Source organism: Curtobacterium sp. MMLR14_006 (genome assembly GCF_001864985.1).
In the GTDB taxonomy this organism is placed as follows: Bacteria; Actinomycetota; Actinomycetes; order Actinomycetales; family Microbacteriaceae; genus Curtobacterium.
Genome location: NZ_MJGU01000023.1, coordinates 455,389 through 512,205 on the forward strand (window position 1 = coordinate 455,389; position 56,817 = coordinate 512,205).

Annotated in this window: 54 protein-coding genes and 1 pseudogene (2 of these 55 cut by a window edge); 33 read left to right on the plus strand and 22 right to left on the minus strand. The window is 72.0% G+C overall.

All coding sequences use genetic code 11. The annotated features are described in order from the left end of the window. Positions 1 to 626 carry the final stretch of an NAD-dependent succinate-semialdehyde dehydrogenase gene (locus BIU94_RS13985; RefSeq protein WP_071262144.1) on the plus strand. It extends 802 nt beyond the left edge of the window, so the window shows 626 of its 1,428 coding nt (coding positions 803-1,428); its start codon lies beyond the left edge, outside the window; the stop codon is at positions 624 to 626. An 81-nt stretch (positions 627 to 707) separates the two neighbouring features. On the opposite strand, the gene BIU94_RS13990 is transcribed toward BIU94_RS13985, so the two are convergent. The 7 genes and pseudogenes from BIU94_RS13990 to BIU94_RS14020 form a co-directional block, all read right to left on the minus strand. After that, complete coding sequence (locus BIU94_RS13990) at positions 708 to 2,552, minus strand: ABC transporter ATP-binding protein (RefSeq protein WP_071261362.1); 1,845 nt, start codon at positions 2,550 to 2,552, stop codon at positions 708 to 710. A gap of 113 nt (positions 2,553 to 2,665) precedes the next feature. Continuing rightward, entirely contained in the window at positions 2,666 to 4,036 is a 1,371-nt protein-coding gene (locus tag BIU94_RS13995) for an MFS transporter (protein ID WP_071261366.1), read from the minus strand. 183 nt (positions 4,037 to 4,219) lie between these two features. Then, positions 4,220 to 4,843, minus strand: a pseudogene (gene ribA / locus BIU94_RS14000) (GTP cyclohydrolase II); the annotation flags it as partial. Positions 4,844 to 4,872: 29 nt separating this feature from the next. Then, positions 4,873 to 5,907, minus strand: coding sequence for a bifunctional diaminohydroxyphosphoribosylaminopyrimidine deaminase/5-amino-6-(5-phosphoribosylamino)uracil reductase RibD (ribD, locus tag BIU94_RS14005; protein ID WP_071262148.1), 1,035 nt, complete (start codon positions 5,905 to 5,907; stop codon positions 4,873 to 4,875). Positions 5,908 to 5,982: 75 nt separating this feature from the next. Further along, a complete protein-coding gene (locus tag BIU94_RS14010; protein ID WP_071261376.1) occupies positions 5,983 to 6,540 on the minus strand; it encodes a GNAT family N-acetyltransferase in 558 nt (185 codons plus the stop codon). 2 nt (positions 6,541 to 6,542) lie between these two features. Beyond that, positions 6,543 to 7,553, minus strand: a complete 1,011-nt coding sequence (gene trpS, locus BIU94_RS14015) for a tryptophan--tRNA ligase (protein WP_071261379.1) — start codon at positions 7,551 to 7,553, stop codon at positions 6,543 to 6,545. Between the two features lie 40 nt (positions 7,554 to 7,593). Beyond that, positions 7,594 to 8,436 (minus strand): exodeoxyribonuclease III, encoded by an 843-nt coding sequence (locus BIU94_RS14020; RefSeq protein WP_071261381.1) that lies wholly within the window; start codon positions 8,434 to 8,436, stop codon positions 7,594 to 7,596. A 52-nt stretch (positions 8,437 to 8,488) separates the two neighbouring features. On the opposite strand from BIU94_RS14020, the gene BIU94_RS14025 reads away from it, so the two are divergent. Then, a complete protein-coding gene (locus tag BIU94_RS14025) occupies positions 8,489 to 8,821 on the plus strand; it encodes a hypothetical protein (RefSeq protein ID WP_071261386.1) in 333 nt (110 codons plus the stop codon). Positions 8,822 to 8,913: 92 nt separating this feature from the next. On the opposite strand, the gene BIU94_RS14030 is transcribed toward BIU94_RS14025, so the two are convergent. Further along, the gene (locus BIU94_RS14030; RefSeq protein WP_071261388.1) at positions 8,914 to 9,186 is read right to left on the minus strand and encodes an HPr family phosphocarrier protein; all 273 of its coding nucleotides are present in this window, start codon (positions 9,184 to 9,186) and stop codon (positions 8,914 to 8,916) included. A 77-nt stretch (positions 9,187 to 9,263) separates the two neighbouring features. Continuing rightward, entirely contained in the window at positions 9,264 to 10,034 is a 771-nt protein-coding gene (locus BIU94_RS14035; protein ID WP_071261418.1) for a DeoR/GlpR family DNA-binding transcription regulator, read from the minus strand. A gap of 255 nt (positions 10,035 to 10,289) precedes the next feature. Here BIU94_RS14035 and ptsP point away from each other — a divergent pair, with 255 nt between their 5' ends. The 8 genes from ptsP to BIU94_RS14075 all read left to right on the plus strand — a co-directional run bounded on the left by ptsP (position 10,290) and on the right by BIU94_RS14075 (position 18,480). After that, positions 10,290 to 11,945: a phosphoenolpyruvate--protein phosphotransferase gene (gene ptsP / locus BIU94_RS14040; protein WP_071261420.1), complete on the plus strand. Its 1,656-nt coding sequence runs from the start codon at positions 10,290 to 10,292 to the stop codon at positions 11,943 to 11,945. A gap of 62 nt (positions 11,946 to 12,007) precedes the next feature. Then, the gene (locus tag BIU94_RS14045) at positions 12,008 to 13,552 is read left to right on the plus strand and encodes a PTS mannitol transporter subunit IICB (protein ID WP_071261423.1); all 1,545 of its coding nucleotides are present in this window, start codon (positions 12,008 to 12,010) and stop codon (positions 13,550 to 13,552) included. Between the two features lie 91 nt (positions 13,553 to 13,643). Further along, positions 13,644 to 14,081, plus strand: coding sequence for a PTS sugar transporter subunit IIA (locus tag BIU94_RS14050; RefSeq protein WP_071261425.1), 438 nt, complete (start codon positions 13,644 to 13,646; stop codon positions 14,079 to 14,081). Next, entirely contained in the window at positions 14,078 to 15,235 is a 1,158-nt protein-coding gene (locus tag BIU94_RS14055; protein WP_071261428.1) for a mannitol-1-phosphate 5-dehydrogenase, read from the plus strand. The genes BIU94_RS14050 and BIU94_RS14055 overlap by 4 nt, the downstream gene beginning before the upstream one ends. A gap of 148 nt (positions 15,236 to 15,383) precedes the next feature. Continuing rightward, on the plus strand, positions 15,384 to 16,328 hold the full coding sequence (locus BIU94_RS14060; protein WP_071261431.1) for an NADP-dependent oxidoreductase: 945 nt from the start codon (positions 15,384 to 15,386) through the stop codon (positions 16,326 to 16,328). Between the two features lie 67 nt (positions 16,329 to 16,395). Then, on the plus strand, positions 16,396 to 17,127 hold the full coding sequence (locus BIU94_RS18135) for a DUF805 domain-containing protein (RefSeq protein WP_254783000.1): 732 nt from the start codon (positions 16,396 to 16,398) through the stop codon (positions 17,125 to 17,127). 76 nt (positions 17,128 to 17,203) lie between these two features. Further along, positions 17,204 to 17,767, plus strand: coding sequence for a DUF805 domain-containing protein (locus BIU94_RS14070; protein ID WP_083404847.1), 564 nt, complete (start codon positions 17,204 to 17,206; stop codon positions 17,765 to 17,767). Then, on the plus strand, positions 17,764 to 18,480 hold the full coding sequence (locus tag BIU94_RS14075; RefSeq protein ID WP_083404848.1) for a DUF805 domain-containing protein: 717 nt from the start codon (positions 17,764 to 17,766) through the stop codon (positions 18,478 to 18,480). Before BIU94_RS14070 ends, BIU94_RS14075 begins: the two co-directional genes overlap by 4 nt. Positions 18,481 to 18,554: 74 nt before the next feature. On the opposite strand, the gene BIU94_RS14080 is transcribed toward BIU94_RS14075, so the two are convergent. The 6 genes from BIU94_RS14080 to BIU94_RS14105 all read right to left on the minus strand — a co-directional run bounded on the left by BIU94_RS14080 (position 18,555) and on the right by BIU94_RS14105 (position 24,090). Then, entirely contained in the window at positions 18,555 to 19,199 is a 645-nt protein-coding gene (locus BIU94_RS14080; protein ID WP_071261435.1) for a TNT domain-containing protein, read from the minus strand. 52 nt (positions 19,200 to 19,251) lie between these two features. Then, positions 19,252 to 20,022, minus strand: coding sequence for a succinate dehydrogenase iron-sulfur subunit (locus tag BIU94_RS14085; RefSeq protein WP_071261437.1), 771 nt, complete (start codon positions 20,020 to 20,022; stop codon positions 19,252 to 19,254). 1 nt (position 20,023) lies between these two features. Then, complete coding sequence (sdhA, locus tag BIU94_RS14090) at positions 20,024 to 21,820, minus strand: succinate dehydrogenase flavoprotein subunit (RefSeq protein ID WP_071261440.1); 1,797 nt, start codon at positions 21,818 to 21,820, stop codon at positions 20,024 to 20,026. 49 nt (positions 21,821 to 21,869) lie between these two features. Continuing rightward, positions 21,870 to 22,316, minus strand: coding sequence for a succinate dehydrogenase, hydrophobic membrane anchor protein (gene sdhD, locus BIU94_RS14095; RefSeq protein WP_071261442.1), 447 nt, complete (start codon positions 22,314 to 22,316; stop codon positions 21,870 to 21,872). A gap of 10 nt (positions 22,317 to 22,326) precedes the next feature. Continuing rightward, on the minus strand, positions 22,327 to 22,776 hold the full coding sequence (gene sdhC / locus BIU94_RS14100) for a succinate dehydrogenase, cytochrome b556 subunit (protein WP_083404849.1): 450 nt from the start codon (positions 22,774 to 22,776) through the stop codon (positions 22,327 to 22,329). A gap of 78 nt (positions 22,777 to 22,854) precedes the next feature. Further along, a complete protein-coding gene (locus tag BIU94_RS14105) occupies positions 22,855 to 24,090 on the minus strand; it encodes a glycosyltransferase family 1 protein (protein WP_254782998.1) in 1,236 nt (411 codons plus the stop codon). 155 nt (positions 24,091 to 24,245) lie between these two features. Between BIU94_RS14105 and BIU94_RS14110 the strand changes: the two genes are divergently transcribed. The 13 genes from BIU94_RS14110 to BIU94_RS14170 all read left to right on the plus strand — a co-directional run bounded on the left by BIU94_RS14110 (position 24,246) and on the right by BIU94_RS14170 (position 38,354). Beyond that, positions 24,246 to 25,361, plus strand: a complete 1,116-nt coding sequence (locus BIU94_RS14110; protein WP_071261452.1) for a mannose-1-phosphate guanylyltransferase — start codon at positions 24,246 to 24,248, stop codon at positions 25,359 to 25,361. A 220-nt stretch (positions 25,362 to 25,581) separates the two neighbouring features. After that, positions 25,582 to 26,646: a BMP family protein gene (locus BIU94_RS14115; protein ID WP_071261465.1), complete on the plus strand. Its 1,065-nt coding sequence runs from the start codon at positions 25,582 to 25,584 to the stop codon at positions 26,644 to 26,646. Between the two features lie 126 nt (positions 26,647 to 26,772). Beyond that, positions 26,773 to 28,293 (plus strand): ABC transporter ATP-binding protein, encoded by a 1,521-nt coding sequence (locus tag BIU94_RS14120; RefSeq protein WP_071261468.1) that lies wholly within the window; start codon positions 26,773 to 26,775, stop codon positions 28,291 to 28,293. Positions 28,294 to 28,370: 77 nt separating this feature from the next. Next, positions 28,371 to 29,627, plus strand: a complete 1,257-nt coding sequence (locus BIU94_RS14125; RefSeq protein WP_217639515.1) for an ABC transporter permease — start codon at positions 28,371 to 28,373, stop codon at positions 29,625 to 29,627. Further along, a complete protein-coding gene (locus BIU94_RS14130; protein ID WP_175472229.1) occupies positions 29,624 to 30,913 on the plus strand; it encodes an ABC transporter permease in 1,290 nt (429 codons plus the stop codon). The genes BIU94_RS14125 and BIU94_RS14130 overlap by 4 nt, the downstream gene beginning before the upstream one ends. Before the next feature lie 166 nt (positions 30,914 to 31,079). Further along, positions 31,080 to 31,478, plus strand: a complete 399-nt coding sequence (locus BIU94_RS14135) for a cytidine deaminase (protein WP_083404877.1) — start codon at positions 31,080 to 31,082, stop codon at positions 31,476 to 31,478. Position 31,479: 1 nt separating this feature from the next. Further along, positions 31,480 to 32,769 (plus strand): thymidine phosphorylase, encoded by a 1,290-nt coding sequence (locus BIU94_RS14140; protein WP_071261471.1) that lies wholly within the window; start codon positions 31,480 to 31,482, stop codon positions 32,767 to 32,769. Positions 32,770 to 32,826: 57 nt separating this feature from the next. Continuing rightward, positions 32,827 to 33,939 (plus strand): adenosine deaminase, encoded by a 1,113-nt coding sequence (locus BIU94_RS14145; RefSeq protein ID WP_071261473.1) that lies wholly within the window; start codon positions 32,827 to 32,829, stop codon positions 33,937 to 33,939. 4 nt (positions 33,940 to 33,943) lie between these two features. After that, positions 33,944 to 34,390 (plus strand): PTS sugar transporter subunit IIA, encoded by a 447-nt coding sequence (locus tag BIU94_RS14150; protein WP_071261476.1) that lies wholly within the window; start codon positions 33,944 to 33,946, stop codon positions 34,388 to 34,390. Continuing rightward, on the plus strand, positions 34,387 to 34,665 hold the full coding sequence (locus tag BIU94_RS14155; protein WP_071261480.1) for a PTS sugar transporter subunit IIB: 279 nt from the start codon (positions 34,387 to 34,389) through the stop codon (positions 34,663 to 34,665). Before BIU94_RS14150 ends, BIU94_RS14155 begins: the two co-directional genes overlap by 4 nt. Positions 34,666 to 34,730: 65 nt before the next feature. After that, positions 34,731 to 35,558, plus strand: a complete 828-nt coding sequence (locus BIU94_RS14160) for a purine-nucleoside phosphorylase (RefSeq protein WP_071261483.1) — start codon at positions 34,731 to 34,733, stop codon at positions 35,556 to 35,558. Then, positions 35,555 to 37,198 (plus strand): phospho-sugar mutase, encoded by a 1,644-nt coding sequence (locus tag BIU94_RS14165; protein WP_071261485.1) that lies wholly within the window; start codon positions 35,555 to 35,557, stop codon positions 37,196 to 37,198. Before BIU94_RS14160 ends, BIU94_RS14165 begins: the two co-directional genes overlap by 4 nt. Before the next feature lie 394 nt (positions 37,199 to 37,592). After that, positions 37,593 to 38,354 carry a hypothetical protein gene (locus BIU94_RS14170; RefSeq protein WP_071261488.1) on the plus strand — a complete coding sequence of 254 codons (762 nt, stop codon included), beginning with the start codon at positions 37,593 to 37,595 and terminating at the stop codon, positions 38,352 to 38,354. A gap of 100 nt (positions 38,355 to 38,454) precedes the next feature. On the opposite strand, the gene BIU94_RS14175 is transcribed toward BIU94_RS14170, so the two are convergent. Further along, positions 38,455 to 40,230, minus strand: coding sequence for a biotin carboxylase N-terminal domain-containing protein (locus BIU94_RS14175; RefSeq protein WP_071261491.1), 1,776 nt, complete (start codon positions 40,228 to 40,230; stop codon positions 38,455 to 38,457). Positions 40,231 to 40,309: 79 nt separating this feature from the next. Further along, positions 40,310 to 41,089, minus strand: coding sequence for a nucleoside triphosphate pyrophosphatase (locus BIU94_RS14180; RefSeq protein WP_071261496.1), 780 nt, complete (start codon positions 41,087 to 41,089; stop codon positions 40,310 to 40,312). A gap of 14 nt (positions 41,090 to 41,103) precedes the next feature. Here BIU94_RS14180 and BIU94_RS14185 point away from each other — a divergent pair, with 14 nt between their 5' ends. The 4 genes from BIU94_RS14185 (at position 41,104) to BIU94_RS14200 (ending at position 45,695) form a co-directional block, all read left to right on the plus strand. After that, positions 41,104 to 42,363, plus strand: a complete 1,260-nt coding sequence (locus BIU94_RS14185) for a class I SAM-dependent RNA methyltransferase (protein WP_071261498.1) — start codon at positions 41,104 to 41,106, stop codon at positions 42,361 to 42,363. 166 nt (positions 42,364 to 42,529) lie between these two features. After that, positions 42,530 to 43,246, plus strand: coding sequence for a response regulator transcription factor (locus tag BIU94_RS14190; protein WP_071261508.1), 717 nt, complete (start codon positions 42,530 to 42,532; stop codon positions 43,244 to 43,246). Positions 43,247 to 43,251: 5 nt separating this feature from the next. Then, entirely contained in the window at positions 43,252 to 44,646 is a 1,395-nt protein-coding gene (locus BIU94_RS14195) for a sensor histidine kinase (RefSeq protein WP_071261511.1), read from the plus strand. Beyond that, a complete protein-coding gene (locus BIU94_RS14200; protein ID WP_071261518.1) occupies positions 44,643 to 45,695 on the plus strand; it encodes a hypothetical protein in 1,053 nt (350 codons plus the stop codon). The genes BIU94_RS14195 and BIU94_RS14200 overlap by 4 nt, the downstream gene beginning before the upstream one ends. 673 nt (positions 45,696 to 46,368) lie before the next feature. Here the strand turns inward: BIU94_RS14200 and BIU94_RS14205 are convergent. Together BIU94_RS14205 and BIU94_RS14210 are read right to left on the minus strand one after the other, a co-directional pair. Continuing rightward, on the minus strand, positions 46,369 to 46,623 hold the full coding sequence (locus BIU94_RS14205) for an acyl-CoA carboxylase subunit epsilon (RefSeq protein ID WP_071261521.1): 255 nt from the start codon (positions 46,621 to 46,623) through the stop codon (positions 46,369 to 46,371). A 13-nt stretch (positions 46,624 to 46,636) separates the two neighbouring features. Continuing rightward, on the minus strand, positions 46,637 to 48,232 hold the full coding sequence (locus tag BIU94_RS14210) for an acyl-CoA carboxylase subunit beta (RefSeq protein ID WP_071261524.1): 1,596 nt from the start codon (positions 48,230 to 48,232) through the stop codon (positions 46,637 to 46,639). Positions 48,233 to 48,306: 74 nt separating this feature from the next. On the opposite strand from BIU94_RS14210, the gene BIU94_RS14215 reads away from it, so the two are divergent. The 4 genes from BIU94_RS14215 (at position 48,307) to BIU94_RS17870 (ending at position 52,582) form a co-directional block, all read left to right on the plus strand. Next, the gene (locus BIU94_RS14215; RefSeq protein WP_071261541.1) at positions 48,307 to 49,107 is read left to right on the plus strand and encodes a biotin--[acetyl-CoA-carboxylase] ligase; all 801 of its coding nucleotides are present in this window, start codon (positions 48,307 to 48,309) and stop codon (positions 49,105 to 49,107) included. Positions 49,108 to 49,111: 4 nt separating this feature from the next. Beyond that, positions 49,112 to 49,663 (plus strand): PH domain-containing protein, encoded by a 552-nt coding sequence (locus tag BIU94_RS14220; protein ID WP_071261544.1) that lies wholly within the window; start codon positions 49,112 to 49,114, stop codon positions 49,661 to 49,663. A gap of 67 nt (positions 49,664 to 49,730) precedes the next feature. After that, a complete protein-coding gene (locus tag BIU94_RS14225; protein WP_071261548.1) occupies positions 49,731 to 51,038 on the plus strand; it encodes a UDP-glucose/GDP-mannose dehydrogenase family protein in 1,308 nt (435 codons plus the stop codon). An 8-nt stretch (positions 51,039 to 51,046) separates the two neighbouring features. Next, entirely contained in the window at positions 51,047 to 52,582 is a 1,536-nt protein-coding gene (locus BIU94_RS17870; protein WP_071261554.1) for a hypothetical protein, read from the plus strand. Here the strand turns inward: BIU94_RS17870 and BIU94_RS14235 are convergent. After that, complete coding sequence (locus tag BIU94_RS14235) at positions 52,549 to 53,736, minus strand: glycosyltransferase (protein ID WP_071261564.1); 1,188 nt, start codon at positions 53,734 to 53,736, stop codon at positions 52,549 to 52,551. The two genes, BIU94_RS17870 and BIU94_RS14235, sit on opposite strands and share 34 nt — an antisense overlap. A 48-nt stretch (positions 53,737 to 53,784) precedes the next feature. Between BIU94_RS14235 and BIU94_RS14240 the strand changes: the two genes are divergently transcribed. Both BIU94_RS14240 and BIU94_RS14245 read left to right on the plus strand, forming a co-directional pair. Beyond that, on the plus strand, positions 53,785 to 55,008 hold the full coding sequence (locus tag BIU94_RS14240) for a polysaccharide pyruvyl transferase family protein (protein ID WP_071261567.1): 1,224 nt from the start codon (positions 53,785 to 53,787) through the stop codon (positions 55,006 to 55,008). A 106-nt stretch (positions 55,009 to 55,114) separates the two neighbouring features. After that, on the plus strand, positions 55,115 to 55,342 hold the full coding sequence (locus BIU94_RS14245) for a hypothetical protein (protein WP_071261581.1): 228 nt from the start codon (positions 55,115 to 55,117) through the stop codon (positions 55,340 to 55,342). An 18-nt stretch (positions 55,343 to 55,360) separates the two neighbouring features. Here the strand turns inward: BIU94_RS14245 and BIU94_RS14250 are convergent, their stop codons facing one another. Continuing rightward, entirely contained in the window at positions 55,361 to 56,347 is a 987-nt protein-coding gene (locus BIU94_RS14250) for a GH25 family lysozyme (protein ID WP_083404850.1), read from the minus strand. A 228-nt stretch (positions 56,348 to 56,575) separates the two neighbouring features. Continuing rightward, positions 56,576 to 56,817: the end of an acyltransferase gene (locus BIU94_RS14255; protein ID WP_071261583.1), read on the minus strand. It continues 1,048 nt past the right edge of the window; 242 of the gene's 1,290 nt are visible here — the last part of the coding sequence; its start codon lies beyond the right edge, outside the window; its stop codon occupies positions 56,576 to 56,578.

A 56,817-nucleotide genomic window follows, 5' to 3' on the forward strand; every position in this document is an offset into this window, starting at 1 on the left:
TCGCGAAGTTCCGCAACGTCGGCGAGGCCTGCACGGCAGCGAACCGCTTCTTCGTGCAGAAGGGGATCGCCGACGCGTTCGTGGCCGCCCTGACCGAGAAGGTGCGCGCGCTGCGCATCGGGCGTGGCACCGAGGACGGCACGACGATGGGGCCGCTCATCGACGACCGCGCCGTCGACAAGACCGCCGGACTCGTCGACGACGCGGTCGAGCGCGGCGCGGAGCTCGTCGTCGGCGGGAGCCGCGTCGACCGTCCCGGCACGTTCTACGAGCCCACCGTGCTCGACCAGGTCCGCCCGGGATCGGACATCCTCACCACGGAGATCTTCGGACCGGTGGTCTCGATCACGCGCTTCGCGACCGAGGACGAGGGCATCCGCCTGGCCAACGACACCGAGTTCGGGCTCGTCGCCTACGCCTTCACCGCGGACCTGCGTCGCGGTCAGCGCCTGGCCGAGCGGCTCGAGACGGGCATGATCGGCCTGAACACCGGCGTCGTCTCGAACGCCGCGTTCCCGTTCGGCGGCGTGAAGTCCTCCGGGCTCGGACGCGAGGGCTCGCACGAGGGCATCGAGGAGTACCTCGAGTCGGTGTACGTGCTGACGCCCGACCCATTCGCCGCCTAGCGCCGCGCGAGACCGCGCCGACCAGGAGCCGGTACCCGGCCTGTCCGCTCCGAGCGGCGGGTCGGGTGCCGGCTCCGTCCGTCAGACCAGGAGCTGGTGCTTCGCCAGGTCGCGGTACAGCGGTGTCGACTCGACGAGCTCGGAGTGCGTGCCCGACCCGACGACCCGGCCGTGCTCGAGCACGACGATGACGTCCGAGTCGACGACGGTCGACAGGCGGTGGGCGATCACGAGGAGTGTGCGGTCCTCGGCCACGGCGTCGATCGCGAGCCGCATCTTCTGCTCGTTCACGCCGTCGAGCGACGACGTCGACTCGTCGAGCAGCAGGATCGGGGGAGCGGCGAGCAGCGCCCGGGCGATCGCGAGCCGCTGGCGCTCGCCACCGGACAGCATGACGCCGTCCTCGCCCACCTGGGCGTCGAGGCCGGCGGGGTCGCGGTGCAGGACCTCGCCGAGGTTGACGGCCTCGAGCACGCGCACGCAGTCGGCCTCGGAGGCGTTCGGCGAGCCGAGGAGCAGGTTCGCGCGCAGGGTGCCGGCGAGCACCGGGGCGTCCTGCTCGACGTAGCCGATCTGGGCGCGGAGCTCGTCGCGGTCCATGCCGCGGACGTCGATGCCGCCGAGGCGGATGACCCCCTCGGTCGGGTCGTAGAAGCGCTCGATGAGCGACAGGGTCGTCGACTTCCCCGCACCGGACGGGCCAACGAGCGCGACCCGTGATCCGCGCGGGACGCGGAAGGAGACGTCCTGCAGCACCACGTCGTCTGCCGGGCGCTCGTCGGCGGGGTGGTCAGTGCCTCCGGTCCGGTCGTCGCCGGCCGCGCCGTCCGGTCCGGACGCGTCGGCCGCGGCCGCGTAGCGGAAGGTGACGTGCTCGAAGGTGATCGCGTCGTCGGTGGCGACGGCGGCAGCCGGCCGGACGGTGGCGTCGCCGTCGGACTCGTTCGGCAGCGCCAGGATCTCCTCGATCCGGCCGAGCGCACCGAGCGCCTGCGCGACCGCGACGACGGCGCCCATCGCCTGGCCGAGGGGCATGATCATCATGAACAGCAGCAGGATGAACGTGATGAGGGTGGCGATCGTGATGGTGCCGGCCGCGACCTGCGCGCCGCCGACGCCGAGGACGACGATGAACGCGACCTGCATGACGATGCTCGCGACGGGGACGACCAGGGCCGACATCTTCGCGATCGCGAGGCCGCGGACGTAGGCCTCGGTCGCGTGGCCGTCGACCTCGCTGACCTCGCGCTCGGTGGCACCGGCGGCGCGGATCGTGCGCACCGCGCCGATGCCGCGCTCGACGGCGGCCGTGAGGTCGCCGACCTTCTCCTGGGCGCGGCGCGAGGCGACGCGGATGCGCCGGCTGAGGCCGCCGACGACGACGATCGCGACGATGACGATGACGATCACGATGACGAGCAGGAGCGGGTCGATGATCGCCATCGCGATGATCGCGCCGATGAAGGTGAGCGCGCCGCCGATGGACTCGATGAGGCCCTGGGTCAGCACCGCGCGGAGCAGGGTGGTGTCGCTGCCGACGCGCGAGACGAGGTCACCGGTGCGGCGGGTGTCGAACTCCGAGATCGGCAGGTTGAGGATCCGGCCGATGAGCTTGCGACGGGTGGAGAGCACGACGCCCTCGCCCGCGCGCTGCAGCAGGAAGTGCTGCACGCCGTTGAGCAGCCCGGACACGATGACGAGCCCGATGAGCAGCCAGACGAGCGTGCTGAGCGTGTTGCCCTGCTGCACGGCGGTCACGACCTGGTTGACCAGGAGCGGCTGCGCGAGCGACGCTCCGGCGCCGAGCACGCTCAGCACGATGATGACGACCATCGCGGGCTTGTTCTCGAACAGGTAGGACAAGAGTCGGCCGAAGGTGGCGCGCGGGCCGTCCTTCGGCTTCGGACGGGCGAAGGGGAAGCTCATCGTGTCCTGGTTCCTGCCGTGGTGCTGGTGATCTGGGCGTCACCGTACCGTGACGCACCCACATCCTCTCACCCGGCGCCGACGGCGCCCCTCCGCCCTGCCCGCCTCGCCGCTCAGGCGTCGAGGTCGGTGCTCTTGGTCTCGCGGACGAACAGCAGCGCGACGAGGGTCACGACGGCCGCGAGGGTCAGGTAGAGCCCGACCAGGAAGATGTTGCCGTCCGGCCGCCACAGCGCCAGCGCGATGGTCGGCGCGAGCGAGGCCCCGAGGATCGACGCGACGTTGTACGCGATCGCCGAGCCGGTGTAGCGGACGTTCGTCGGGAAGAGCTCCGGCAGCAGGGCACCCATCGGTCCGAACGTCAGCCCCATGAGCGACAGCCCGACGACCAGGAACGTCACCACCGTGATCGGGCCGGTGGACGCGGCGAACCACAGCTGGAACATCAGGCCGAACAGGGCGATGCCGACGGTCGTCGGGATGAGCGTGCGGCGTCGGCCGAACCGGTCTGCGAGCCAGCCGGCGACCGGGGTGAAGACGCCGAAGAACACGACGCCGATCATGAGCAGGGTCAGGAACTCCCCACGGGAGTAGCCGAGTCCGACCTTCGGTACGAGCGGGCTGTTCTCGGTGCCGGTGGTGCCGTACTGCAAGGTGAACGTCGTCAGGAAGTAGAAGAGCACGTACGTCGCGACCATGCCGAAGGTGCCGACGATGACGGCCTTCCACGAGGTGCGGAACACCCGGCCGAGCGGGACCTTCGCCACCGTGCCGGACTCCTGGACACCGCGGAAGGCGGGGGACTCGACGAGCCGGAACCGCACGTACAGGCCGATGACGACCATCACCGCGGAGAGCAGGAAGGGGATGCGCCAGCCCCACGCCTGGAAGTCGGCGTTCGGGGTGCCGTCGGCAGCGGCGGGCATCGCGGCGTTGATGGCGATGAACAGGCCGTTGGCGAGCAGGAACCCGATCGGCGCGCCGAGCTGCGGCATCGATCCGAAGACCCCGCGGCGGCCCTCCGGGGCGTTCTCGGTCGCGAGCAGCGCGGCACCGGACCACTCGCCGCCGAGGCCGACACCCTGGGCGAAGCGCATCACGCCGAGCAGTGCGGGGGCCCAGACGCCGATCGTGTCGAACGTCGGCAGGCAGCCGATGAGGAAGGTGGCCGTGCCCATCACGAGCAGGGACGCGACGAGGGTGGTCTTGCGGCCGATCCGGTCGCCGAAGTGGCCGAACAGGACCGAGCCGACCGGCCGTGCGAAGAACGCGAGCGCGAAGGTGACGAAGGACGACAGCTGCGACGCCGTGGGGTCCTCGTTCGGGAAGAACAGGGTCGGGAAGACGAGGACCGCGGCGGTCGCGTAGACGTAGAAGTCGTAGAACTCGATGGTGGTGCCGACGAGGCTGGCGACGACGACGCGGGAGCGCGGGTTGCCCGTGGGCTTCGAGGGGGCGGTGGTGGGTGCCGGTGCGGCGGACATGGGGTGAGGGGACTCCGAGGGTGACGCTCACGGGGAGCGCGGCGGTGCCCCGGACGGCGGACGCCGACCGGCTCGCGCGGGGTGGCGCGGACACCGGTCGGGTGCGTTCGGGGAAGGGGGACCGCTCGTGACGGAGGCGTCGATCATACGACAGACGTCGGCAACCTGCGAATCAGCCCGGAGTCAGCTGGCGGCACCGGCCTCGAGGTGGGCGGGCAGCTGGTGGCCCATCCGGTCCCGCTTGGTGTCGAGGTACCCGGCGTTCTGCGCCGAGATCCCCACCACGAGCGGGACGAGCGACTCGACGGTCACGCCGTGCTCCTCGAGCTGGCGGCGCTTCTCCGGGTTGTTCGACAGGAGCCGGACGTTCGTGATGCCGAGGTCGGCGAGGATGCCGGCGGCGCCGCCGTAGTCGCGGGAGTCGGCGGGCAGGCCGAGCGCGAGGTTGGCGTCGAGGGTGTCGAGACCGTCCTCCTGCAGGCGGTACGCCTTGAGCTTGTTGACGAGCCCGATGCCGCGTCCCTCGTGGCCGCGCAGGTAGACGACGACCCCGCCCTCGGCGGCGATCGTGTCGAGCGCGGCGTCGAGCTGCGGCCCGCACTCGCACTTGAGCGACCCGAACGCCTCGCCGGTCAGGCACTCGGAGTGCACGCGGACCAGGGCGCCGTCGGTCGGCGCGGCGCCGTCGGGGGTCCTGCCGATGACGGCGACGTGCTCGGCCCCGGTGACGAGGTCCCGGTAGGCGCGCATCTCGAAGGTGCCGTGGGTCGTCGGCACGTTCGTCGCGACCTCGAACTGGACCGGGCTCCCGGGGGTGGGGGAGGTGAGTGCGTCGGTCATGTGGTGCTCCGGTCGTTCGTGGGCCCGTCGTGCCCGGGTGCAGCGTGGTGCGGTCGGGCTCGGACCAGCAGATCGGGGCCCAGGCTGGTGGTCGATAGTACGTGCAACCGTCGACGGTCCGGCATGCTTCCCACCCCGAGGTCGTCGAGTGCGGTGCGCGGGCCGCCGAGCAGCACGGGGGCGAGGTAGACCAGGTACTCGTCGACGAGGCCCGCGGCGACGAGCGCCGACGCCACGGTCGGTCCGCCCTCGACGAAGACCGAGTGCACGCCGTGCCCGCGCAGGGCACGGAGCGCGGCGACGAGGTCGTGGCCAGGGAGGGTCACCAGGCCGCGCGGGTGCCGACGGACGGCGGCGTCGTCCGGCACCGGTCGGTCGCCGAGCACGACGGCGAGCGGTTGGTCGGCGAGCAGTTCGCCGGCGTCCCCGCGTGCCGTCAGGCTCGGGTCGTCGGCGAGCACCGTGCCCGTGCCGACCAGGATCGCGTCGTGCGCCGCACGCTGCTCGTGGACGTGCTGCCGTGCGGCGGCACCGGTGATCCAGCGGCTCGTGCCGTCGGCCGCGGCTGCCCGGCCGTCGAGGCTCGACGCCCACTTGACCGTCACCCAGGGACGGTCGAGCCGGACCGAGGTGAGCCAGCGTTCCAGGAACGCCTCGGCCTCGTCGGCGAGGACGCCGGGGACGACCTCGACCCCGCCGGCCCGCAGCCGGTCGGCGCCGCCGTGCGCCTGGTCGCCCGGGTCGTCGACGGCGTACACGACCCGTCCGATGCCGGCGTCGAGCAGTGCCACCGCGCAGGGGCCGGTGCGACCGACGTGGTTGCAGGGCTCGAGGGTGACGACGGCGGCGGCTCCGCGGAGCAGTGCCGGGTCGACCTTCGCCATGGCGTCGACCTCGGCGTGCGGGGTGCCGGCGCCCTTGTGCCAGCCCTCGGCGAGGACCTCGCCGTCGGGGGAGAGGATCACCGCGCCGACGCGGGCGTGGTCGCCGACGGCCGGCCCGAGGGCGGCGAGTTCGAGGCCGCGGCGCATCGCGCGGACCTCGTCGGGGCGTACCGAGTCGTTCACGCGCCGAGCCTACCGGCGGTCGGTCGGTGACGTGTCACCTCAGGCGGGTGTCGGCCACGGCAGGGCCGACGCGGCAGCGCCGTCTGCGCGACGCAGGCCCGTCCACGCGGGCGTCGGCCCGCCGTCGCGGCCGGGCACGCGGGCCTCGCCGGTGCCCGTGTACGAGAAGCCCGCGCGGCGCGCGACCGACGCCGACGCGGTGTTGCCCGCGTAGCACTCCCAGTAGACGTCGGGGGCGCCCCGGTCGAAGGCCCAGCCGACGACGAGTTCGACCGCGTGGTGCATGAGCCCGGCGCCCCGGGCGGACGGCGCGAGCCAGAACCCGAGGTCGCGGCCGGCGGTGCGGTACGAGATGATCCCGTCGAGCCAGGTCGACCCCGGCCGGCGGATCGCCCAGGTGTACTCGCGGTCCGACGCCCAGCCCGGGCCGACGAGCGCGTCGACGAACGTGCGGGCGTCCTGGTCGCGGTACGGCGTCGGGATCGTCGTCCACCGGATGACGTCCGGGTCCTGGCACGCCGCGGTGATCGCCGCCGTGTCCGCGCGGGTCGGGACGTCGAGCCGGACCCGCGCGGACTCGAGCGTGACGGGTTGCACGGTCAGCCGCGGGTGCGGGGGACGAACCCGATGCGGTCGTACACCCGTGCCAGGGTGTCCTGCGCGATGGCCTCGGCGCGGTCGGCGCCGACGGCGAGCAGGCGGTCGAGCTCCGCCGGGTCGTCGAGCAGCTCGAGGGTGCGGGCACGGACCGGCTCGAGCTCGGCCACGACGGCGTCGGCGACCTCGCCCTTCAGGTCGCCGTAGCCCTTGCCGGCGAACGACGCCTCGAGCGAGGCGATCGAGGACCCCGTGAACGCCGACAGGATCGACAGCAGGTTCGTGATCCCCGGCTTCGCCTGACGGTCGGCGCGGATCTCGCGCTCGGTGTCGGTCACCGCGGAGCGGATCTTCTTCGCGGTGCGCTTCGGGTCGTCGAGCAGCCGGATGAGGCCGTTGTCCGACGCCGCGGACTTGCTCATCTTGCTCGTCGGGTCCTGCAGGTCGTAGATCCGGGCGGTCTCCGTGAGGATCCGGGCCTCGGGCACCACGAACGTGTCGCCGAACCGCGAGTTGAAGCGCCCGGCGAGGTCGCGGGTGAGCTCGACGTGCTGCCGCTGGTCGTCGCCGACCGGCACGACCTTCGTGTCGTACAGCAGGATGTCGGCGGCCATCAGGATCGGGTAGGTGAAGAGCCCGACCGAGGCGGCCTCGGCGCCCTGCCGCGCGGACTTGTCCTTGAACTGGGTCATCCGGCTCGCCTCGCCGAAGCCGGTCAGGGTGTTGAGCACCCAGGCGAGTTCGGCGTGCGCGGGCACGTGCGACTGCACGAACAGGGTCGCCTTCGTCGGGTCGATGCCCGAGGCGATGTACTGCGCGGCCGTCGCACGGGTGTTCGCCCGGAGCTCGGCCGGGTCCTGCGGGGAGGTGATGGCGTGCATGTCGACGACGCAGTAGATGGCGTCGTGGTCGTCGAGCAGCGTCCGCCACTGCATGAGCGCCCCGACGTAGTTGCCGAGGTGCAGCGAGCCGGCGGACGGCTGGATGCCCGAGAAGATGCGGGTGGTGGTCATGGTGGTGGTCCTGTGCGTGAGGTGGGGCGAGGAGCGGGGGTCAGAGTTCGTAGTCGACGACCACGGGGGCGTGGTCGGACCATCGCTGGTCGTACGCCGCGGCGCGGTCGACCGTGTACTCCGTCACCTTCGCGGCGAGGTCGGGCGTGGCCACCTGGTAGTCGATGCGCCAGCCGGTGTCGTTGTCGAAGGCCTGGCCGCGCCAGGACCACCACGTGTACGGCCCGTCGACGTCGCCGGCCTGGGCGCGGCCGACGTCGACCCACCCGAGACCGGGGCCGGTGGAACCGTCGGCCCCCTCGACCTCGGCGCCCTGCTCGCCGAAGAACCGCGAGAAGTAGGCACGCTCACGGGGCAGGAAGCCCGCGCGCTTGACGTTGCCCTTCCAGTTCTTGATGTCCCGCTGGTCGTGCCCGACGTTCAGGTCGCCGACGACGACGGCGAGCGGGTTGTGCTCGCGGAGCGCGGGGAGCCGCTCCGTCATCGCGTCGAGGAACTTCCACTTCTCGTCCTGCTTGGGGGTGTCGGCCTCGCCGGAGTGCACGTACGTGGACACGACGGTCACCGTGGTGCCGCCGATCTCGTAGTCGGCCTCGAGCCAGCGGCCCGCCGAGTCGAAGTCGTCCGGGCCGAGCGCCACGCGGTGCACGTGCGCACCGTGCCGCGATGCGATCGCCACACCGGCACGGCCCTTCGCGGTCGCGGGGTCGTGCACGATGTCCCACTCGTCGCCGAGCAGCGCGGCGAGGTCGTCGCTCGAGGCGCGGACCTCCTGCAGGGCCAGCACGTCGACGTCACGTGTCGCGAGCCAGTCGCCCATGCCCTTGCGGAAGGCGGCGCGGACGCCGTTCACGTTGACGGATGCGAGGCGCAGGCGGGTCATGCACAACACCCTATCGGCGGCTGCGGACACCCCTCGGTCGTACGATCGGACCGTGACCGTCGTGATGACCGTCGGCGAGCTGCTCGCCGCGTTCCGGCCCGTGGCCGAGCAGATGCTCCGTCCGGACGAGTTCCGCTCCGCCCGCTTCTGGGTGGGTCCGCACGGCGACTGGGAACTCGACCAGGAGCAGGACGACGTCGTCGACGGCTCAATGTCCGTCGTCTGGACGATCGTGGGCGAGACCCAGGGGTCGAGGAGCCTCCCGGACGACGTCGACGACCTGGCCGGGCTCCTCCACGACCTGGCCGACGACCTGCAGGACTTCATCGCCGAGAGCTCGTTCGGCTGGGGTGAGCTGCGTCCGATCCCGTCCCTGGGGCAGTAGGAGCGACCAGGAGGCGGACGGGAGGCCCGTGGCTGCGCAGCCACGGGCCTCCCGTACGTCAGGTGGTCGCGTCCGGGACGCGACCTGTGCGGTCAGGCCGCGTCGTGGTCCGTCCCGAGGAACTCGACCAGGCTGTCCGCCGTCGTCTCGGCGTCGTCGCCGGTCACCGTGAGGGTGACCTCGTCGCCGTGCTCGATGCCGAGCCCGAGCAGGGCGAGGATGCTGCCGGCGTTGCCGGACTTGTCGCCCTTGGCGATCGTGACCTGGTGGCCCGACGCCGTCACGGTCTGGACGAAGAGGGAGGCGGGTCGGGCGTGCAGGCCGGACGCGCTGGCGACGGTGACGGTGCGGGTGGCTTCGGACATCGATGTACTCCTGTCGACGGGTGGAGCGCTCATGCTAGCGAGCGCGGGGTGGACGGTTCCGGGACGTGGCCGGCGGGTCAGTCGCGGCCGGGCCAGAAGACCTCGGTGCCGGCGGCCTCGACCTCGCGGACGAGGTCGGCGTTGACGGCGGGGTCCGTGATGATCGTGTCGATCGCGGCGAGGGGGGCGACGCGGCCGAACTCCTCGCGGCCGAACTTGGTGTGGTCCGCGAGCAGGATGCTCCGTCGGGCGGACTTGATCATCGCGGACTTCACCGCGGCCTCGGCCATGTTGTGCGTCGTCAGGCCGCGCTCCGGCGTGATGCCGTTGATGCTGACGAAGGCCACGTCGACGCTGACCATGCCGATGAGCTGGTGCGTCCACGTGCCGACGCCGGCGAGCGAGTCGCTGCGGATGTTGCCGCCGAGCAGGTGCAGGTCGATGCCGGGGCGGCCGGCGACCGCCATCGCGACGGGCAGCGAGTGCGTCACGACCGTCAGCCCGCGGTCGGTGGGGAGCATCTCCGCGAGGCAGATGGTCGAGGTGCCGGCGTCGATCATGACCGAGCCGTTCTCCGGCAGCTCCTCGAGCGCGGCCTCGGCGATGACCATCTTCTCGGCCTGGTTGATGCCGCCGCGGTCGCCGACGCCGGGGTGCAGGGTGATGCGCTCGACCGGGATCGCGCCGCCGTGCGCGCGCCGGACCAGGCCGCGCCGCTCGAGCGAGGTGAGGTCGCGGCGGATCGTCTCGGGGGTGACCTCGAGGGACTCGGCGAGGTCCTTCACGTCGACCCGGCCGTGCGTGCGCGCCTGGTCGACGATGCGCTGGTGGCGCTCTGGTGCGTACATCGGGCCTCGTCGTCTCCGGGTCGGAACAGAACGGACATGTCCGGGCACATCCACGCCGGACTCGGCGCAGAGCGCGTGGCCGGCAGACGCAAACGGGCATCTGTTTCTGCATTTTTATCCCCGGATGTGTTTGTTTGTCAACGCGGATCGGGGTAGGGTGCTGCACGAGCCGCACGGGCGTGGTCCGCCTGCCGTGCCGCTGTGCACCGAACGAACCACCCCACCGCAAGCGCGCGTGAGATGAAGGAGTCTCGAATGTCCGAACTGCTCGGCACCGGCGTCGGCCGTGGCGTCGCCCACGGCCCCGTGCTCCGCATGGCGGACCCCCTCGGCGAACCGTCGAAGGACGCGCTGACCGGTTCGGCGGACGACGCGAAGCAGGCCGTGCACGACGCGCTGGCCGCCGTGGCCGAGGACCTCAACAAGCGCGGACAGCTCGCCGGCGGCGACGCCCAGGCCGTGCTCGAGGCGCAGGCGCTCATGGCGCAGGACCCGACGCTCCTCGACGACGTGCACACCCGCATCGACGGCGGCACGAACGCCGAGCGCGCCGTGTACGAGGCGTTCGCGCAGTTCCGCGACCTGCTCGTCGGCATGGGCGGCTACATGGGGGAGCGCGCCGCCGACCTCGACGATGTCGCGCAGCGCATCATCGCCAAGCTCCGCGGCGTGCACGCGCCGGGCGTCCCCGAGTCGGACACCCCCTTCGTGCTCGTGGCCCGTGACCTCGCCCCGGCGGACACGGCCCTGCTCGACCTCGACAAGGTGCTCGCGCTCGTCACCCGTGACGGCGGCCCGACCTCGCACACGGCGATCCTCGCCCGTGCCAAGGGCATCACGGCCATCGTCGGCGTGACCGGCGCCGACGACCTGGCCGACGGCGTCCACGTCGTCGTCGACGCGGTCGACGGCACCGTCGTCACCGACCCCTCCGAGGCCCTCGTCGCCGAGGTCGACCAGCGCATCGCGGACCGGCTCGCCGCCGCGGCCGCACCGCTCACCGCCGGTGCCCTCGCCGACGGCCACGTCGTCCCGCTGCTCGCGAACCTCGGCAGCCCCGCCGACGCCGCCGGCGCCGTTGCTCTCGGTGCGGAGGGCGTGGGGCTCTTCCGCACCGAGTTCCTCTTCCTCGACTCGCCCAAGGCGCCCACCGTCGAGGAGCAGAAGGAGTCCTACAAGCAGCTCCTCGCCGCGTTCCCCGGCAAGAAGGTCGTCGTCCGGGCGCTCGACGCCGGCGCCGACAAGCCGCTGCCCTTCCTCACCGACAAGGACGAGGAGAACCCGGCGCTCGGTCGTCGTGGCCTCCGCGCCCTGCGGAACCACCCCGAGGTGCTGCGCGACCAGCTCACCGCCCTCGCCCAGGCCGACGCCGAGACCGAGGCCGACCTCTGGGTCATGGCGCCGATGGTCGCCGACGCCGAGGAGACCGAGTACTTCGTCGACCTCGCCCGCGAACTCGGCATCCGCACCGCCGGTGTGATGGCCGAGGTCCCCTCGCTCGCGCTGATGGCCGACCAGGTGTTCCAGAACGCCGACTTCGTGTCGATCGGCACGAACGACCTGACCCAGTACACGATGGCCGCCGACCGCATGCTCGGCACCGTCGCGTCCTACCAGGACCCGTGGCACCCCGCTGTCCTGCGCCTCGTCGCGCAGCTCGGCGCCGCCGGGGCCGCCGCGGGCAAGGCCGTCGGGATCTGCGGCGAGGCCGCAGCCGACCCGCTGCTCGCCGTGGTGCTCGTCGGCCTCGGTGCCACCACCCTCTCCATGACCCCCGCGGCCCTGGCCGACGTGCGCGCCGAACTCGGCACCCACACGCTCGAACAGGCCCGCGAGATGGCGACGGCAGCACTCGCCGCGAGCACGGCGGCGGCCGCGAAGTCCGCCGCGGCCGCGGCGCACGCCGCCTGAGCCGCCCCAGCACCACCCCACCTCCCACTGCAGCAGCACCACCACACAGAAAGTCACCGCACATGACAACGTCGTCCGTTGCAGCGCCCGACGCCCCCGCGAAGTCGCGGGGCGGCGCACGCGTCGCCGTTCAGAAGTTCGGCACGTTCCTCTCCGGCATGGTCATGCCCAACATCGCGATCTTCATCGCGTGGGGCATCATCACCGCCTTCTTCATCCCGGACGGCTGGACGCCGGTCGCCGCCCTCGGTGGCTCCCGTGACGGCAGCGTCGTGGGTGTCGTCGGCCCGATCCTGACGTACCTCATCCCGCTCGCCATCGCGATCCAGGGTGGCCGCATGGTGTACGACACCCGCGGTGCGGTGGTCGGCTCGATCTTCGCGATGGGCGTCATCCTCGGCTCCGGCACGACGATGATCCTCGGCGCGATGATCTGTGGCCCGCTCGGCGCGTACCTCGTGAAGCAGATGGACCGCCTCTGGGACGGCAAGATCAAGCCGGGCTTCGAGATGCTCGTGAACAACTACTCCGCGGGCATCCTCGGGTTCGGGTTGTTCCTGGCCGGGTTCTTCTGGCTCTCGAAGGTCTTCACCGCCATCGCCGACGCGCTCGGTGTCGCCGTGGAGTTCCTCATCACGCACTCGCTGCTGCCGCTCGCCAGCGTCTTCATCGAGCCGGCGAAGGTCTTCTTCCTCAACAACGCCATCAACCACGGCGTGCTCGACCAGCTCGGTGTCGACCAGGTCAAGGAGTCGGGCAAGTCGATCCTGTTCCTGCTCGAGGCCAACCCCGGCCCGGGTCTCGGCATCCTGCTCGCCTTCACGTTCTTCGGCATGGGCATCGCGCGGTCGACCGCTCCCGGCGCGATCATCATCCAGTTCTTCGGTGGCATCCACGAGATCTACTTCCCGTACGTGCTGCAGAAGCCGGTCCTGTTCGTCGCCGTCATCCTCGGTGGTGGCACCGGCGTGCTGACCAACGTCATCTTCAACTCCGGCCTGACGGCCCCGGCCTCCCCGGGTTCGATCATCGCCGTGCTCGGCAACACCCCGCGTGACAGCTTCCTCGGCGTGATCCTGTCGGTCGTGCTCTCGGCCGCCGTGTCGTTCGCGGTCGCGTCGTTCTTCCTCATCGCCACCCGCAAGCGCGACCTCGCCTCCGGCAACGACGGTGACATGAGCGCCGCGATGGCGAAGCTCCAGGCGAACAAGGGCCGCGACGTCAACTCGGCGACCGCGGGCCTGCTCGGCAACAACTCCCCGGCCAACGAGGAAGAGGCCGAGGCCAGCCTCGGTGGCGTCGGCTCGGCGACCACCACGGCGACCCGCGTGCAGAACCTCGTGTTCGCCTGCGACGCCGGCATGGGCTCGAGCGCCATGGGCGCCAGCGTCCTGCGCAACAAGATCAAGAAGGCGGGCATCGAAGGGGTCACGGTCTCCAACAAGGCGATCGCGAACCTGTCCGGTGACGAGGACCTGATCATCACGCAGGAGGAGCTGACCGAGCGCGCCAAGCAGAAGAACCCGAACGCACAGCACGTGTCGGTCGGCAACTTCATGAACGCGCCGCAGTACGACCAGGTCGTCGAGCAGCTCAAGAACCAGTAACGCCACCACCAGTAACGAAGTGCAGTATCGGAGGGGACGGGGGCGACCCCGTCCCCTCCACCACGTCGTCGAACACCAAGGAGAACCACCGATGCCCGTCCTGCAGGAGAGCCAGATCCGGATCCACACCGAGGACACCGCGCCGACCAAGTCGGAGGCGATGAAGGAGGCGGCCGAGATCCTCGAGGCCGCGGGCGCGGTGACCGCTGACTACTACCCCGCCATGCTCGAGCGCGAGAAGAGCGTGTCCACCTACATGGGCAACTTCCTCGCGATCCCGCACGGCACGAACGACGCGAAGGACGCCATCAAGTCGTCGGCGCTGTCGTTCATCCGCTACGCCACCCCGATCGACTGGGACGGCAACCCCGTGCGCTTCGTCGTCGGCATCGCCGGCGTGAACAACGAGCACCTCGACATCCTGTCGAAGATCGCGATCGTGTTCTCCGACGAGGACGAGGTGCAGAAGCTCACCGAGGCCGGCGACACCGCCGCGATCCTGTCGATCCTCGGCGAGGTCAACGAGTGAGCACCGGGACCGCCGTCCACTTCGGCGCGGGCAACATCGGCCGCGGCTTCGTCGGCCTGCTCCTGCACGAGGCCGGCTACGAGGTCGTCTTCGCCGACGTCGCCGCACCGCTCATCGACGCCCTCGCCGCCGCCGACTCGTACACCGTGCACGAGGTGGGGGCCGGGGCGCAGGACCACGAGGTCACGAACTTCCGCGCGCTGAACAGCGCGCAGGACGAGGACGGCGTGGTCGCCGAGATCGCGGCCGCCCAGGTCGTGACCTGTGCGGTCGGCCCGAACGTCCTGAAGTTCATCGCGCCGGTCATCGCCCGGGCACTCGTCGCCCGCGACGCCGACGCGGCCCCGATCGCCGTCATGGCCTGCGAGAACGCGCTGAACGCGACCGACCGGCTGCGCGAGTTCATCGTCGCCGCCCTGCCCGAGGACGGCCGCGACGCGGCGCTCGCCAAGGCCGTCTTCGCGAACACCGCCGTCGACCGCATCGTCCCCGCGCAGCCCGAGGGCGCCGGCCTCGACGTCACCGTCGAGACGTACCACGAGTGGGCGATCGACCGCACGCCGTTCGGCGGGAACGAGCCGGAGATCCCCGGCGCGCACTACGTCGACGGCCTCGACGCCTCGATCGAGCGGAAGCTCTTCACCGTGAACACCGGGCACGCCACCGTCGCGTACCACGGGTTCGTGGCCGGGGCCGACAAGATCTCTGACGCGATCGCGATCCCGGCCGTGCGTTCCGCGCTCGAGGCCGTGCTCGCCGAGACGAGCGACCTGCTCGTCCGTCGTCACGAGCTCGACCCCGAGGTGCACCGCGCGTACGTCGAGGCGATCATCGCCCGGTTCGAGAACGTGCACCTGCCCGACACCGTCACGCGCGTCGGTCGCCAGCCGCTGCGCAAGCTGTCCCGCGACGAACGCTTCGTCTCGCCGGCCGCCGCCCTCGCCGAGGACGGCACCGAGCCGACGGCGCTGCTCGACGCGATGGGCGCCGCGCTCCGCTTCGACGTGCCGGACGACGAGCAGAGCGTCGAGCTGCGGGCCCTGCTCGCGTCGGACACGTCCGACGCGGCGGTCGTGACGCAGGTCACCGGACTCGACGAGCAGCACCCCCTGCACGCCGCGTTCGCCGAGCGGGTCCGTTCCGCGCGCGCCTGACGTCCGCAGGTCGCCGACCGGGAGGCCCGTCACCAGCTGGTGACGGGCCTCCCGTCGTGTGCGGGCTCGCGTGCAGCACCGCGCCCCGCGGGGCCGCCGGAGGTGCAGCCGTCGGCGTCCACCGGTACCCGCGAGTAGCGTCCGGCGCATGACGAAGCACTGGGTGGCCCCACGGTTCGGCGGCAGCGAGGTCCTGGAGTTCGTGGAGACCGACGTCCCCGCTCCCGGCCGTGGCGAGGTCACGATCACCGTCCGCGCGGCGGGCATGAACCCCGCGGACACGAAGCACACGCGGCAGGGCGACCCGGACGACCTGCCGATCCCCGTCGGGTACGAGGTCGCCGGCGTCATCGAAGCGCTCGGCCCGGACACGACGATCGCGTCCGGCGGGGGAGCGGTCGGCGACGAGGTCCTGGCGTTCCGGGTGAACGGCGGGTGGGCCGAGCGGATGACCGTGCCGGCTGCCGACGTGTTCGCCAAGCCGGCGACGCTCGGGTTCGCCGAGGCGGCGAACCTGCTGCTGGCGGCGACCACCGCCGCCGACATGATCCGGGTCAGCCGAGCGTCCGGCGGCGACACGGTCCTCGTGCACGGAGCCGCCGGGGCGGTCGGGGTCAGCCTGCTGCAGCAGCTCCGGCTGCTCGGCGCACGGGTCATCGGGACGGCGTCGGAGCGCAACGCCGACACCGTCGCGGACTTCGGCGGCGAGTGGATCGCCTACGGCGACGGGCTCGAGCACCGGGTGCGGGCGCTGGCGGGCGACGGCGACGGCGACCGGATCGACGTGGCGCTCGACTGCGTCGGGACGGACGAGGCCGTCGACGTGTCGCTGGCCCTGGTCGCCGACCGGTCGCGAATCGTCACCATCGCGGCCTTCGCCCGCGCAGCCGAGGCCGGGTTCCCCGCCGTCGGGGGAGCCCAGGCCGCCAGCAAGGCGTTCCGTGACTCGGTGCGACAGCGGCTGATCGACCTCGCCGGCGCGGGTGACCTCGTCGTGCCGGTGGCCCGGACCTTCCCGCTCGCCGAGGCGCGTGCAGCCGCCGAGCTGCTCGAGTCCGGGCACCCGGGCGGCAAGCTCGCACTGCTGCCGTGAACGACACGAGCGGTCCGGCGGGATGCCAGACTCTCAGGGACAGCACTCCGCCGGAAGGAACGAACCAGTGAGCGACCAGTACCCGCCCCGCGACCCGTACGGCCAGCAGCCGAACGACCACGACGCGTCCGGTCCGCAGGACCCGTACGGGCAGCAGCCGCAGCACGGCCAGCAGGACCCGTACGGCCAGCAGAGCCCGTACGGCCAGCAGAGCCCGTACGGCCAGCAGCCGCAGCACGGGCAGCAGAGCCCGTACGGCCAGCAGAGTCAGTACGGCCAGCAGAACCCGTACGGGCAGCAGGGGCAGTACGGACAGCAGGGGCAGTACGGACAGCCGTCCTCGCCGAACCCGTACGCGCAGCAGCCGGGCACGTCCGGGGAGCCGCCCCTGTGGGCGCCCTGGTACAACGCGCCCTTCGTACAGGGCTTCACGCGCTTCTGGAAGAAGTACGTGCGGTTCGACGGCCGTGCGAGCCAGAGCGAGTACTGGTACTGGGTGCTCTGGTTCGCCATCGCGTCGGTGGTGCTCGGGATCGTCGGTGGGATCATCGACGTCGTGCTGCCCGGCGACGCCGACGTGTCGAACCTGTTCGGGCGGCTGTGGGGCCTGGCCTGCGCGCTCGGATACATCGCGCTCACCGTCCGTCGCCTGCACGACGTCAACCTGAGCGGCTGGTTCGCCTTGTTCTTCGTCATCCCGCCGCTCGGCATCCTGTTCTCGCTCGTCATCGGCTGCCTCGGCACGAACCCGCAGGGGCAGCGCTTCGACCGCCCGACCGTGGCGGGGTACGGCAGCTAGGAGCTTCCGGCGCGGGTCCCCTCGGGTTCTGGTTGACTCCGACGTGAGCATCGACCAACAACCCGAGGGGGACCGCGTGAGCGACCAGTACCAACCGCAGCACCACGGCGACGGCCAGCCGAACGCACAGTTCGGCGGCACGCAGCAGTACGGCCAGCCGCCCGCCACCGGTGCGCACGGCGAACCGCCCCTGTGGGCGCCGTGGTACGGCATCTCGTTCCCGAAGGCGTTCGCGCGCTTCTTCAAGAAGTACGCGACCTTCAGCGGGCGGGCTAGCCGCAGCGAGTACTGGTGGTGGTACCTCTGGGCCGCCATCATCGGCTTCGTGCTGTCGATCGTCACGGGCATCCTCATCGGCGCCACCGGCACCACGACGACCACGTCGACGCCGGGGTACACGGGCGTCTCGACGATGAGCACGAACCCCGTCGTCGGCGTGCCGTTCTGGATCGTCGGGCTCGTCCTGCTCGTCCCCACGCTGGCGCTGATCGTCCGCCGCCTGCACGACGGCGGCTTCAGCGGCCTGTTCGCGCTGCTGCTGATCATCCCGGTCCTCGGCCCGCTCGCGGTCTTCGTGATGATGTTCCTGCCGTCGAACCCCGAGGGTGCTCGCTACGACCGACCCACTGGCAGCAAGTGAGCAACGACGGCACGCCCGGCTGGGGTCAGCCGCCCGGCGGCGGTCAGTCGGGCTCCGGGCAGCAGCCGGGTTACGGCCAGCAGCCCGGGTACGGGCAGCAGCCGGGGTACGGGCAGCAGCCGGGGTACGGGCAGCAGCCGGGGTACGGGCAGCAGCCCGGGTACGGGCAGCAGCCCGGGTACGGGCAGCAGCCCGGCTACCAGCAGCAGCCGTTCCCGCAGTACTCCCAGCAGCCGATCCCGACGGGTCCGGACGGCACTCCGCCGCTCTGGGCCCCCTGGTACGGCATCGGGTTCCTCGACGCGTTCACGCGCTTCTTCAAGAAGTACGCGCGCTTCGACGGGCGCGCCAGCCGGAGCGAGTTCTGGTACTGGATCCTCGCCAACGCCATCGTCACCTCGGTGCTCTTCGGCGGCTTCTACGTGGCGTTGTTCGCCACGATCGCGTCGCACACCGCGTTCGACGCGTACGGCCAGCCGGTCGGCTCCACGGCCCCCGACCCGTGGGTCTTCCTGCTGCTCGCGCTCTACGTCGTCTGGGTGCTCGTCACCCTCGTGCCGAGCATCGCCCTCGGCTGGCGGCGGGTGCACGACGCGGCCCTGGCCGGCCCGTTCTGGCTCATCGCGATGTTCAGCGGCGTCGCCGCCATCGTGTTCGGGGTCCTCGAGCCCAGTCCGGCCGGCGCACAGTACGACCGGCCCGACCAGGGGTAGCACGGAACGAACCGGCCCGCACCACGTCGCGCGTGGTGCGGGCCGGTTCGTCGTGATCCGGAGCGGATCCGGGTTCAGACCACCCGGAGCCGCGAGACGGCACCGTCGACGACGAGGTCGCGCACCGTCACCGACGGGTCGGCGATCTGGAAGCGCAGCGCGCCGCCGGGCTGGTCGAACCAGGGCTGCACGAAGCGGACGTTCACCAGGAACGGGCGCTCGACGAGGTACCGGTGGGTCTCCGGGTCGGCGACGACGTGCGGCGGCAGCGACCGGCTCGGCAGCGGGGTGTCGAGCGGGTGCAGCAGGTAGCCGTCGGGGCCGCCGATGCGGTCGACCGGCACCCCAGCCGGGATCTGGATCGTCAGCCCGGCGTCGCCCGCCTGGGCGACCTGCTGCGCGAGCTGCGGGTAGGTCGTCGCAGCACGGTCGCGGAGTCCGTCGAGCTCGTACCGCGGGATGTCCCGCGGCGCGGGGAACGGCCGGTTGAGGAACCGGCGGAGCATCTCCACCGCGTCCTGCTCACCGCGCGTGCGCGCGAGCCGGCGGGCGGTGCCGTAGTCGACGACCTCGAGGGCGAACTCGTCGGGCTGCGCACCGGGGACGATGCGGAGCGCCCCCTCGACCGGCGGCTCGTGCAGGGTCTCGCCGGGGAGCTGCACGTACCGGGTCGTGTACCCGAGTCGGTCGAGGATGGGGCGGGTGTCCGCGAAGGTCATGGACCGGAGCCTATCGGTGGGGTGTCGGGCGAGCCTTGGACGACGCCGAGCGTCAGGCCTTCCCGCGCATGAGCGCCTGCTTGACCTCGGAGATCGCCTTCGTGACCTGGATGCCACGGGGGCAGGCGTCCGTGCAGTTGAAGGTCGTGCGGCAGCGCCACACGCCTTCCTTGTCGTTGAGGATGTCGAGTCGCACGTCGGCCGCGTCGTCGCGCGAGTCGAAGATGAAGCGGTGCGCGTTCACGATCGCGGCCGGACCGAAGTACTGCCCGTCGGTCCAGAACACCGGGCAGGACGACGTGCACGCCGCGCAGAGGATGCACTTCGTGGTGTCGTCGAAGCGGGCACGGTCGGCGACGGACTGCACGCGCTCCTTGCCCGGGGTGGGCGGCGTCGAGGCCTGCAGGAACGGCTGCACCTCGCGGTAGGACTTGAAGAAGGGCTCCATGTCGACGACGAGGTCCTTCTCGAGCGGCAGGCCCTTGATGGCCTCGACGTAGATCGGCTTCGAGACGTCGAGGTCCTTGATGAGGGTCTTGCATGCGAGGCGGTTGCGGCCGTTGATGCGCATCGCGTCGGAACCGCAGACGCCGTGCGCGCAGGACCGGCGGAACGTGAGGGACCCGTCCTGCTCCCACTTGATCTTGTGCAGCGCGTCGAGGATGCGGTCGGTCGGCAGCATCATGACGTCGAAGTCCTGCCAGCGCGGCTCGTCGTCGACGTCCGGGTCGAACCGTCGCACGATGAGCGTGACGGAGAAGGATCCCGGGGGCGCGTCGACCGCGTCGGTACGGGGGGCGTCGGAGACCAGGGTGTCGGTCATCTCAGTACTTCCTCTCCATCGGCTGGTACCGCGTCATGACGACGGGCTTCCAGTCGAGCGTGATGTGGTCGTCGGCGAGGGACGAGTGCGGGTCACCCGTCAGGTACGCCATCGTGTGCTGCATGTAGTTCTCGTCGTCGCGCTTCGGGTAGTCGTCGCGCATGTGCCCGCCGCGGCTCTCCTTGCGGTTGCGCGCCGAGTAGACGACGACCTCGGCCAGGTCGAGCAGGAAGCCGAGCTCGACGGCCTCGAGCAGGTCGGTGTTGAACCGCTTGCCCTTGTCCTGCACGCTCACCTGCGTGAAGCGGTTTCGGAGCGTGTGGATGGTCTCGGTGACCCGCGCGAGGGACTCGTCGGTCCGGAACACCTGCGCGTTCTTGTCCATCTCCTCCTGCAGCTCCTTGCGGAGCGCTGAGACGCGCTCGGTGCCGGTCGACGCGCGGAGCTGCTCGAGCATCGCGCGGACGCCGGCGGCCGGGTCCTCGGGCAGGGGGAGGAACTCGGCGGTCTTGACCCACTCGGCGGCGTTGTTGCCCGAGCGCTTGCCGAAGACGTTGATGTCGAGCAGGGAGTTCGTGCCGAGACGGTTCGAGCCGTGCACCGACACGCAGGCGCACTCGCCCGCGGCGTACAGCCCGGGGACGACGGTCGTGTTGTCGTACAGGACCTCGGCGTCGGTGTTCGTCGGGATGCCGCCCATCGCGTAGTGCGCGGTGGGCATGACCGGTACCGGCTCGACGACCGGGTCGACGCCGAGGTAGGTGCGGGCGAACTCGGTGATGTCCGGCAGCTTCGTCTCGAGGACCTCTGCCCCGAGGTGCGTGCAGTCGAGCAGGACGTAGTCCTTGTTCGGTCCGGCACCCCGGCCCTCGGCGACCTCCTGCACCATGCAACGGGCGACGATGTCGCGCGGGGCGAGGTCCTTGATGGTCGGGGCGTAGCGCTCCATGAAGCGCTCGCCCGACGCGTTCCGGAGGATCGCACCCTCGCCGCGCGCACCCTCGGTGAGCAGGATGCCGAGGCCCGCCAGGCCGGTCGGGTGGAACTGGAAGAACTCCATGTCCTCGAGCGGCAGGCCCGTGCGCCAGACGATCCCGACGCCGTCGCCCGTGAGCGTGTGCGCGTTCGAGGTGGTCTTGTACATCTTGCCGAAGCCGCCGGTCGCGAAGATCATCGCCTTGGCGTGGAACACGTGCAGCTCGCCGGTCGCGAGCTCGAACGCCACGACGCCAGCCGGCTGCTTCCGGGTGACGCCGTCGTCGCCGACGACGTCGACCATGATGAGGTCGAGTGCGTAGAACTCGTTGTAGAACTCGACACCGAGCTTCACGCAGTTCTGGAACAGCGTCTGCAGGATCATGTGCCCGGTGCGGTCGGCTGCGTAGCAGGCACGGCGCACGGGCGACTTGCCGTGGTCGCGCGTGTGCCCGCCGAACCGGCGCTGGTCGATCTTGCCCTCGGGCGTGCGGTTGAACGGCAGACCCATGTTCTCGAGGTCGATGACGGCGTTGATCGCCTCCTTCGCGAGGATCTCGGCGGCGTCCTGGTCGACGAGGTAGTCGCCGCCCTTGATCGTGTCGAAGGTGTGCCACTCCCACGAGTCCTCTTCGACGTTCGCCAGGGCGGCGGCCATGCCGCCCTGCGCCGCACCGGTGTGCGACCGGGTCGGGTACAGCTTCGAGATGACGGCCGTCTTCGCCTTCGGGCCGGCCTCGATCGCGGCACGCATGCCCGCGCCTCCGGCGCCGATGATGACGATGTCGAACTGGTGGTGGTGGACGGTGGTCTCGGTGGTCACAGGGGTCTTTCCGTAGACGGTGGGAAGGCGGGCGGCAGCGGCGGTGGGGCTACTGCGCCGGGCAGAAGGACGGCAGGTCGGCGGCGGCGGCGCCCGCGGGGCACGGGTCGAAGGTCCAGCACACGAGCAGGCCGAGGACGATGAGCGCGACGCACGCGACGAGGACGGCACCGAGGAGCGTCCTGCGCACGCCGGGCTTCGCCACGTAGTCGTTGATGATCGTCCGCATGCCGTTCGAGCCGTGGATGAGCGCGAGGACCAGCATGAGCGAGTCCCAGACCTTCCAGAACGGGTCGGCCCACTTGCCGGCGACGAAGGCGAAGTCGATCTGCTTGACGCCCTCGCCCGCCACCATGTTGACGAAGAGGTGGCCGAAGATCAGCACGACGAGCAGCACGCCCGAGGCGCGCATGTAGATCCAGCCCCACTTCTCCCAGTTGGTGGTGCGGCGGGCGGCGGCGGCCGAGCGCGGGGGCTCGATGGTCTGCGTGGTCATCTCAGTGCCCCTAGTTGAAGTCGGCGACGAGGTTCATGAGCTGGCGGGGCAGGAAGCCCGCGATCGTGATCGCCCAGAGGACGAGGACGATCCAGAACATGGCCCGCTGGTACTTCGGTCCCTTGGACCAGAAGTCGACGAGGATGATCCGCAGCCCGTTGTAGGCGTGGAACACGATCGCCATCACCAGGGCGGTCTCGCCGAGGTTCATGATCGGGGTCTTGTACGTGCCGATGACGGCGTTGTAGGCCTCTGGTGACAGCCGCACCAGCGCGGTGTCGAGGATGTGCACGAGCAGGAAGAAGTAGATCGCGACACCGGTGACCCGGTGCAGGACCCAGGACCACATGCCCGTCGATCCGCGGTACAGCGTGCCCTCGAGCTTCCGAGAGGCGCGTGGCGCCTCGATCGTGACCTCGGGCACGACGGTCGCGGTACCGCCGCCGGTTGGCTCAGCCATGAGCTCGTCCTTCCGTAGGACGGGCTCGCCCGATCGGCGAGCCCTTGCCGTTCGTGTTCGTGTGGAACACGCCCCATCCTATGCGCGGGCACCGACCTTCTCGTCCCGACCGGCCCGGAGGCCCCGTCCGACGGGCGGCGCGCCGATGGCGCGGGCGGTGTCGTGGTGGGCGAGGAGCTGGTCGCCGACGGCCTCCCAGGTCGTCCCCTCGACCCGCAGGCGGCCGGCCGATCCCATGCGTTCCGCCAGTGCGCGGTCGTGGTGGAGCCGCAGGACGGCCTGGCGCAGGGCCTGCGGGGCGTCCGGGTCGAAGAGCTCGCCGTCGAGACCCGGCGCCACCAGGTCGATCGGCCCGCCCGACGCGGGGGCGACCACGGGCAACCCCGACGCGTGCGCTTCCTGGAGGGTCTGGCCGAAGGTCTCCGCCGGCCCGGTGTGCACGAAGACGTCGAGCGCCGCGTAGGCGTCGGCCAGCGCGTCGCCGCGCAGGGGGCCGGTGAAGGTCACGTCGAGGTGCCGGAGCCGCCGCTCGAGGAAGGCCCGGGACGGACCGCCGCCGGCGACGACGACGCGGATGCCCGGGACGCCCCCGAGCTCGGCGAGCCGCTCGACCTCCTTCTCGGGGGCGAGCCGGCCGACGTAGCCGACGATCGTCTCGCCGGCCGGGGCGAGTCGGCGGCGGAGCGCCCGCACGTGCCCGGACGTCCGGCGCGCGGGGTGGAACAGCTCGGTGTCGACCCCGCGTCCCCAGCGCACGACCCGGGGCACGCCGTCCTCGGCGAGCATCGCGGCCGTCGCGCTCGACGGGGCGAGCGTCAGCGACGCCCCGGCGTGGATGCGACCGAGGATCCTGCGCACCAACGGGACGGTCGCGGTCAGGCCGTTGCGGCGGGCGAACCCGGCCACGTCGGTCTGGAAGACGGCGACGGAGGGGATGCCGAGCCTCCCGGCCGCCGTGATCGCGCGCCCACCCAACAGGAACGGACTCGCGGCGTGCAGGACGTCGGCGCCGGAGGCGGCGAGGATCGTGTCGAGCACCGGGTGGGGGAGCGCGACCGGGAACTGGCGGTACGCCACCGCCGGGACGCGGTGGACGTCGAAGGAGCGGTGGCGTTCGACGGCGGTCCGTGACCGGAACTGCGCGAGCCCAGGGGTGTCCGGTGCGATCACGACCGCGCGGTGACCGCGGCGTTCCAGGTGGTCGAGGACCGCCAGGACGCTGGTGGTCACGCCGTTCAGGGTGGGCAGGAAGCTCTCGGTCACGACGGCCACGGTCCGAGGGGACGTGCCGCGCTCCACGCTGCGTGCGCTCATGGTGCTGCCCATGCTCCGCGGGCGACGTGTCGGTGCGGGGCCGGGCACGTGAACGCGGGCCGCGCGCCGGGTGAACACGACGTGCCCCGGGCGGCACTCGGCCGACGTCCGGACCGCTCCCAGCATCGCCGTCGTCCGAGCGGTACGGTGAGCACGTGCCTGACGCTCTCGACGACTTCTACGCGATCATCCCCGCAGGGGGCATCGGGTCGCGCCTGTGGCCGCTGTCCCGGGCCGACGCACCCAAGTTCCTGCACGACCTGACCGGGTCCGGCACCTCGCTGCTCCGGCAGACCTGGGACCGACTCGCGCCGCTCGCCGGCGACCAGCGGATCATGGTCGTCACCGGCCGTGCCCACCGTGTCGCCGTCGAGTCGCAGCTCCCCGGCGTCGAGGACCACAACGTCGTGCTCGAGAGCGAGCCGAAGGACTCCACGGCGGCCATCGGCCTCGCCGCCGCGATCCTCGTCCGCCGCGAGCCGGACGTCGTCATCGGCTCCTTCGCCGCCGACCACGTCATCGGCGACGCCCGCGGCTTCCGCCGGTCCGTCCGCGAGGCCGTCGCGGCCGCCCGCGCCGGCTACGTCACGACCATCGGCATCACGCCGACCGAGCCCGCGATCGGCTTTGGGTACATCCACGCGCACGGCGACACCCTCGGCATCGAGGGCGCCCCCACCGCGCACGCCGTGCGGTCGTTCGTCGAGAAGCCCGACCTGGACACCGCGCGCTCGTACGTCGAGCAGGGCACGTACCTCTGGAACGCGGGCATGTTCATCGCCCGCGCCGACGTCCTGCTCGCCGAGATCGGTCGGACGAAGCCGAAGCTGCTCGCCGGCATCGAGGAGCTCGCCGCCGCGTGGGACACCTCGGCCCGCGGAGCCGTCGTCGACGCCGTCTGGCCCGCGCTCGAGAAGATCGCGATCGACTACACGGTCGCCGAGCCCGCCGCCGCGGCCGGGCGGATGGCCGTCATCCCCGGCGACTTCGACTGGGACGACGTCGGCGACTTCGCCTCGCTCGCGAAGCTGCAGTCTGGCGGCCGGGCGAACAACCTCGCCGTGCTCGGCGACGGCGCCCGCATCCTCGCCGACTCGTCGAGCGGCATCGTGGTGGCCCACAGCCAGCGGCTCATCTCGCTCATCGGCGTCGAGGACATCGTCGTCGTCGACACCCCGGACGCGCTCCTCGTCACGACGAGCGCGAACGCGCAGCGGGTCAAGGGTGTGGTGGACGCACTGAAGATCAGCGGCCGCGGCGACGTGCTGTAGCGCTCCACCGACAACGTCCGGTCCGGATCGGGGAACCGCCCCCGAAGTGGGGGTCCGGGCGTGACGCCACGTTACGGCCGCGTTTCCGGGCGGTCGCGATCCCGTAACCGATCCACCGGGGCCTCTCCGGGCGTCCTGTACCGCCCGGTCGGTCGTGTACTGTCGCCACGATCGCCCGGAACGCACGTGGTCCGGGCACGCCCCCCGGAGGAACCCACCCGTGACATCTCGTACCCGTCAGGTCCTGCTGAGCTCCCTCGCGCTCGCGGGCACCGTCGCCGTCCTCACCGGCTGTGCAGCGGCCCCGTCCGACAACGCGTCGGCGAAGAAGACCGACTTCCGTCCCTGCATGGTCTCCGACGCCGGCGGCTTCGACGACAAGTCCTTCAACCAGCTCGGCTTCGAGGGCATGGTCGACGCCGCGGACGACCTCGGCGCCACGTACAAGAAGGCCGAGTCGAAGGACGCCACCGTCTACGACTCGAACATCGAGCAGCTCGTCAGCCAGAACTGCAACCTCATCGTGACGGTCGGCTTCAACCTCGCCGACGCCACGAAGAAGCAGGCCGCTGCGAACCCCGACACCGACTTCGCGATCATCGACGACAACTCGATCGACGCGGACAACGTCAAGCCGATCACGTTCGACACGTCGCAGGCGGCGTTCCTCGCCGGCTACGCGGCGGCGTCCTACTCGAAGACCGGCGTCGTCGGCACCTTCGGCGGCATGCAGATCCCGACCGTCACCATCTTCATGGACGGCTTCGCGGACGGTGTGGAGTACTACAACGAGCAGAAGGACAAGGACGTCAAGGTCGTCGGCTGGAACGTCGACACCGGCAAGGGCTCCTTCACCGGCGGCTTCGAGGCCGGCACGCAGGCCAAGTCGGTCGCGCAGACGCTCCTCGACCAGGACGCCGACGTGATCCTGCCGGTCGGCGGTCCGATCTACCAGTCGGCCGCCGAGGCCATCAAGGACGCCGACAACGGCTCCGTCCTCATCGGTGCGGACAGCGACCTCTACGAGGCCGACCCCCGCTACAAGGACATCGCCTTCACCTCGATCGAGAAGGGCATGCGCCCCGCGACGAAGGACGTCGTCGAGCAGGCGGCGGACGGCAAGTTCTCGAACGAGCCGTACGTCGGCACGCTGAAGAACGAGGGCGTCGGCATCGCGCCGTTCCACGACTACGAGTCGAAGGTCGACAGCAGCCTGCAGGGCGAGCTCGACAAGATCAAGGCCGGCATCATCGACGGCTCGATCACGGTCAAGACCCAGTCCTGACCCAGTGGACGCGGGCGGGGGGATCCTCCCTCGCCCGCGTTGTCGTGCGCCCGCTCGGCGCACGCAGGACCGTGCACCCGGATCGTGCGCCCGCGTGGCGCACCGAGACAGAAATAGACTCCCGACATGAAGCTCGAACTCCGCGGCATCACCAAGCGGTTCGGCGCCCTGGTCGCCAACGACCACATCTCGCTCACCGTCGAGCCGGGTGAGGTCCACTGCCTGCTGGGTGAGAACGGCGCCGGCAAGTCCACCCTGATGAACGTCCTGTACGGCCTGTACGAGGCCGACGAGGGCGAGATCCTGCTCGACGACGTCGCGCAGGACTTCGACGGTCCCGGCGACGCCATGCGCGCCGGCATCGGCATGGTGCACCAGCACTTCATGCTCGTGCCCGTGTTCACGGTCGCCGAGAACGTCATGCTCGGGCAGGAGCAGACCACCTTCGGCGGTCGGCTCGACCTGGCCGGCGCCCGCCGGCGCGTGCAGGAGATCTCCGACCGCTTCGGGTTCGACGTCGACCCCGACGCGAAGGTCGAGGACCTGCCGGTCGGCGTGCAGCAGCGCGTCGAGATCATCAAGGCGCTGTCCCGCGACGCCTCCGTGCTGGTGTTTGACGAGCCGACGGCCGTCCTCACGCCGCAGGAGACCGACGAGCTGATGGGCATCATGCGGCAGCTGCGCGAGGCCGGCACCGCGATCGTCTTCATCACGCACAAGCTGCGCGAGGTGCGCGAGGTCGCCGACCGCATCACCGTCATCCGGCTCGGCAAGGTGGTCGGCGAGGCCTCGCCGACCGCGACGAACAACGAGCTCGCGGCGCTCATGGTGGGCCGTGCGGTCTCGCTCGTCGTCGACAAGGAACCCGCCACCGGTGGCGAGGACGCCCTGGTGGTGCAGGACCTCACCGTCACCGACCCGTCCGGGATCGTGCTCGTCGACGACGTGTCGTTCACCGTGCGCCGCGGCGAGGTCCTGGCCATCGCCGGCGTGCAGGGCAACGGGCAGACCGAGCTCACCGAGGCGATCATCGGCCTCCAGCCGGTGCACGCCGGACGCGTCACGCTCGACGGCAAGGAGCTCACCGGCCGCACCGTCAAGCAGGTGCTCGACGCGGGCGTCGGCTTCGTGCCGGAGGACCGCAAGGAGGACGGGCTCGTCGGCGAGTTCACCATCGCGGAGAACCTCATGCTCGACCGGGCGGACCACGCCGAGTTCGTCCGCGCCGGCACCATCCGGGCGGCCGAGCGCGACGCGTTCGCCGACGAGAAGATCGCCGAGTTCGACATCCGCACGCCGGGCCGCACCACCGCGGCCGGTCGGCTGTCCGGCGGCAACCAGCAGAAGATCGTCCTCGCCCGCGAGCTGAGCCGCGAGCTCCGGCTGTTCGTCGCCGCGCAGCCCACCCGCGGGATCGACGTCGGGTCGATCGAGTTCGTGCACAAGCGCATCGTCGCCACCCGCGACACCGGCGTCCCCGTCATCGTCGTCTCGACCGAGCTCGACGAGGTCGTCGCACTCGCCGACCGCATCGCGGTCATGTACCGCGGCGGCATCGTCGGCATCGTGCCGGCGGACACCCCCCGAGACGTCCTCGGCCTCATGATGGCCGGCGAACTCCCAGAAGGAACGGAGCTGGCAGCGTGACCACCCCCACGCCCGACGGCACGCAGCAGCCGCCCACCGACGACCGCCTGCAGGAGGTCGAGTCCACCCCGCACCTGATGACGGACTCGGCCGAGGACACCGAGCGCCGCAACGGCGCCCCCGGCACCGACCGGTGGCACGCCGCCCTGCAGAGCATCCTCAACGGCTCCGTCCTGGTGACGCTGCTCGCCGTGGTGCTCGCGCTCGTCGCGTGCGGCATCCTCATCGCGCTCACCGACGAGAACGTCCGCGCCACGGCCGGCTACTTCTTCGCCCGTCCGACGGACATGCTCCAGGCGGTCGGCACCGCGGTCGGCGGCGCGTACGCGTCGCTGTTCCAGGGTTCCGTCGTCAACTTCGGCGCGACGTCGTTCCAGCAGGCGATCGCCCCGCTCACGCGGTCGGTCGACTACGCGGTGCCGCTCGTCGCCGCCGGGCTCGGGATCGCGCTGTCGTTCCGCGCCGGCCTGTTCAACATCGGCGGCCAGGGTCAGATCCTGATGGGTGCCGCGGCCGCCGGCTGGGTCGGGTTCTCGTTCGACCTGCCCGCCGCGGTCCACATCCCGCTCACCATCCTCGCCGGCATCGTCGGCGGCGCGGTCTGGGGTGGCATCGTCGGCGTGCTCAAGGCACGCACCGGCGCGAACGAGGTGGTCGTCACGATCATGCTCAACTACGTCGCGCTCTACCTGGTGAGCTACCTGCTGCGCACGCCCGGTCTGCTGCAGGCCCCGGGGAGCGCCAACCCGATCTCGCCCACCACGAAGGACAGCGCCCTGCTGCCCGCCCTGTTCGGACCGCGCTACGGCGTCGACCTCGGCTTCGTGGTGGCGATCCTGGCGGTCGTCGTCGTCTGGTGGCTCGTCAACAAGTCGTCGCTCGGCTTCCGGTTCCGCACCATCGGCGAGAACCCCCGTGCCGCGCGCGTCGCCGGCATGAGCGTGCCGAGCCTGACCATCTGGGTCCTCGTCATCTCCGGTGCCCTCGTCGGCATCGCCGGGGCGTACCAGGTGCAGGGCGCCGTCACCACGGGCTTCACGTCGGGCATCGACGCCGGTATCGGCTTCGACGCGATCACGGTCGCGCTGCTCGGCCGCTCGAAGCCGTGGGGCGTGTTCTGGGCCGCGATCCTGTTCGGCATCCTGAAGAACGGCGGCTACGCCATGCAGGCCGCCAACGGCATCCCGATCGACATCGTGGGCGTCATCCAGGCCCTCATCGTCCTGTTCATCGCGGCGCCGCCGCTCGTCCGCGCGATCTTCCGGATCCCGCAGCCGGGTGCCCGCAAGCGCACGAGGACCAGCAAGAACAGCAAGAAGGCGGTCGCCGCGTGAGCACCCTCAGCCCCACCGCGACCCCCGCGTCGCCGCTGTCCGACCGTCCGGTCGAGACCACCCGCAGCTGGAAGACCCCGATCGGGTACGGCGTGTTCACGCTGCTCGCCGTCGTGTTCTTCGGGCTGCTGCACCGTCCCGGCACGACGACCTTCCGGCTCGCGAACGCCGGCGACTTCTTCGCCCTGCCGAACGTCCCGCTGCCCGCGGTCGCCACCGGGATCGTCGTCATCGTCCTGCTGGCGATCGCCACCGTCTACGCCGTCGTCGAGGTCCGCGCGTACCGGCACGTCCCGCTCTGGGTCACGTCGGTCTTCGCGATCGTCTTCGTCGTCGGGTTCCTGACGTGGGCGGCGGCCGGTGCCACGATCCCGCTGCCCGGTCTGCTCGTCGGTGCGCTCGGCCTGAGCGTCCCGCTCGTCTTCGGTGCCCTCGGCGGTGTCATCTCCGAGCGCGTCGGCGTCGTGAACATCGCGATCGAGGGCCAGTTCCTCGCCGGTGCGTTCACGTCGGCGCTCATCGCCTCGCTGACCGGTTCCGCGTGGGTCGGCCTCGTCGGCGCGCTCGTCGCCGGCGTCCTGGTGTCGTTCATCCTCGCCGCGTTCAGCATCAAGTACCTCGTCGACCAGGTCATCGTCGGTGTCGTCATCAACGCGTTCATCTCCGGCCTGACCGGCTTCCTGTACTCGCAGGTGCTCTCGCCGAACGAGGAGACCCTCAACGTCGGCGTCCGGTTCCCGCGGTTCGAGATCCCGGTCCTGCACCAGATCCCGGTCATCGGACCGGTGCTCTTCGAGCAGACCGTGGTCGTCTACCTGGCCTACGTCGCCGTCGCAGCGGTCACCTTCGCACTGTTCAAGACGCGCTGGGGCCTGCGCCTCCGCGCGGTGGGCGAGCACCCGCAGGCCGCCGACACGGTGGGCATCAACGTGACGAGCACCCGCTTCTGGAACGTCTCGCTCGCCGGTGCGATCGCGGGCCTCGGTGGTGCCTACTTCACCCTCGACGCGGTCGGACCGTTCACGAAGGACATGACGGCCGGCGCCGGGTACATCGCCCTGGCGGCCGTGATCTTCGGCCGGTGGGACCCGATCAAGGCGACGCTCGCGGCGCTGCTGTTCGGCTTCGCGTCGAACCTGCAGAACACCCTCGGCGCCATCGACTCGCCCGTCCCGAGCGAGTTCCTGCTCATGCTGCCCTACGTCGTCACGATCTTCGCGGTGGCCGGCCTGGTCGGTCAGTCCCGTGGTCCGGCGGCGTCCGGCAAGCCCTACATCAAGAGCTGACGGCCAGGAGGCACGGCACATGACCGACACGCACGCTGCGGACGACGACACGGTCGCGTCCACCGACGCGACCGCCTGGACGGACCCGGCCACGGCCCTGGGCGCGACCGGCGGCCGGGCCGCCGCCGACGGGGCGGACGCAACCCCGGGCCTCCCGACCGACGACGTGGACTGGGGCGCCCTGCGGGACGCCGCCACGACCGCGATGCGGCGCGCCTACGCGCCGTACTCGTCGTTCCCGGTGGGTGCCGCGGCGCTCACCGACGACGGCCGGATCGTCTCCGGGTGCAACATCGAGAACGCGAGCTACGGGGTGACGCTCTGCGCGGAGTGCTCGCTCGTGTCGCAGCTGCACATGACCGGCGGCGGCAAGCTCGTCGCCTTCACGTGCGTCGACGGCGACGGGGCGACCCTGATGCCGTGCGGCCGCTGCCGGCAGCTGCTGTTCGAGCACTCGACCGAGGGGATGCTCCTCGAGACGGTCTCCGGCATCCGCACCATCGACGAGGTCCTGCCCGACGCGTTCGGGCCGCGCACCCTCGCCACCTACCAGCAGGAGCACTGACATGGCCGTCGAGCCGTTCGACACCGTCGACCTCATCCGCACGAAGCGCTCCGGCGGCGCCCTGGGCACCGCCGAGGTGGACTGGCTCGTCGACGCGTACACCCGCGGCTACGTCGAGGACCCGCAGATGGCCGCGATGGCGATGGCGATCTTCCTGAACGGGATGGAGCGTCGGGAGATCAAGGACCTCACGCTCGCGATGATCGCGTCGGGGGAGCGGATGTCGTTCGGCTCGCTCGGCAAGACGACGGTCGACAAGCACTCCACCGGCGGCGTCGGCGACAAGATCACCCTGCCGCTCGCGCCCCTCGTGGCGTCGTTCGGGGTCGCGGTGCCGCAGCTGTCCGGCCGTGGGCTCGGGCACACCGGCGGGACGCTCGACAAGCTCGAGTCGATCCCGGGGTGGCAGGCGTCGATCTCGAACGACCGCATGCTGCAGGTGCTGCAGGACGTCGGCGCGGTCATCTGCGCCGCCGGTACCGGCCTGGCACCCGCCGACAAGAAGCTCTACGCACTCCGCGACACCACCGGCACGGTCGAGTGCATCCCGCTCATCGCGTCGAGCATCATGTCGAAGAAGATCGCCGAGGGCACCGGTGCGCTCGTGCTCGACGTCAAGTTCGGGTCCGGGGCGTTCATGCCGACCTACGAGGCGTCACGGGAGCTCGCGCAGACCATGGTCGACCTCGGCAACGACGCCGGGGTCGCGACCTCGGCGCTGCTGACCGACATGGAGGTCCCGCTCGGGCTGACGATCGGCAACGCGCTCGAGGTGCGGGAGTCGGTGGAGGTACTGGCAGGCGGCGGCCCGGCCGACGTCGTCGAGCTCACCGTGGCGCTCGCGACCGAGATGCTCACGCTGGCCGGACTGCCGGACGCCGACCCGGCGGCCGCACTGGCCGACGGTCGCGCGATGGACACCTGGCGTCGCATGATCGAGGCGCAGGGCGGCGACGCGTCGGCCACGCTGCCGGTCGCACGGGAGCAGCACGTCGTCACCGCGCCGTCGTCCGGGGTGCTCGCGTCGCAGCAGGCCCTGCCGTTCGGGATCGCAGCCTGGCGCCTCGGTGCCGGCCGCGCCCGCGCGCAGGACCCGGTCCAGGCCGGCGCCGGCATCGAGCTGCACGTCAAGCCGGGTGACACCGTGACCGAGGGGCAGCCGCTCTGGACGCTGCACACCGACGAGCCCGCCCGGTTCGACCGAGCGCTCGAGTCGCTCGAGGGCGCGTGGTCGATCGGTGCCGCCGCGCCGGAGCGCGGGCCGATCGTGCGGGAGCGGATCGCGGGCTGACCGTCCCTCGTGCACAGGTGCCTGCGCGGGGTCGGTGACCACCGGTAGCCTGGGCGCATGAGCGCCGACGCCACGACCTACCGCCTGCCCGACGCCGGGGCGGTCATCAACGACCTGCCGAAGGTCTCGCTGCACGACCACCTCGACGGTGGCCTGCGACCGGCGACCATCGTCGAGCTGGCCGGTGCCGCGGGCGTGACGCTGCCGACCACCGACCCGGCCGAGCTCGGGCAGTGGTTCGCCGACCAGTCCAACTCCGGCTCGCTCGTCGAGTACCTGAAGACCTTCGACGTCACCACCTCGGTCATGCAGACGGCGCCGCAGCTGCACCGCGTCGCGAAGGAGTTCGTCGAGGACCTCGTCGCCGACGGCGTCGTCTACGGCGAGGTCCGGTGGGCGCCCGAGCAGCACCTGCAGGGCGGTCTGACCCTCGACGAGACGGTCGAGGCGGTCCAGGCCGGCATCGAGGAAGCGGTCGACGCCGCCGGTGGGCGCATCCGCGTCGGCCAGCTCGTCACCGCGATGCGCCACGCCGACCGGGCGCTCGAGATCGCCGAGCTCGCCCTCCGCCACCGCGACCACGGGGTCGTCGGCTTCGACATCGCCGGCGCCGAGGCCGGGTTCCCCGCCTCGAACCACCGAGCGGCCTTCGACCACCTGGCCTCCGAGCTCTTCCCCGTCACCGTGCACGCGGGCGAGGCCGACGGGCTCGCGTCGATCCGCTCCGCGCTCGTCGACGGTCGCGCGCTCCGCCTCGGGCACGGCGTCCGCATCTTCGAGGACGTCACCCTGTCCGACGCGGGCGACGGCTCGACGCTGGCCTCGCTGGGCGAGGTCGCCTCGTGGGTCCGCGACCGCGAGATCCCGCTCGAGGTCTCGCCGTCCTCCAACCTGCAGACCGGGGCGATCGCCGCGTGGGGCGACGACCTCGCCGACCACCCCTTCGACGTGCTGTACCAGCTCGGCTTCCGGGTCACGGTGAACACCGACAACCGCCTGATGAGCGGGACGTCGCTGTCGAAGGAACTCGCGCTGCTCGCCGGCACGTTCGGCTACGACCTCGACGACCTGGCTGCGTTCCAGATCAACGCCGCGCTGGGCTCGTTCCTGCCCCTCGAGGACCGCGAGGACATCATCGCCACCATCACGGCCGGGTACTCGGAGGCGTAGCCGGATGGGACTGCCACCGCTGCCGGACGCCGCCGTCGTGCTCGGTGCGACCGCGCCCACCTGGCGGGACGCTCTCCGTCTCGCCGGTGGGGCGCTCGTCGCGACGGGGACGACGACCGACGACTACACCGACGCCATGATCGGCATGGTCGAGGAGCACGGTCCGTACATCGTGATCTCGCCGGGGCTCGCGTTCGCCCACGCCCGGCCGGGTGGCGCCGTGGTGCGGGACGGACTCGCGGTCGTGACGCTCGCGACGCCGGTGGCCTTCGGCCACCCGCACAACGACCCCGTGCGCGTCGTGCTCGGCCTGGCCGTCGCCGAGGTCGGCACCCACCTCGAGTCCATCGGCGAGATCGCCAACCTGTTCAACGACGCGACCGTCACCGGGCGGATCGCGGCGGCGACCACGGCGGACGAGGTCCGCGCGATCATGGGGGTGTCCGCGTGAAGATCGTGACCATCTGCGGCGCGGGCATCGGCTCGAGCGGCATCCTCAAGGTGAACGCCGAGAAGGCCCTCACCGCGCTCGGCCTGCAGGCCGAGGTCGTCGCTGCCGACGTCGCCTCGGTGCGCGACGCCTCGGCGGACGCCAACGTGATCCTGACGAGCCAGGAGTTCGTCGAGGCGATCGGGGACACCTACGCCGAGGTGATCGTGATCCGGAACCACTTCGACCAGGGCGAGATCACCGCGGCGGTGGACCGGGCGCTCGGCGAGCACTGAGGCATGTGCGGCGGCGTGTGCGGCGGCCGCCTCCGGAGCGGTCGTCCGCCTCTAGAGTTGGGGGCATGAGCACCGAGAACCCGCTGAACGACCCCGCTGCCGACCCGTTCGAGGTCGCGCGGGCCGCCGCCGCCGTCATCGCCGAACAGTCCGGCATCGAGCGGCACGACATCGCCCTGACCCTCGGGTCGGGCTGGGGCAAGGCCGCCGACATCATCGGCGAGACCGTCTCCGAGATCCCGGCGGACCAGGTCCCCGGGTTCAGCGCCTCGGCGGTGCCCGGGCACTCCGGCACCATCCGGTCGATCCGCCTCGCGGACGGCCGGCACGCGCTCGTCATCGGTGCCCGCACGCACTACTACGAGGGCCACGGGGTCCGCCGGGTCGTGCACAGCGTCCGCACCGCTGCGGCGACCGGGGCCTCGGTCATGGTGCTGACGAACGGTGCCGGCGGCATCAAGGAGCACTGGACGCCCGGCACGCCCGTGCTCATCAGCGACCACATCAACCTCACCGCGGACAGCCCGCTCGAGGGGGCGACCTTCATCGACCTCACCGACCTGTACTCGTCGCGGCTGCGCGCGATCGCCCGCGGCGTGGACCCCTCGCTGGACGAGGGCGTCTACACGCAGTTCCGCGGCCCGCACTACGAGACCCCGGCCGAGGTGCAGATGGCGAAGACCATCGGCGGGCACATCGTCGGCATGTCGACGGCGCTCGAGGCCATCGCCGCGCGGCAGGCCGGCATGGAGGTCCTCGGGTTCTCGCTCATCACGAACCTCGCCGCCGGCATCCAGACGACGCCGCTGTCCCACACCGAGGTGCTCGAGGCCGGCAAGCAGGCCGAGCCGGTGATCGCGGACCTCCTCGCCCGCGTGGTGGCCGCCCTGTGAGCGTCCTCGACGCCGCTCGCGCCTGGCTGCAGCAGGACCCCGACGACGAGACCCGCGACGAGCTGCAGCGGGTCGTCGACGCCGGCGACACCGACGAGCTCGAGGCCCGTTTCGCCGGGCGCCTGGCGTTCGGCACGGCCGGGCTCCGGGCCGAGCTCGGGTACGGGCCGCTGCGGATGAACCGGGTCGTCGTGACCCAGGCGGCGGCCGGGCTGGCGCGGTTCCTCATCGACAGCGGACGCTCGCGCAGCGTCGTGATCGGCTACGACGGCCGGGTCAACTCGGACGTGTTCGCGCGCGACTCCGCCGCGGTGATGCGCGGCCTCGGGCTCGAGGTCATGCTGCTGCCCTCGGCCCTGCCCACCCCGGTGGTCGCGTTCGCCGTGCGGCACCTCGACGTCGGCGCCGGCGTGATGGTCACCGCGAGCCACAACCCGCCGCGGGACAACGGCTACAAGGTGTACCTCGGACAGGACGACGAGGGCTCCCAGATCGTGCCGCCCGTCGACGGCGAGATCGCGGCGGCCATCGACGCCGTCGCGGCCGGGTCGATCACGGACCTGCCGCGGGCGACGGACTACACGGTCGCCGACGCCGCCCTGGTGGACGCCTACGTCGCCGCGACGGCCGCCACGGTGCCGACCCCGGCGCTCGACCCGCAGGACCAGCCCACGGTCGTCTACACGGCGATGCACGGCGTCGGGTGGCAGACCGCCCGCGCGGTGTTCACCGCGGCCGGGTTCGCCGAGCCGGCGGTCGTGCCGGAGCAGATCGAGCCGGACGGCGCGTTCCCCACGGTCTCGTTCCCGAACCCCGAGGAGCCCGGCGCGATGGACCTGGCGATCGCCCGCGGTCTCGCGGTCGGCGCCGACCTCGTGATCGCGAACGACCCCGACGCCGACCGGCTGGCGCTGGCGGTCCCCGCCGTCGCCGACTCCGGCGCTCCGACGTTCCGTCGGCTCTCCGGCAACGAGGTCGGCTGGCTGCTCGGCTGGCGTACCGCCGCCCGCGCGTCCGACGCCGGGGTCCGTGGCACGCTCGCGGCCTCGATCGTCTCCTCGCCCGCCCTCGCTCGCGTCGCCGCGCGCCACGGCCTGGAGTACCGCGACACCCTGACCGGCTTCAAGTGGGTCTCGCGGGTGCCGGAGCTGCTGTTCGGGTACGAGGAAGCCCTCGGCTACCTGGTCGACCCGGAGGTCGTCCGCGACAAGGACGGCATCTCGGCGGCGCTCGCGCTGCTGTCGCTGGCGTCGGAGCTCGCGGCGGCCGGTTCGACGATCGCCGGCCAGCTCGACGCGTTCGCCGCCGAGTTCGGGGCCTTCGCCTCCGGGCAGGTCGCGACCCGCGTGGACGACCTGTCGCGCATCGGCGAGGTCATGGCGTCGCTGCGGGCCACCCCGCCGACGACGCTCGGCGGCCTCGACGTGCTCGGCGTCACGGACTACGTCGACGGCGCCGACGGCTTCCCGCCGTCGGACATCCTGCGCTACGACCTGACCGGTGACGCGCGGGTCATCGTCCGCCCGAGCGGCACCGAGCCGAAGGTCAAGGTCTACATCGACACCGTGGCCGACACCCCCGCCGAGGCCGCGCGCCTCGTCGACGCCCTCGCCGAGGCGGTGCGCCCGCTCGTGTCGTAGGGGCGGCGGCGGCGCCGGGCGGTGCCGTTGCGCTTCACACAACCAAAGTGACCTCGAACCGCACGAACACGCGGTTTGCGGTCACTTTGGTTGTGCGCGGCCGCACGGCCGGTAGCCGTCCACAAGTGGGCATCCAATGCACTGTGTCCACAGGTGAGTGGTCGAGCCGAGGACATCGTCGGTGGGCCGGGCACCGTACCGGCATGACACGACTCATGATCATCCGTGGCGGTTCCGCGGACCCGACCGGCAGAACCGGTCGTGACCACCGTCGTGGGGTCGACGCGGGACGACTGGTCCGGCTCACGCCCGGGCGCTTCGTCGACGCCGCCGACTGGCGTCGCGCGACTCCCGGCGAGCGACACATCGCTCGCATCAAGCCGTCCATGACCGCTTGGACGGGCGGCTCGTGGTGTCGCACGCCTCGGCCGCGGCGCTGCACGGGTTACCGTGGCGCGGTGAGTTCCCGGACGTCGTCGAGGTCATCGACCCGCGACGCACGACCTCGCAGGCGCTCACGCACGTCCGCAAGCGTCCGGGCAGGGGCAGGACGCTGCGCACCCAGGTGATGGTCGCGAACGGGCGGGCCCTCACCGATCTGCTCACCACCGTCGTCGACGTGGCGATCTCCTACGAGCTCCGCATCTCGGTGCCCGCCCTCGACGTGGCGCTGCGGTGCGGCGTCACCCCGCGGGCCTTCCGGCTCGAGTTGGCGAGCCGCGAGGCCGTCCACGGCAAGCATCGGGCCCAGGTGGCGATCGAGCTCGCGGACGCAGCCAGCGGATCGCCGGGCGAATCGGTGGCGAGGGTCGCGCTCGACGAGGTCGGCGCCCCTCGGCCGGTCCTGCAGCAGGAGTTCCGCGACGCGGCGGGGTTCATCGGTCGGGTCGACTTCTGGTTCCCCGAGCACGGTGTGGTCCTCGAGTTCGACGGTCGGAGCAAGTACACCGACCCGGCCCTCCGCCCGGCGGGAACGTCCTCGGCCGACGTCGTCGTCGCGGAGAAGCGTCGCGAGGACCGACTTCGTCGGCACCCTGACGTCCGTTCCGTCGGCCGGTCCGGCTGGGACGAGGCGAACGACGCCGAGGCATTGCGCGGAGTCCTGCTCGCCGCAGGCCTGCCGACGACGACTCGGACGTTCCACAGACTCCGATGACGCCGGTCGGCGGAGCACGGCGCACAACCAAAGTCACCCCGNNGGTGACTTTGGTTGTGCGAAGCGGATTCGCGCCAGCGGAGCGCGGCGCCCGCGCGCGCTACGCGAGCTCGAGCAGCACGTGGCCGGACGAGATCGTCTGGCCGACCGGGGCGTTCAGGCTCGTGACGACGCCGTCCTTGTGGGCCTGGACGGGCTGCTCCATCTTCATCGCCTCGAGGACGACGAGCAGGTCGCCCTTCACCACGGTGTCGCCCTCGGCGACCGCGAGCTTCACGACGGTGGCCTGCATCGGCGAGGCGACGGACCCGCCCGACTTCGCGACACCGCCGCGCACGGCCGACGAGCGGCGCTTCGGGGGAGCGGAGGGACCGGCGGGACGACGCCCCGCGGCCGCGCCACCGCCGACGATCGACGGCATCGTGACCTCGATGCGCTTGCCCTGCACCTCGACGACGACGCTCTCGCGGGCGGCCGGGGCGGGGAGCTCCTCGGGGGAGCCGCTCCACGCCGGGATGTCGTTCTGGAAGTCGGTCTCGATCCACTGCGTGTACACGGAGAACGGCTCGTCGTCGGGGGTCGCGAAGGCCGGGTCCGACACGACCGCGCGGTGGAACGGCAGCACGGTCGGCAGGCCGGTGACCTCGAACTCGGCGAGTGCCCGTCGCGAGCGTTCCAGGGCCTCGGCGCGCGTGGCGCCGGTGACGACGAGCTTCGCGAGCATCGAGTCGAACGAGCCGGACACGACGTCGCCCGACACGACGCCGGAGTCGACGCGGACGCCGGGGCCGGACGGCGCGTTGAACGCGTGCACGGGGCCGGGCGCGGGGAAGAAGTTGCGACCAGGGTCCTCGCCGTTGATGCGGAACTCGAACGAGTGCCCGCGGGGCGTCGGGTCGGAGTAGTCGAGCGTGCCGCCCTCGGCGATGCGGAACTGCTCGCGGACGAGGTCGATGCCGGTGACCTCTTCCGAGACGCAGTGCTCGACCTGCAGGCGGGTGTTCACCTCGAGGAACGACACGGTGCCGTCGGCCCCGATGAGGAACTCGCAGGTGCCGGCGCCGACGTAGCCGACCTCGCGCAGGATCGCCTTCGACGACTCGTACAGTCGCTCCTGCTGTTCGTCGGTCAGGTACGGCGCGGGGGCCTCCTCGACGAGCTTCTGGTGGCGACGCTGCAGCGAGCAGTCGCGCGTCGAGACGACGACGACGTTGCCGTGCTCGTCGGCGAGGCACTGGGTCTCGACGTGGCGCGGCTTGTCGAGGTACTTCTCGACGAAGCACTCGCCGCGGCCGAACGCCGCGATGGCTTCACGCGTCGCCGACTCGAACTGCGAGGCGACCTCCTCGCGCGTCCGTGCGACCTTCAGGCCGCGGCCACCGCCACCGAAGGCCGCCTTGATGGCGACCGGCAGGCCGACCTCGTCCGCGAACGCGATGACCTCGGAGGCGTCCTTGACGGGCTCGATGGTGCCGGGGGCGAGCGGCGCCCCGACCTTCTCGGCGACGTGGCGCGCGGAGACCTTGTCGCCGAGGCGCTCGATGGACTCCGGCGACGGACCGATCCAGGTCAGCCCCGCGTCGATGACGGCGCGGGCGAAGTCGGCGTTCTCGGCCAGGAACCCGTAGCCCGGGTGCACGGCATCCGCGCCGGAGCGACGGGCGACCGAGATGATCTTGTCGATGACGAGGTAGGTGTCGGCGCTCGTGGTGCCGTTCAGCGCGTAGGCCTCGTCAGCGAGGCGTGCGTGGAGGGCGTCACGGTCCTGGTCGGCGTAGACCGCGACCGATGCCTTGCCTGCGTCGCGGGCCGCACGGATGATGCGGACGGCGATCTCGCCGCGGTTCGCGATGAGGACCTTGCTGATACGGGGCATGAGACATCAGCGTATTCGTGCGGTCGCGGGACGAATTGACCGGCATCCACAAAGAACCGGCCCCGCACAGTGCGGATGTCTACAGCGACCAGAGATCGTGCCAGTCGATGCCGAAGCCCCGCAGGAGCATCGTCCGCAGCATCGGCAACGACATGCCGATCACGGCCGACGGCGCGCCGTCGATCCGGGTGATGTACGCCGCCGCCCGACCGTCGATGGTGAACGCGCCCGCCACCTCGAGCGGCTCGCCGGTCGCGACGTACGCGTCGATCTCGTCCGCCGAGACGTCGTCGGCGAAGGTGAGCACCGCGCTGTCGACCGCGACCACGCGGTCGCCCGCGGCGGCCAGCGCCGACCCGCCGGGCGCGACGTCACCCAGGTCCGGGACCCCGGCAGGCGACGTGACCAGGGGACGGACGGGAGGCACGGTGCGGGCCGCGTCCGGGCCTCCCGTCCGCCCCGTGGCCGGGTCCACGTCGCGGCGCCGGTCGACGACGCAGTGTCCGCTCCACAGGGTCCCGCCGCCGGCGGCGAGCATCTGCCGCCAGCGCTCCCGGGCGACCGCCGGGTCGTGCGGCTTGCCGTACAGGCGTCCGTCGACCTCGAAGGCGGAGTCGCCGCCGAACACCACGCCGTCCACCGGCGAGCCGGCGACGGCGGCGTCCGCGACGGCCGACGCCTTCGCGACCGCGAGGAGCGAGACGAGCTCGGGGCCGGTCAGGTCACGGCCGAGGGACGCGGCGGCGGCGGCACCGGCGGCGTCCTCGTCGACCCCGGGGGAGACGAGCACCGGCTCGATCCCGGACTGGGCGAGGAGGGCTCGGCGGGCGGGGGATGTACTCGCGAGGTACAGACGCATGGGACCATCTCACCATGGGTGAATCCGTCGGCACGCTGCTCGAACTCGACGTCACCGGGATCGCCCACGGCGGCATCTCGGTGGCACGGCACGAAGGCCGGGTGGTCTTCGTCTCGGACGCGATCCCCGGGGAGCGCGTCGTCGCCCGGGTGACCGAGGACCGCAAGAAGTCGTTCTGGCGTGCCGACACGGTCAGCGTCGTCACCCCGAGCGAGCACCGCGTCGACCACGTCTGGCCGGAGGCCGCGCTCGACCGCGACCCCGAGACGCGCCCGGGCGGTGCCGAGTTCGGGCACATCGCCCTCGCCCACCAGCGCACGCTGAAGCACGACGTCCTCGTCGACGCGTTCGCGCGGTTCGCCCGGACGGACCTCGCCGAGGTGCTCGGCCACGACGTCGTCGTCGAGGCGGCGCCCGGCGACGACGCCGCGAACGGCCTCGGTTGGCGCACCCGCGTCCGGCTGCACGTCGACGAGCACGGCACCGCCGGCCCGTTCGCCGCCCGTTCGCACTCCGTCATCCCCGTCACCAGCCTGCCGCTCGCGAGCGCCGCGGTGCAGCAGAGCGCGCCGCTCGGCCGTGGCGTGATGCCGGGCTCGTCGGTGATCGACGTCCTCGCGCCGAGCGGGTCCGAGGGGGCACGGCTCGTCATCGACGAGCAGAAGCCCACGGTCGTGACCGAGGTCGTCGGGGAGCGCACGTTCCAGGTCGACGACAACGGCTTCTGGCAGGTGCACCGCGCCGCGGCGACCGTGCTCACCGAGGCCGTGCAGGACCTGGTCGACCGCGACCGCCTCGACCCCGAGGGCACCCACCTCGACCTGTACGGCGGTGTCGGCCTGCTCGCCGCAGCGCTCGGCGACCTCGTCGGCCCGAAGGCGCGCATCACGAGCGTCGAGAGCGCGGGGCGCGCGACCGAGCACGCGCAGGAGAACCTGTCCGAGTGGATCGGCGCCCGCGCCGAGACCGGGCGCGTCGACCGCTGGCTCGCGAACACGGTGGCGAACGCCTCGCGCGCCGAGCAGGACCGCTTCCGCGCCGGCACGATCGTCCTCGACCCGCCGCGCGCCGGCGCCGGACGCCAGGTCGTCGAGCAGATCGCGGCACTGGCACCCGCACAGGTCGTCTACGTCGCCTGCGACCCCGTCGCGCTCGCCCGCGACGTCGCGACCTTCGCCGACCTGGGGTACACGCTCGAGGCGCTGCGGGCCTTCGACCTGTTCCCGCACACGCACCACCTCGAGGCGGTCGCCCGGCTCGTACCGACGCGCTGAGGTCGTCCCAGCATCGCCCGGGTCCCGCCGAGGGCCCGAGCGCCGGAACCTGAGCCGCGTGGCGCACCGTCCGGACTCCCCACCTGAGTCCGGGCTGGGTATCCTGGGTACTCGATGGCGACCCGGTTTCAGGGGCCGGGCCTGCGCATCGGGACGAGAGGCCACAGTGGCAGCAGGAACGACAACCACCAACGAGACACCCGCGACGGCCACCAGGCCGGTCCGGGTCGCGATCGTCGACGACCACGAGTCCGTCCGACTCGGGATCCAGGCGGCGTGCCAGAACGAGGGGTTCGAGGTGGTGCTCACCGCCGCGAGCGTCCCCGAGTACGTCGAGAACCTCGACGGGCGAGAGGTCGACGTCGTCGTCCTCGACCTGTCCCTCGGCGACGGCTCGACCGTCACCGAGAACGTCAAGGGCGTGCAGGGCACCGGATCGGCGGTGCTCGTGCACTCCATCGCCGACCGCGTCGCCAACGTCCGCGAGGCACTGGCAGCAGGGGCTGCCGGCGTCATCCCGAAGTCCTCGGCGACGAAGACCGTGATGGCCGCCGTCGCGACCGTCGCGCGCGGGGACGTCCTCAACAACCTCGAGTGGGCGAGCGCGATCGACGCCGACCGGGACTTCGCGAAGGCGCAGCTCGGGCGCCGCGAGCGGGAGATCCTGCACCTCTACGCATCGGGCCTGCCGCTCAAGCTCGCCGCGCAGCAGCTCGGCATCGGGTACTCCACCGCCCGCGAGTACCTCGACCGCATCCGCGTGAAGTACGTCGAGGTCGGCCGACCCGCGCCGACCAAGGTCGACCTGCTCCGCCGCGCGGTCGAGGACGGGATCCTCCCCGGGCTCGACTCGGGGATCGACCCCGACGGCGACGGTCGCTGAGTCCGATGGCGATCGCGGCTGAGCCGGCGCCCGGGTTCGCCGGAGCGGTGGGCCCGGGGGCCGGCGCGCTGCGTCCCGCGGCCCAGCGTGCCGGCGCCCGGGCCGGTGCGGTCCCCGCCTCGCCCGGTGCGCCCGAGCACGGCCCGGTCCCACCGGGACTCGACGGCACGGCACCGTTCGGCGGCGACCCGTCCCGCAACGTCCGCACCTCGATCACCCAGGCGTCGGTCGAGCGCGCGTTCGCCGTGCTGCTCGCCATGGCCGCGATCGGCCTGGGGATCGTCGACGCGCCGGCCGTGCTCGAGCAGCTGCCCGCCCTCGACCCGTTCTGGGGACCGCTCGTCGCGCTCGCGCTCGGCGCCTCGTTCGTCTTCGTGGGCGTCTCGGCGTTCGTGCCGCGGGTCGCGCAGCTCGCGCAGATCGCCTGCGCGCTGCTGTTCCTCGTCGCGCTCGTCAGCTGGCCGGCCACCGTGCAGGACCCGATCCCGGCGGGGCAGCAGCCCTGGCCGTGGTGGTTCTGCACCGTCGGGTCGACCGCCGCGGCGATGGGCTTCGCCACGTGGCGCGCGACGATCTACACGGCACTCGTCCCGGCGGTCTACGTGGTGGTGCGCCTCGCGCCGGTCGGCGGCGAGGTCGGGCTGACCCGCGCGCTGCTCGACGGTGTCTACACGGCGCTGCTCAGCGGCGCCGTCCTCGTCATCGCGGTCGTCCTGCGCCGTGCGGCCTCGGCCGTCGACTCGGCGCAGTCCACCGCCGTCCGCCGGTACTCGTTGGCGATCCGGGAGCACGCGACCGAGGTCGAGCGGGTCCAGGTCGACGCCATCGTGCACGACAGCGTGCTCACGACGCTGCTGTCCGCCGCCCGCGCGGACACCCTCGAGGCGAAGACGCTCGCCGCGCGGATGGCCCGGAACGCGATCGACCACCTCGAGGCCGCCGCGACGGACGGCCCCGGCGAGGCGCTCCCGGTGACCCTCGCCGAGCTCCGCACGCGGATCGGGGACGCCGTCGGTGCACTCGCCGCGCCGGTGCGCATCGTGCCGCCCCGGCCAGCGCATGCCGCGCCGCTCCGGCTGCCGGCCGCCGTCGCGGACGCCCTCGCCTCGGCGGCGCTGCAGGCCGCCGTGAACAGCGTGCAGCACGCCGGCGGACCCGACGTCGACCGCTGGGTCCGGATCGAGCAGCGCGGCGACGGCATCCGGGTCGAGGTGGGCGACGACGGGCGCGGCTTCGACGTCGCGGCGATCCCGTCCGAACGGCTCGGCGTGCGGCGCTCGATCATCGAGCGCGTCACCACCGTCGAGGGGACGGCCGAGGTGCACACCGCCCCCGGCGCCGGTACCCGCGTCGAACTGCGCTGGACCGGGGCAGCGGCCGGATCGGGGGCCTCCGCGTGAGGGTCTCGCTGCCGGCGAGCGTCGCGCTCGGCCTCGCCTCGCTCTTCTCCGTCTACCACCTGGTGCTCGCGCTGTCGTCGCTGTCCCGGGTCACCGAGGTCGGCCCCGTCATCACCTGCATGGTGCTGTACGCCGCGGCGACCGGCACGGTGCTGTTCGTGCCGGGCAAGGTGCTGCCGGTCTGGAGCGCGTGCTTCGCCCTGGCGACCGCGCTCGTGATGCCGGTCGTGTCGGCCCCGGTCGTCCGCGAGATCACCCCGGGTGCGGGCTACGTCACCTGGTGGATCGCCGCGGTCGGCACGCTCATGGTCGTGCTCGTGGTGCGCGGCCGCGGCCCGTTCGCCTGGGTCGGTGTGCTGTTCCTCGCCGTGCACACCATCGCGTGGGCCGGGCTCGACGCCCTCGGGTCGCTCGGCGTGCTCGGCAGCGTGGCCTGGGTCGCGATCGCGACGGTCTTCGCCGCGGCGATGAGCCGGGCCACCCGGAACACCCGCGAGCTCGTGCGCGCCGAACAGGAGACCGCCGACTGGCAGGCCGCGCAGGACGCCCACGTGTTCGAGCGGCAGTTCCGCCTGCGCCAGACCACCCGCATGGCCTTGCCGATGCTGCAGCGGATCATCGACTCGTGCGGCGACCTCGACGAGGCCGACCGCGCCGAGTGTCTCAACCTCGAGCAGGCGATCCGCGACGAGATCCGCGGCAGGTCGCTGCTCTCCGACGACGTCCGCGACGAGGTCATGCAGCTGCGGCGACGGGGTGCCACCGTCCAGGTGCACGACGACGGGGGACTCGACGACCTCGACGCCGAGGACGTCCGACGCATCCACGCGCGCATCGCCGAGGCGCTCCGGCAGGCCCGCGACGCCGACAACGTCATCGTCCGCACGGTGGGCGAGGGCGCCGAGGCCGCGGTGACGGTCGTGGGCCTGCGGCTCGACGTCGCGGCGAGCGAGTCGGCCGCACTCGGCGCCGGCATGGACGACGACGACGGTGACGAGGACGACTCCGTGGCGCTCTGGCTCGAGATCCCGCGGCACGAGACCGTCTGACGCGGGTCGCGGCGGCGCGGGGTCGCGCGGCGACTGCGCAGATTCCGACACGACACGAGGTGATCGACGCGTGGAGCGTCGGACATGCGCACGCATGCGGTGCGTGCGCATGTTCCGACACGACACCAGGTGATCGACGCGTGGATCGTCGCGAAGGTGGTGCGCGCCGCAGGGTACCCGAGACAGCGGACGCGCTGCGGGGGCGGCCGGGGGGCGCGTGGCAGCGCTGCCACGGGCCTCCCGGCCGCAACTTGGTCGCGCCGGGCCGGCGCCGACGGCTGACGCGACCACCCCGACGACGCACGAGGTGATCGACGCGTGGACCGTCGCGGAGGGGTGCGCGTGCGAACGCCCCCGGAAACGGGGAACGGGCCGGTCGGAGTCCGACCGGCCCGTTCACGACCCGAGGCTGAGCGACAACCCGAATGTCGCCCTGCCTCGATGCGGTCGATGGCGTCGTACCCTAGTCGGCCACCGACCTGCGATGTTCTTCAGAGAAGGACACCGAACACGTCAATCTTGCCCCCGCCCGCAACCCGTGTCAGTCATCATTTCGGGGGACAAATCAAGCGGATCTGGCCCGATTCCGCGTTCCCTGCCCCCCGATCGAGGGGATACCGACCGGGAAGTGCAGCCTGCAACGTGCTCACGGAGCACTCCCCGCAGGGGTACATCAGCGGAGCGACCGGCTCCAGGCGCCGCGGCCGTGGTCGAGCGGGCGACGCAGGCCGCGTGCGGATGACTCCCAGCCGGCCCGGGGCCGGTCGACGACCTCGGCACGACCAGCGGCCGCAGCCTCGTCGGCCTGGCGCTGCAGGACGGCGACGACGGCGGCGAGCTCCTCGGGCGAGGGGTCGCCGGACACCACGTGGACGTCGGCGACCGACGTCGGCTCGTCCGCGGGGACGGGAGCTGCGTGACGACCCATCAGTGCACGCCCATCAGAGGGGGATGTTCCCGTGCTTCTTCGGCGGCAGCGTCGCACGCTTGCCGCGCAGCGACCGGAGCGCCTTGATCACCGACACGCGCGTGGCGTGCGGCTGGATGATGCCGTCGAGCTCGCCGCGCTCGGCCGCCAGGTACGGCGACGCCACGTTGTACGTGTACTCGTTCGCGAGCTTCGTGCGCACGGCGGCGACGTCCTCGCCGGACTCCTCGGCGCGCTTGATCTCGGCGCGGTACAGGATGTTCACGGCGCCCTGACCGCCCATCACGGCGATCTCGGCGGTCGGCCACGCCAGGTTGATGTCGGCGCCGAGCTGCTTCGAGCCCATGACGATGTACGCGCCGCCGTACGCCTTTCGGGTGATGACGGTGACGAGCGGCACGGTGGCCTCGGCGTAGGCGTAGAGCAGCTTCGCACCGCGGCGGATGACGCCGGTCCACTCCTGGTCGGTGCCGGGCAGGTAGCCGGGCACGTCGACCAGGGTGAGGATCGGGATGCCGAAGGCGTCGCAGAACCGCACGAAGCGCGCGGCCTTCTCGCCGGCGTCGATGTTGAGCGTGCCGGCCATCGCCTGCGGCTGGTTTGCGATGATGCCGACCGTGCTGCCCTCGACCCGGCCGAAGCCGATGAGGATGTTCGGTGCGAAGAGCGGCTGGACCTCGAGGAACTCGCCGTCGTCGACGACGTGCTCGATGATCGTGGTGACGTCGTACGGCTGGTTCGTCGAGTCCGGGATGACGAGGTCGAGCTCGTGGTCGGCGTCGGTGGTCTCGAGCTCGGGGGCGACGTCGTACGCCGGCGCGTCGGACAGATTGTTGTCCGGCAGGAACCCGATGAGCGAGCGGGCGTAGTCGAGCGCGTCGGTCTCGTCCTCGGCGAGGTAGTGGGCCACACCGGAGACCGCGTTGTGCGTCTGGGCGCCGCCGAGCTCCTCGAAGCCGACGTCCTCGCCGGTGACGGTCTTGATGACGTCGGGGCCGGTGACGAACATGTGACTGGTCTTGTCGACCATGATGACGAAGTCGGTGAGGGCGGGGGAGTACACCGCACCGCCGGCCGCCGGGCCCATGACGATCGAGATCTGCGGGATGACGCCGGACGCCTGGGTGTTGAGGCGGAAGATCTCGCCGTACTTGCCGAGCGCGACCACGCCCTCCTGGATGCGCGCGCCGCCGGAGTCGAGGATGCCGATGATCGGCACACCGGTCTTCAGCGCGTGCTGCATGACCTTGATGATCTTCTCGCCGGCGACCTCGCCGAGCGATCCGCCGAAGACCGTGAAGTCCTGGGCGTACACGGCGACGTTGCGGCCGTGGATCGTGCCGACGCCGGTGACGACCGCGTCGCCGTAGGGGCGCTTGGCGTCCATGCCGAACGAGGTGGTGCGGTGCCGCACGAACTCGTCGAACTCCACGAAGGAGTTCTCGTCGAGCAGCTGCTCGATGCGTTCGCGCGCGGTGCCCTTGCCCTTGGCGTGCTGCTTCGCGATGGCGGCTTCGCCCGCGGCGGTCACGGCTTCGTGGTACCGGTCGCGGAGGTCGGCGAGTCGGCCGGCCGTCGTCGAGAGATCGGGGGTGTCTCCTGTGGTCACCCGCTCACCCTACCGGCGGCCAGGACGGGGTCGGTTGGAGGACCCCCACGGTTCCTGCCCGTACATTTGCGTGCATGTCCACACCCGCGTCGTCGTCCTTCCCCGTCACCGGCAGCGCGGTCCGGGCGTCCGGAGCGACCCTCGAGACGCCGGCGCGGACCGGTTCCACCAACGCGGACCTGCTCGACGTCGCGACCGCCCGGCAGCACGGGAGCGTCGTCGCCACGATGGACCAGACCGCCGGCCGCGGTCGGCTCGACCGCTCGTGGTCCGCCCCCGCCGGCGAGACGCTCGCCGCGAGCGTGCTCGTCCGGGCCGACCTCGACGACCGCGACCGCGGGTGGCTGCCCCTCGTCGCCGGTGCGGCGATGCGCGACGCCGTCGCGTCGGTCCTGCCGTCCGACGCAGCGGTCGTCGTGAAGTGGCCGAACGACGTGCAGGTCGCCGGCGACAAGGTGTGCGGGATCCTCTGCCAGGTCGCCACGGACGGCAGCGTCGTCGTGGGAGCCGGCGTCAACCTCACCATCCCCACCGACCGGTTGCCGACGCCGACGTCGACCTCCCTCCGCCTGGCGGGCGCGGTCGACGACGCCCCCACCCTGGCCGACGCGGTCCTGTCCGCCTTCCACCGGGCCCTCCTGGAGGCCGTGGTCGCCCTGGCCGCCGGCGGTCCCGCCGCCGAGACGGTCCGGTCCCGTGTCCGCGCAGCGTGCGGCACGATCGGTCGCCGCATCCGCCTCGAACTGCCCGACGGCACGGTCGAGGAGGCGGAGGCCACCGGCATCGACGACGAGGGCCGCATCACGATCCGGGATCGAGCCGGCGCGGCCAGGGGCGTCGCCGTGGGGGACGTCACCCACCTGCGGTATGCATGACGGCATGACCGCCGAGCCGCCGCCCGAACGCGTCGTCGCGCGCCTGCGACCGCACGCTCGGCGCCTGGTGCGCCCGGCCGTGTTCGTCGTGCTCGTGACCGCCGCCGGCGGGTTCGGCTTCGGCGTCTTCCAGGCCCAGCTCGCGTGGCTGAACGCCGTCGTGGCGGGCCTCGTCGTGCTCCTCGTCGTGGTCGGCGGCGCCGTCCCGCTCTTCCGGTGGATGTCCGAGCGGTACATCGTGACGACCCGTCGCCTGGTCGTCGTGCAGGGCCTCGGCACCCGCACCCGGCACGAGCTGCTGCACTCCCGCGGGTACGACGTCACGGTGCGACGCCGCGGGCTGCAGGGGCTGTTCCGCTCCGGCGACGTGCTGGTGTTCCCCGGTGAGGACCCGGCCGTGGTGCTCGCCGACGTGCCGCACGCCGACCTCGTCGTCGCCGTCCTGCACGACCTGGTGGAGGCGTACGAGGCCAGGCGCCGGCACCGCGAGCCGGACTGGGACGAGATCGTCGGCGGTCCGGACCACCGACCGCCGTGGGGCGACGTCCGCTCCTGACGGCGGGGGCCGCGCCGGGCGGCGGGGCCGTGCTGGCATCTGCGCGAGAAACCGGTAGCGTCTTCGCGTGCGTATCTCTGTGATCGGCTGCGGCTACCTCGGTGCCGTGCACGCCGCCTCCATGGCCAAGCTCGGACACGACGTCGTCGCCGTCGACGTCGACCCCGCGAAGATCGAGCGGCTCGCCGCGGGCGAGGCTCCCTTCTTCGAGCCCGGGCTGCCGGAGATCCTGACCGAGGCGCTCTCGTCCGGCCGGATCCGCTTCACCACGGACATGGCCGAGGTCGCCGGCGCCCAGGTGCACTTCCTCGCCGTCGGCACCCCGCAGGGCCCGACCGGTGCCGCGGACCTGACCTACGTCGACGCGGCCGTCGCCGCGCTCACCCCGCACCTGTCCGCCGGCGAGTTCGTCGTCGGCAAGTCGACCGTGCCCGTCGGCACCGCCGCGCGGCTCGCCGACGAGGTCTCGGCCGCCGTGCCGGGGGCGACGCTCGTGTGGAACCCGGAGTTCCTGCGCGAGGGCTTCGCGGTGCAGGACACCATCAGCCCGGACCGCTTCGTCTACGGCGTGCCGGACGGCGAGGACGGGCAGCGCGCCGTCGCCGCGCTCGACGAGGTCTACGCCGAGGCGCTGTCGACCGGCACCCCGCGACTCGTCGTCAACCTGCCGACGGCCGAGCTCGTCAAGATCAGCGCGAACGCGTTCCTCGCGACCAAGATCTCGTTCATCAACTCGATGGCCGAGATCGCCGAGGTCGCCGGCGCCGACGTCACCGCGCTCGCCGACGCCATCGGCCACGACGCCCGCATCGGCCGCAAGTTCCTGAACGCCGGCCTCGGCTTCGGCGGCGGCTGCCTGCCGAAGGACATCCGCGCGTTCCAGGCCCGGGCCGACGAGCTCGGCGTCGGTGAGTCGCTCGCGTTCCTGGCCGACGTCGACGCCACCAACCTGCGCCGCCGTGCACACGTCGTCGACCTCGCCCAGGAGCTGCTCGGCGGCGACGTGGCGGGCAAGCGCGTCGCGGCGCTCGGCCTGGCCTTCAAGCCGAACTCCGACGACGTCCGCGACTCGCCGGCCCTCGACATCGCCGCGCGTCTGCACGCCCTCGGCGCGACCGTCTCGGCGTACGACCCCGAGGCCGTCGGCACCGCCCGTCGGGTGCACCCCGAACTCGACTACGTCGAGCGCGCGTCCGAGGCGCTCACCGGCGCCGAGCTGGTGCTCGTGCTCACCGAGTGGACCGAGTTCCGCGAGCTCGACGCGACCACCGTGGCGTCGCTGGTCGCCAGCCCGGTCGTCGTCGACGGCCGGAACTGCCTGGACCGCGACGCCTGGACCGCAGCCGGCTTCACGTACCGCGGCATGGGGCGCTGAGGCACTCCGTGGCCCCCCGGGTGCGGCGCGTCCTGCTCGACGGCGTCCGCGGGCGCGACTGGGCCACCCCGGTCGTGCTCGCGGCCACCCTGTTCGTGCTCGTCGCCGCCGTCGCCCGGATCGCGTCGACGGAGCCGCTCAGCAGCACGGACGAGTCGGCGCACGTCGACTACGCACTCCGGGTGTGGCACGGGCAGCTGCCGGTCCTGATGGACGGCGTGCGCTTCCGGCCCGGCTTCGGCCACCACCCGCCCGTGCAGTGGGTCGCGCAGCACCCGCCGCTCTACTACGTCCTGCTCGCGCCGCTCGTCGGCCCGCTCGTCGACGGGGGACACCCGGTGCAGGCGGTCGTCGCGGCGCGCGTCGTGAACGCGCTCGTCGTGGCCGGGATCGTCCCCGCCGCGGCCTGGGCGGCGTCGCGCTGCTTCCCGGGGGCCCGTCGACTGCCCGCCACCGTCGCCGTCGTCTCGGCCTTCACCGCGGTGCTCGTCGTGCAGGCCGGCGTCGTCTACAACGACTCGCTCGCCGCGCTCCTCGGCGCCCTCGCCTGCGGCGTGGCCGGCGCCGCCCTGCGCTCCGGTCTCACACCGCGCCTGCTCGTCGGCGGCGCCCTCGTGACGGCCGCCGGCATGACCACGCGGCTGTCCTTCGCGCTCTGGCTGGTGGCCGTCGCGGTGGCGTTCCTGCTGGCCCGGACGGTCCGGCTCGGCCGGCTCCGGGGCGTGTGGGCCCGCGTGGTCGTCGCGCTCGTACCGGTGGCCGCCGCCGCGGCGGCGTCCGGGTGGTTCTGGGTGCGCAACACCATCGTCGCCGGGTCGTTCAGCGGTCGGCCGAAGCCGTGGCCGGGCTGGGTGCCCCGCGCCCACTTCACCGACGGCGAGGTGGCGACGAAGCCGTCCTTCTGGAAGCAGCTCTTCGCGCTCTACCGCGGTGCGCTCGACCTGCGCGACCCCGTGCCGTGGACGCTCCTGCTCGTGCCGCTCCTGCTCGTGGCGGTCGCCGCCGTGGTGCTCGTGGTGCGCCGCGCGACCGACCGGCGGGGGGAGCGTGCCGTCCGGTCCGCCGAGGCCTGGCCGCGCGCGCTCGTCGTCGCGATGCTCGTGACCGTCGTCGTGCTCTTCGTGCTCGTCGAGATCCGCTACATGGCCGGTGGCGGTGCGCCGATCAACCGCTACACGCTGGCGGTCTGGGTACCGATCGCCATCGCCGTGGCGGCCGGGCTCGGGGCGTCGCGGCGCGCGGCCGTGGTGCTCGTGCCGGCGTGGACGCTCCTGGCCCTCGTGCCGATCTGGTCGCTGCTGCACTTCGCGGGCGCGACGCTCGTGCCGCACTCGAGGACCCTGGTGCTCGGCGCGACGGTGCTCGCCGGCGTGCTGACCGCCGCGACGATCGTGCTCTTCGTGCTCGGCGAGCTCGACGGCCTCCGCCGGCGCCGGCAGGACGACACGACGGCGGCACCGACGACGGCGGTACCGACCGCGCCGGCGCCGACGGCGACCCCGGACGGGGATCAGCCGATCGCGTCGGACAGCACCGCGCGGTAGCGCTCGCCGATCCGCTCGGTCGAGAACTCCGCCGCCGACGCGACGGCCCGCTCCTGGTAGCGGGCGCGCGCGGCGTCGTCGGTGAGCACGCGCTGCAGCGCGGCCCGGAGCGCCGGGACGTCGCCGGGCGGCACGAGCACGCCGGACACGTCGTCCTCCACCACGTCACGGATGCCGGGCAGGTCGCTCGCGACGATCGCGGCACCGACGGCGGCGGCCTCGAGCAGGGTGACCGGCAGGCCCTCCTGGTCGCCGTTCGCTGCGGGGATCGACGGCACGGCGACGACGGTCGCGGACGCGAGGGTCTCGAGCACCTCGGTGCGGCCGCGCTGCCCGAGGAACGTCACGGGGAGTCCGGCCGCCTGCTGCTCGAGCTGCGCCCGGTAGGGACCGTCGCCGACGACGGTGAGCCGCCACGGCACGTCGTCGCCGAGGCCGCGGAGCGCCTCGACCAGGTTGCCGAAGCCCTTTTTCTCGACCAGGCGGCCGACGGCCACGACGTGGTGTTCCTGGGCGGGCACGCGGGCGCGGGTGTCGCGGGCCGGACCGAGGTCGACGCCCATCGGGATCACCGTGGACCGGGACTCCGGCACGCCCCACTCCGTCAGGCGGTCGCGCATCTCCGAGTTGACGGTGGTGACGTGGGCGGACCGCCCGAAGACCCAGCGCTTGAGCCGGACGAGCGGCGCGGCACGCAGGGCGTAGATGTCGCCACCGTGCGTGGTGACGACCACCGGCACGCCGGGCGCCGCGAGCGTCGCCACGAGCGCCTGCGGGATCGCCCAGTGCGCGTGGATGACGTCGGGCCTCGCCGACCGCACGACGCGGCGCACGGCGAGGTACTGCGCGAGCACGAGCGCCGGCACCTGCACGATCCGGGAACGCCGCTCCTTGAGGTTGTCGAGGATCGCGCCGTCGGCCAGGTCCTCGAACGCCTTCGGGAAGTACGGGAAGCGCCGGACGCCGACGTCGCCGATCCGCTCCGTCTTGGCACCACCGGGCACCCGGGGCGTGAGCACCATCGTGTCGAAGCCCAGGGCCTCCTGGTGGGCGAGGTCGAGCACGAACGCGGGCACGCCGTCGTCGGGGTGCGCCGGGAACGTCGAACCGAGGACGAGCAGGCGGGGTCGGGCGGTGTGGTCGGTGCGGGACATCGTGCCTTTCCGGGGGTGGCGGGGGACGGTCCGGTAGGCTCTCACCCCGTGCGCGTACTGATCCACAATAGCGATTCGCCCCACAACCGCGGGGACCGGGCGATCCTCGCCGGCAACGTCGAACTCGTCCGCCGCCGCTGGCCGGACGCCGAGATCGTCTCCCTGTCGCAGTACCCCGAGCGGGACGCCGCGTGGTTCGGCATTCGGTTCCTGCCGGTCTCGCCGTACAGCACCGGCATCGGCGACCTGTTCGCCCTGCTGCGTGCCGCCCGCGGCGCCGACGTCGTGCTCTGGGGCGGCGGCGAGATCCTCAAGGACTACACGAACAAGCTCGGCCTCGTGTACTGGTTCGGCAAGATGCTGCTCGTCCGCGCGGTCAACAAGCACCTCGTCGGGGCGTTCCAGGGCATCGGCCCGACCACCGCAGGCATCAGCAAGCGCCTCATCCGGGCCACCGTCGACCTGTGCAGCGCGTTCGCGGTCCGTGACGACGAGTCCCGCGAGAAGCTCCTGTCCTGGGGCGTGACGACGCCGATCGTGTCGTCCTTCGACCCCGCGGTGGTCGGCACCGTCACCACGCCCGACGCCGACGTGCTCGAACGCCTCGAGCGCACCACCGGCCTGACCGCCGAGCAGCTCGAGGGCTCGATCGGCTTCGGTGTCCGCCGCTGGTTCCACTACAAGCGCAGCGGCTGGATCCCCTTCCGGTTCCTGCCGAAGCGCTTCCGCCAGACCGGCGTCGACAGCGACAAGCTCGTCACCTACCGTCAGGCCGTCGCTGACCTGGCCGACCGCGTCATCGACCGGTGGGACGCCGACGTCGTGTTCTACCCGATGCACATGGAGGCGTCCGAGGGCGACGCCGCCTTCGCCCGCGAGGTCATCGCGCTCATGCGGCACGCCGACCGCACCCACGTGGTCGAGGCGGACGCGTTCTCGCCGTCCGAGTACGCGGGCCTGATGTCCCGCAGCCGGCTGTTCCTGGCGAGCCGCCTGCACTCCGCCATCGTCGCGACGATCGCGGGCGTGCCGGCCGCGGTGCTCTACTACGTCGACAAGGGACGGCTGTTCTTCGAGCAGATGGGGCAGCAGGAGTTCTCGAAGCCGATCGAGTCGGCGCTCGAGCCGACCTTCGTCGACGACGTCACCGCGCAGCTCGAAGCGCTCGACGCGGACCGCGACGTGGTGCGGCAGCAGCTCGCCGACGGTGTCGCCCGGATGGCGACGGCGCTCGACGCCGACTTCGCCGAAGCGACGCGCGACGTCCGCTGACCACCGGCACACGACGTGCGGCCCGCGACCGCACGCAGCTGACGGACGGGAGGCCCGTGGCGACGCCGCCACGGGCCTCCCGTCCGTCGACCCCTAGGCTGACGCCATGACCGAACGTCGTTCCCTCATCCTCGCCGGTGGCATCGTCGCCGCCGCCGGCGGCGCCGTCTCCGCCGTCGGGGCGCTGATCCTCGTCGTGTCCGCCGCGACCGGCGGGAGCTTCCCCTTCGGGGCGGCGTTCCTCGTCTTCGCGGGTGCGCCGGTCACCGTCATCGGTCTGGTGCTGCTCGCCGTCGGCTGGGCGACGGGCCGCCGGGCGCGGACCCGTTCCTGACGGGGCGCGCCGGCGCCGTCACTCCGTCTTCGCCGCGAAGCGCTTCAGGTAGGTGACGGAGTTCCGGTAGACGTCCTGGTCACCAGGCAGGGTGCCGCTCGACGCCCACTGCCAGAAGGTCCACTTCGACCAGCTGCGGCCGAGCGTGCCCGGCGTCGTGAAGTCGTGCACCGGGTACAGGGCCACGAACAGCGCGTTCTTCGAGAACTGGTTGCTGTTGTTCGTGCAGCGCTTCCACCAGTCGGTCGTCGTGTAGATCGCCGGGTAGCGGTGGACCTTCTTGTGGACCGTGTTCGAGAAGTCCTTGATCCAGTTGCGCATCTGGCCCCAGCTCAGTCCGTAGCAGGTGCCCTGCGCGGCGCTGCCGTACTCGATGTCGAGCAGCGGGGGGAGCGTCTTTCCGTCCTTCGACCACTGCCCGCCGTGCGCGAAGAAGTAGTTCGCGGTGGCCGCCCCGCTCGCTTGGCTCGGCTGCGCGTAGACGTAGCCACCACGGATCAGGTTGCGCTGCTTCGCGGTCGCGTACTGCTGCTTGTACGTCGAGCTGACGTACGACGTGCCCTCCGTCGCCTTGACGTAGACGAAGCGCGCCCCGTTCCGGTACGACTGCCGGAAGTTGACGCTCGGCTGCCAGGCGCTGATGTCGAAGCCCTGCACGCGGCCGGGCAACGGGCCGGACGCCTTCGCGGCGGCGGAGGTGCTCAGCGACTGCGCGCTCACCCCGCCGGGAGCGACACTGACGTGCGTCTCACCGGCGTGGGCGGCGATGCCGGCGCCCATGGTGTGGTTGCCGGTGCGGTCCATCTCGGCGATGGAGAGCTCCTGCTCCGGGGCGGCGGGAGCCGACGTCGTCGCGGCGGAGGACGCCGAGGGTGCCGGTGCGGTCGGGGCTGCCGGTGCGGTCGGGGCCGCAGCGGCGACCAGCGGCCCGCTGCCGAAGGTGATCGCTCCGGCGACGGCGGCAGCGGTGCCGAGTCCGATGAGCCTGGTGATGGGTGCGCGCATGTGGTCTCGTCTTCCCTGTCGAGATGCCGTGGGGGCCTGATCTCCCACGCCGCAGTCCGAGCGATGCTACCGGGCCTCGGCGACACCTGTCCGCCTGGCGCACGCGTGCCGTCGCCGCCGACGCGGACGGGCCGTCGCGCTGGTCGGCGCTGCCGGCGGCCACCGTCCCCGGTGCTGGCGGTGCCGGCGGTGCTGGCCGCGCTGGCCGCGCTGGCGGCGCTGGCGGCGCTAGCGGTGCTCGCGGGTCGGGCGTGCGCCGTCGGTGTCGTCGATCTCCACCTCGGGCACCCGCCCGCGCGAGGAGACCTCCTGCGTGGCGTGCTTCTGCCGACGGTTCAGGAAGTTGCGTTCCACGAGCCACCACATGCCGACGCAGATCGCGAGCGTGACCGGGATGACAACGACGACCATCATCAGGAACTGCCACTTCGGGGACAGGCCGACCGGCAGGAGCAGCAGGTTGCCGAGGC

Bases quoted from the DNA above. Each gene is read 5' to 3' on its own strand.
- BIU94_RS13990 (WP_071261362.1), bottom strand. From the start codon at position 2,552: ATGAGCTTCCCCTTCGCCCGTCCGAAGCCGAAGGACGGCCCGCGCGCC.
- BIU94_RS13995 (WP_071261366.1), bottom strand. From the start codon at position 4,036: ATGTCCGCCGCACCGGCACCCACCACCGCCCCCTCGAAGCCCACGGGC.
- ribD (WP_071262148.1), bottom strand. From the start codon at position 5,907: ATGCGCCGCGGCCTCGAACTCGCCGCCCTCGGGCCGGCCGTCGGCGAC.
- trpS (WP_071261379.1), bottom strand. From the start codon at position 7,553: ATGACCACCACCCGCATCTTCTCGGGCATCCAGCCGTCCGCCGGCTCG.
- BIU94_RS14020 (WP_071261381.1), bottom strand. From the start codon at position 8,436: ATGACCCGCCTGCGCCTCGCATCCGTCAACGTGAACGGCGTCCGCGCC.
- BIU94_RS14030 (WP_071261388.1), bottom strand. From the start codon at position 9,186: ATGTCCGAAGCCACCCGCACCGTCACCGTCGCCAGCGCGTCCGGCCTG.
- BIU94_RS14035 (WP_071261418.1), bottom strand. From the start codon at position 10,034: ATGTACGCACCAGAGCGCCACCAGCGCATCGTCGACCAGGCGCGCACG.
- ptsP (WP_071261420.1), top strand. From the start codon at position 10,290: ATGTCCGAACTGCTCGGCACCGGCGTCGGCCGTGGCGTCGCCCACGGC.
- BIU94_RS14045 (WP_071261423.1), top strand. From the start codon at position 12,008: ATGACAACGTCGTCCGTTGCAGCGCCCGACGCCCCCGCGAAGTCGCGG.
- BIU94_RS14050 (WP_071261425.1), top strand. From the start codon at position 13,644: ATGCCCGTCCTGCAGGAGAGCCAGATCCGGATCCACACCGAGGACACC.
- BIU94_RS14060 (WP_071261431.1), top strand. From the start codon at position 15,384: ATGACGAAGCACTGGGTGGCCCCACGGTTCGGCGGCAGCGAGGTCCTG.
- BIU94_RS14080 (WP_071261435.1), bottom strand. From the start codon at position 19,199: ATGACCTTCGCGGACACCCGCCCCATCCTCGACCGACTCGGGTACACG.
- BIU94_RS14085 (WP_071261437.1), bottom strand. From the start codon at position 20,022: ATGACCGACACCCTGGTCTCCGACGCCCCCCGTACCGACGCGGTCGAC.
- sdhD (WP_071261442.1), bottom strand. From the start codon at position 22,316: ATGACCACGCAGACCATCGAGCCCCCGCGCTCGGCCGCCGCCGCCCGC.
- sdhC (WP_083404849.1), bottom strand. From the start codon at position 22,776: ATGGCTGAGCCAACCGGCGGCGGTACCGCGACCGTCGTGCCCGAGGTC.
- BIU94_RS14105 (WP_254782998.1), bottom strand. From the start codon at position 24,090: ATGAGCGCACGCAGCGTGGAGCGCGGCACGTCCCCTCGGACCGTGGCC.
- BIU94_RS14120 (WP_071261468.1), top strand. From the start codon at position 26,773: ATGAAGCTCGAACTCCGCGGCATCACCAAGCGGTTCGGCGCCCTGGTC.
- BIU94_RS14125 (WP_217639515.1), top strand. From the start codon at position 28,371: ATGACGGACTCGGCCGAGGACACCGAGCGCCGCAACGGCGCCCCCGGC.
- BIU94_RS14140 (WP_071261471.1), top strand. From the start codon at position 31,480: ATGGCCGTCGAGCCGTTCGACACCGTCGACCTCATCCGCACGAAGCGC.
- BIU94_RS14145 (WP_071261473.1), top strand. From the start codon at position 32,827: ATGAGCGCCGACGCCACGACCTACCGCCTGCCCGACGCCGGGGCGGTC.
- BIU94_RS14150 (WP_071261476.1), top strand. From the start codon at position 33,944: ATGGGACTGCCACCGCTGCCGGACGCCGCCGTCGTGCTCGGTGCGACC.
- BIU94_RS14160 (WP_071261483.1), top strand. From the start codon at position 34,731: ATGAGCACCGAGAACCCGCTGAACGACCCCGCTGCCGACCCGTTCGAG.
- BIU94_RS14175 (WP_071261491.1), bottom strand. From the start codon at position 40,230: ATGCCCCGTATCAGCAAGGTCCTCATCGCGAACCGCGGCGAGATCGCC.
- BIU94_RS14180 (WP_071261496.1), bottom strand. From the start codon at position 41,089: ATGCGTCTGTACCTCGCGAGTACATCCCCCGCCCGCCGAGCCCTCCTC.
- BIU94_RS14185 (WP_071261498.1), top strand. From the start codon at position 41,104: ATGGGTGAATCCGTCGGCACGCTGCTCGAACTCGACGTCACCGGGATC.
- BIU94_RS14195 (WP_071261511.1), top strand. From the start codon at position 43,252: ATGGCGATCGCGGCTGAGCCGGCGCCCGGGTTCGCCGGAGCGGTGGGC.
- BIU94_RS14205 (WP_071261521.1), bottom strand. From the start codon at position 46,623: ATGGGTCGTCACGCAGCTCCCGTCCCCGCGGACGAGCCGACGTCGGTC.
- BIU94_RS14215 (WP_071261541.1), top strand. From the start codon at position 48,307: ATGTCCACACCCGCGTCGTCGTCCTTCCCCGTCACCGGCAGCGCGGTC.
- BIU94_RS14220 (WP_071261544.1), top strand. From the start codon at position 49,112: ATGACCGCCGAGCCGCCGCCCGAACGCGTCGTCGCGCGCCTGCGACCG.
- BIU94_RS14235 (WP_071261564.1), bottom strand. From the start codon at position 53,736: ATGTCCCGCACCGACCACACCGCCCGACCCCGCCTGCTCGTCCTCGGT.
- BIU94_RS14245 (WP_071261581.1), top strand. From the start codon at position 55,115: ATGACCGAACGTCGTTCCCTCATCCTCGCCGGTGGCATCGTCGCCGCC.
- BIU94_RS14250 (WP_083404850.1), bottom strand. From the start codon at position 56,347: ATGCGCGCACCCATCACCAGGCTCATCGGACTCGGCACCGCTGCCGCC.